Source organism: Paenibacillus wenxiniae, from assembly GCF_039822605.1.
In the GTDB taxonomy this organism is placed as follows: domain Bacteria; phylum Bacillota; class Bacilli; order Paenibacillales; family Paenibacillaceae; genus Saccharibacillus; species Saccharibacillus wenxiniae.
Map to the genome: position 1 here is coordinate 85,134 of NZ_JBCGUH010000011.1, position 48,930 is coordinate 134,063.

The 48,930-nt window shown below is 45.3% G+C and carries 35 protein-coding genes, 1 pseudogene and 1 riboswitch; of the genes and pseudogenes, 28 read left to right on the forward strand and 8 right to left on the reverse strand.

Features of this window, described 5'->3' with window-relative positions:
* The 10 genes and pseudogenes from AAHF22_RS17935 to AAHF22_RS17980 all read left to right on the forward strand — a co-directional run.
* Positions 1-307, forward strand: a pseudogene (locus AAHF22_RS17935) (UDP-glucose 4-epimerase GalE); the annotation flags it as partial.
* On the forward strand, positions 300-1,907 hold the full coding sequence (locus tag AAHF22_RS17940) for a UDP-glucose--hexose-1-phosphate uridylyltransferase (protein WP_347326396.1): 1,608 nt from the start codon (positions 300-302) through the stop codon (positions 1,905-1,907). The pseudogene AAHF22_RS17935 and the gene AAHF22_RS17940, both read left to right, overlap by 8 nt.
* Before the next feature lie 921 nt (positions 1,908-2,828).
* Entirely contained in the window at positions 2,829-3,995 is a 1,167-nt protein-coding gene (locus tag AAHF22_RS17945) for an iron-containing alcohol dehydrogenase (protein WP_347326397.1), read from the forward strand.
* 681 nt (positions 3,996-4,676) lie between these two features.
* Positions 4,677-5,204 (forward strand): NfeD family membrane protein, encoded by a 528-nt coding sequence (locus tag AAHF22_RS17950; RefSeq protein WP_347326398.1) that lies wholly within the window; start codon positions 4,677-4,679, stop codon positions 5,202-5,204.
* 221 nt (positions 5,205-5,425) lie between these two features.
* On the forward strand, positions 5,426-7,090 hold the full coding sequence (floT, locus tag AAHF22_RS17955) for a flotillin lipid rafts scaffold protein FloT (RefSeq protein ID WP_347326399.1): 1,665 nt from the start codon (positions 5,426-5,428) through the stop codon (positions 7,088-7,090).
* 357 nt (positions 7,091-7,447) lie between these two features.
* Positions 7,448-8,290, forward strand: a complete 843-nt coding sequence (glcT, locus tag AAHF22_RS17960; protein WP_347326400.1) for a glucose PTS transporter transcription antiterminator GlcT — start codon at positions 7,448-7,450, stop codon at positions 8,288-8,290.
* 296 nt (positions 8,291-8,586) lie between these two features.
* Positions 8,587-10,641, forward strand: coding sequence for a glucose-specific PTS transporter subunit IIBC (gene ptsG / locus AAHF22_RS17965; RefSeq protein WP_347326401.1), 2,055 nt, complete (start codon positions 8,587-8,589; stop codon positions 10,639-10,641).
* 455 nt (positions 10,642-11,096) lie between these two features.
* Positions 11,097-11,372: an HPr family phosphocarrier protein gene (locus tag AAHF22_RS17970; protein ID WP_188776164.1), complete on the forward strand. Its 276-nt coding sequence runs from the start codon at positions 11,097-11,099 to the stop codon at positions 11,370-11,372.
* A complete protein-coding gene (gene ptsP, locus AAHF22_RS17975) occupies positions 11,365-13,077 on the forward strand; it encodes a phosphoenolpyruvate--protein phosphotransferase (RefSeq protein WP_347326402.1) in 1,713 nt (570 codons plus the stop codon). The genes AAHF22_RS17970 and ptsP overlap by 8 nt, the downstream gene beginning before the upstream one ends.
* 593 nt (positions 13,078-13,670) lie before the next feature.
* Positions 13,671-14,477 carry an MBL fold metallo-hydrolase gene (locus AAHF22_RS17980; protein ID WP_347326403.1) on the forward strand — a complete coding sequence of 269 codons (807 nt, stop codon included), beginning with the start codon at positions 13,671-13,673 and terminating at the stop codon, positions 14,475-14,477.
* A gap of 372 nt (positions 14,478-14,849) precedes the next feature.
* Here the strand turns inward: AAHF22_RS17980 and gcvPB are convergent, their stop codons facing one another.
* The 3 genes from gcvPB to gcvT form a co-directional block, all read right to left on the reverse strand.
* Entirely contained in the window at positions 14,850-16,307 is a 1,458-nt protein-coding gene (gene gcvPB, locus AAHF22_RS17985) for an aminomethyl-transferring glycine dehydrogenase subunit GcvPB (RefSeq protein ID WP_347326432.1), read from the reverse strand.
* A 65-nt stretch (positions 16,308-16,372) separates the two neighbouring features.
* Complete coding sequence (gcvPA, locus tag AAHF22_RS17990; RefSeq protein ID WP_347326404.1) at positions 16,373-17,728, reverse strand: aminomethyl-transferring glycine dehydrogenase subunit GcvPA; 1,356 nt, start codon at positions 17,726-17,728, stop codon at positions 16,373-16,375.
* 140 nt (positions 17,729-17,868) lie between these two features.
* Positions 17,869-18,984, reverse strand: coding sequence for a glycine cleavage system aminomethyltransferase GcvT (gene gcvT, locus AAHF22_RS17995; protein ID WP_347326405.1), 1,116 nt, complete (start codon positions 18,982-18,984; stop codon positions 17,869-17,871).
* Positions 18,985-19,369: 385 nt separating this feature from the next.
* A riboswitch (glycine riboswitch) is annotated at positions 19,370-19,466 on the reverse strand.
* 182 nt (positions 19,467-19,648) lie between these two features.
* Between gcvT and gcvH the strand changes: the two genes are divergently transcribed.
* The 10 genes from gcvH to AAHF22_RS18045 all read left to right on the forward strand — a co-directional run bounded on the left by gcvH (position 19,649) and on the right by AAHF22_RS18045 (position 34,028).
* On the forward strand, positions 19,649-20,041 hold the full coding sequence (gene gcvH, locus AAHF22_RS18000; protein WP_347326406.1) for a glycine cleavage system protein GcvH: 393 nt from the start codon (positions 19,649-19,651) through the stop codon (positions 20,039-20,041).
* Between the two features lie 818 nt (positions 20,042-20,859).
* Positions 20,860-21,723 (forward strand): SDR family oxidoreductase, encoded by an 864-nt coding sequence (locus AAHF22_RS18005; protein WP_347326407.1) that lies wholly within the window; start codon positions 20,860-20,862, stop codon positions 21,721-21,723.
* A gap of 252 nt (positions 21,724-21,975) precedes the next feature.
* Complete coding sequence (locus AAHF22_RS18010; RefSeq protein ID WP_347326408.1) at positions 21,976-22,524, forward strand: DUF2569 family protein; 549 nt, start codon at positions 21,976-21,978, stop codon at positions 22,522-22,524.
* Positions 22,525-22,627: 103 nt separating this feature from the next.
* The gene (locus AAHF22_RS18015) at positions 22,628-23,140 is read left to right on the forward strand and encodes a GNAT family N-acetyltransferase (protein WP_347326409.1); all 513 of its coding nucleotides are present in this window, start codon (positions 22,628-22,630) and stop codon (positions 23,138-23,140) included.
* A gap of 1,078 nt (positions 23,141-24,218) precedes the next feature.
* Positions 24,219-24,965 carry a type I methionyl aminopeptidase gene (map, locus tag AAHF22_RS18020; RefSeq protein ID WP_347326410.1) on the forward strand — a complete coding sequence of 249 codons (747 nt, stop codon included), beginning with the start codon at positions 24,219-24,221 and terminating at the stop codon, positions 24,963-24,965.
* Between the two features lie 533 nt (positions 24,966-25,498).
* Positions 25,499-28,393, forward strand: coding sequence for a type I pullulanase (pulA, locus tag AAHF22_RS18025; protein WP_347326411.1), 2,895 nt, complete (start codon positions 25,499-25,501; stop codon positions 28,391-28,393).
* 204 nt (positions 28,394-28,597) lie between these two features.
* Positions 28,598-29,566, forward strand: coding sequence for a Ppx/GppA phosphatase family protein (locus tag AAHF22_RS18030; protein ID WP_347326412.1), 969 nt, complete (start codon positions 28,598-28,600; stop codon positions 29,564-29,566).
* A gap of 547 nt (positions 29,567-30,113) precedes the next feature.
* Positions 30,114-31,487 (forward strand): GntP family permease, encoded by a 1,374-nt coding sequence (locus AAHF22_RS18035; protein ID WP_347326413.1) that lies wholly within the window; start codon positions 30,114-30,116, stop codon positions 31,485-31,487.
* A 43-nt stretch (positions 31,488-31,530) separates the two neighbouring features.
* A complete protein-coding gene (gene gntK / locus AAHF22_RS18040) occupies positions 31,531-33,111 on the forward strand; it encodes a gluconokinase (protein WP_347326414.1) in 1,581 nt (526 codons plus the stop codon).
* A 446-nt stretch (positions 33,112-33,557) separates the two neighbouring features.
* Positions 33,558-34,028 carry a GNAT family N-acetyltransferase gene (locus AAHF22_RS18045; protein WP_347326415.1) on the forward strand — a complete coding sequence of 157 codons (471 nt, stop codon included), beginning with the start codon at positions 33,558-33,560 and terminating at the stop codon, positions 34,026-34,028.
* Between the two features lie 22 nt (positions 34,029-34,050).
* On the opposite strand, the gene AAHF22_RS18050 is transcribed toward AAHF22_RS18045, so the two are convergent.
* A complete protein-coding gene (locus tag AAHF22_RS18050) occupies positions 34,051-34,611 on the reverse strand; it encodes a GNAT family N-acetyltransferase (RefSeq protein ID WP_347326416.1) in 561 nt (186 codons plus the stop codon).
* Between the two features lie 258 nt (positions 34,612-34,869).
* Between AAHF22_RS18050 and AAHF22_RS18055 the strand changes: the two genes are divergently transcribed.
* The 3 genes from AAHF22_RS18055 to AAHF22_RS18065 all read left to right on the forward strand — a co-directional run bounded on the left by AAHF22_RS18055 (position 34,870) and on the right by AAHF22_RS18065 (position 38,900).
* A complete protein-coding gene (locus tag AAHF22_RS18055; RefSeq protein WP_347326417.1) occupies positions 34,870-36,333 on the forward strand; it encodes a carboxylesterase/lipase family protein in 1,464 nt (487 codons plus the stop codon).
* An 809-nt stretch (positions 36,334-37,142) separates the two neighbouring features.
* The gene (locus AAHF22_RS18060; protein ID WP_371834085.1) at positions 37,143-38,198 is read left to right on the forward strand and encodes an HD-GYP domain-containing protein; all 1,056 of its coding nucleotides are present in this window, start codon (positions 37,143-37,145) and stop codon (positions 38,196-38,198) included.
* A gap of 132 nt (positions 38,199-38,330) precedes the next feature.
* Positions 38,331-38,900, forward strand: coding sequence for a GNAT family N-acetyltransferase (locus AAHF22_RS18065; RefSeq protein ID WP_347326419.1), 570 nt, complete (start codon positions 38,331-38,333; stop codon positions 38,898-38,900).
* A 449-nt stretch (positions 38,901-39,349) separates the two neighbouring features.
* On the opposite strand, the gene AAHF22_RS18070 is transcribed toward AAHF22_RS18065, so the two are convergent.
* Positions 39,350-40,063: an S-layer homology domain-containing protein gene (locus AAHF22_RS18070; protein WP_347326420.1), complete on the reverse strand. Its 714-nt coding sequence runs from the start codon at positions 40,061-40,063 to the stop codon at positions 39,350-39,352.
* 439 nt (positions 40,064-40,502) lie between these two features.
* On the opposite strand from AAHF22_RS18070, the gene AAHF22_RS18075 reads away from it, so the two are divergent.
* Positions 40,503-40,679 (forward strand): hypothetical protein, encoded by a 177-nt coding sequence (locus AAHF22_RS18075; protein ID WP_347326421.1) that lies wholly within the window; start codon positions 40,503-40,505, stop codon positions 40,677-40,679.
* A 116-nt stretch (positions 40,680-40,795) separates the two neighbouring features.
* Complete coding sequence (locus AAHF22_RS18080; protein ID WP_347326422.1) at positions 40,796-41,602, forward strand: alpha/beta hydrolase; 807 nt, start codon at positions 40,796-40,798, stop codon at positions 41,600-41,602.
* Between the two features lie 599 nt (positions 41,603-42,201).
* Here AAHF22_RS18080 and AAHF22_RS18085 read toward each other — a convergent pair.
* Complete coding sequence (locus tag AAHF22_RS18085; RefSeq protein WP_347326423.1) at positions 42,202-43,278, reverse strand: mechanosensitive ion channel family protein; 1,077 nt, start codon at positions 43,276-43,278, stop codon at positions 42,202-42,204.
* Between the two features lie 202 nt (positions 43,279-43,480).
* On the opposite strand from AAHF22_RS18085, the gene AAHF22_RS18090 reads away from it, so the two are divergent.
* Entirely contained in the window at positions 43,481-44,041 is a 561-nt protein-coding gene (locus AAHF22_RS18090; protein WP_347326424.1) for a DUF421 domain-containing protein, read from the forward strand.
* Positions 44,042-44,273: 232 nt separating this feature from the next.
* On the opposite strand, the gene AAHF22_RS18095 is transcribed toward AAHF22_RS18090, so the two are convergent.
* Entirely contained in the window at positions 44,274-44,531 is a 258-nt protein-coding gene (locus AAHF22_RS18095; RefSeq protein ID WP_347326425.1) for a GlsB/YeaQ/YmgE family stress response membrane protein, read from the reverse strand.
* Positions 44,532-44,872: 341 nt separating this feature from the next.
* On the reverse strand, positions 44,873-45,772 hold the full coding sequence (locus AAHF22_RS18100) for a manganese catalase family protein (protein ID WP_347326426.1): 900 nt from the start codon (positions 45,770-45,772) through the stop codon (positions 44,873-44,875).
* Positions 45,773-46,805: 1,033 nt separating this feature from the next.
* Between AAHF22_RS18100 and deoR the strand changes: the two genes are divergently transcribed.
* A complete protein-coding gene (gene deoR, locus AAHF22_RS18105; RefSeq protein ID WP_347326427.1) occupies positions 46,806-47,744 on the forward strand; it encodes a DNA-binding transcriptional repressor DeoR in 939 nt (312 codons plus the stop codon).
* 793 nt (positions 47,745-48,537) lie between these two features.
* On the forward strand, positions 48,538-48,930 hold a 393-nt coding region (locus AAHF22_RS18110), incomplete at its 3' end, for an RHS repeat domain-containing protein (RefSeq protein WP_347326428.1).

Here is a 48,930-nt window from a genome sequence, read left to right on the forward strand (position 1 = left end):
AGATGCTCACCTGAAAGCAGTAGAATATCTTGCTGGCGGTGGAGAGAGCAGTGCCTTTAATCTCGGTAACGGTCAGGGCTTCTCGGTCAAACAAGTGATTGAAACCGCGAAACAAGTAACCGGACGCGATATTCCTGCGGTAATCGAACCACGTCGTAGTGGTGACCCTGCTGTGCTGGTCGCTTCTTCTGCAAAAGCGCGCTCTGTACTGGGCTGGACGCCAAAGCATGATCGTCTTGAAGATATCATTTCCAGTGCATGGCAATGGCATGAATCTAAACCGCAAGGATATGGTAACCATGAATAATACAACACGTACCAACGAACAGAATCAGACGTTACTGGCGATTGATGAACTGGTCAAGTTCGCTTTTGATAAACAACTGATCAAGGTTGCTGATCTCGATTATTCGCGCAATATGCTGCTGAGCAAATTCCGTTTTGATGAGCCGTATGATCCGAATGTGCCACTGCTTGCCAGCGTGGATCAGGGCGAGCCTGTCGATTCACCACAGCCGATGATCGATACCATCCTTGAATATGCGTATAGCATTGGCATGCTGCCGGAAAACACCGATACGTACCGCGACCTGATGGATGCGGAAATTATGGGACTGCTGATGGCGCGTCCATCCGAAGTGACCGCAGATTTCTTTGATACACTGGATCGCGAAGGTATTGAATCGGCAACGGATCAGTTTTATCAGCTGTCGATCAATTCCAATTATATCCGTATGGATCGGATCGCGAAAAATGTATATTGGAAGCAACCGAGCAGCTATGGCGATCTGGAAATGACGATCAATCTGTCCAAGCCAGAGAAAACATCGGCTGAAATTGCGCAGGCAAAGCTGCTGCCACCACCCTCGTATCCGAAATGTCTGTTATGCCGTGAAAATGTAGGCTATGCCGGTCGTATTAATCATCCGGCTCGCCAAAACTTGCGTGTTGTGCCGCTGATGCTAAGTGGAGAAGCATGGTTCTTGCAATACTCGCCTTATGTGTATTATAACGAGCACTGCATTGTGTTCCATCATGATCATGTGCCAATGCAGCTGACCAAGCATACACTGCGCCGGTTGCTCGATTTTGTCGGGGAATTCCCGCATTATTTCTTAGGCTCTAATGCTGATCTGCCAATCGTAGGCGGCTCCATCCTGACCCATGATCATTTCCAGGGTGGACGTCATACATTCCCAATTGAAAAAGCAGCAGTCGAACAAACGTATCGTCATAAGACGCGTGAAGACATTACGTTAGAGCTTGTAAACTGGCCGATGTCCGTCATCCGTCTGCGTGCGTTCAATGATACATTACTGCTGGAAGCAGCGAATGATATTTACGAAGCATGGAAAGTGTACAGCGATGCCGAAGTCGAAATTTTGGCGTCCACACCGGATGCAGAAGGCCAATCTGTCCGTCACAATACCGTAACCCCCATCGTGCGTCGTCGCGGCGAACAGTACGAAATGGATCTTGTGCTGCGCAACAATCGCACCAATGAGCAGCACCCGGATGGCATTTTCCATCCGCATCGCGAAATGCACCATATTAAACGCGAAAATATCGGCTTGATCGAAGTTATGGGTCTGGCCATCTTACCTGGGCGCTTAAAAGACGAACTGGATCAGATCGCTTCCATCCTGACAGGCAATACCGCTCTGCTAGATGAACTGCGTAGCACTACTAACCATAAGCTTGCCCACCATCTGGAATGGGCAGAACATATGGTCACCCAGTATGGTACAAATTTGGAGCAAGAAGCTGCCACACTAACCGTGCAGGACGAAGTCGGCCGCAAATTCGCCGAAATCCTAGAACACGCTGGCGTCTACAAAAAAGACGAACCCGGCCGCGCCGCTTTCCAACGCTTCCTCGAAAGCATCGGCTACCAGCTCAACTCCTAATTTTGCCATGAATTATTCTCTATAAGCCAACCTACACAAAAGCCACACTGCGGTTCCCCAACATAACCGCAGTGTGGCTGTTTGTATTTTCAGGCAAAGGATTAAAACTAAACGAGTAAAACCAAACACTTAAAACCAAAATAACTGTAAACTGACTTGAAACCTCAATAAGATTTGAACTCCATAAGATTTGAAATTGTAATATAAGTTTATTAAAATATAATTGCTCGAAATTATTTTACTGTAGTCAAGTTCGCTCTCAAAATCATAATGTGGGTGGCATTTACGTGCACAAGCCCTAAATTAATCTGCGCAAGAGTTGTTAAGCATATATGTTTAATAATTAGTTCACCATTAATAATTAAGCGGGTGCAGTGAATTTTTCAACATAGATATAAGAGGCATGCTTAGTTTAGGTGTTAGTTGTATACGTATATCATATAAAAACGAGCATAAAACAAATTCATCCGCCCACGCTCAAGTAATAAAGATTTTATTACTTACTGCCAGTACCCTTATATGGCTGCATCTATTCCAATATGCTACATCTATTAAGAATGTTGCAAGCATCGCGGAACGAGGGTAAGGAAATAAGGGAAAAGGACGACTTACAGTGTTAGCGATCTTCTAACACGAGGTATAATGAAAAGTGATTTTTGCACAGTAAAATATCTTACTGCTTTTGAGCACGGGAATCTACAATTTTCTCCTACTCTGTAGATTCCTGTGCGAGACCGGAGTCCGTTCCCTTATTCCTTACCAGAGTGATGTACGCCCCATCACCCAATCTTTGATAGCACTCTCTGTATAGATGCAGCACACCACCCCAATCATTTTGATTTTGACCGATTACAGTATATAATTGTAAAGGGCTAAGAAACAGTAACTAACTTATCGAACAACAAGGAGGCTTTTCTCAAGATGAAATCTTTTGAATTTTATAACCCAACTCGCCTGATTTTTGGTAAAGGCCAATTGGAAACATTAAAACGTGAAGTTTCAAAATATGGTAAAAACGTGCTGCTCGTCTATGGTGGCGGAAGCATTAAGCGCTCCGGTCTGTACGATGAAGTCATTGCTAAGCTGAACGAAGCTGGCGCGAACGTAACCGAACTGGCAGGCGTAGAACCTAACCCTCGTCTGACTACCGTACACAAAGGCGTAGAGCTGTGCAAAGCGAACAACATCGATCTCGTGCTGGCTGTAGGCGGCGGTAGTGTTATCGACTGCGCGAAAGCAATCATCGTCGGTGCTAAATACGATGGAGATGTATGGGAAATTATCGAGCGTAAAGCGGCTGCAACAGACGCATTGCCACTTGGCGTAGTGCTGACAATGGCTGCGACAGGCTCTGAAATGAACTCCGGTTCCGTCATTACCAATATGGATACACAGGAGAAATTGGGCTGGGGGAGTGCATATTCATTCCCAGCGTTCTCTATTTTGGACCCAGAATTCACCTATTCCTTGCCAAAAGACCAGACGGTATACGGTATCGTTGATATGATGTCGCACGTACTGGAAACGTATTTCCATCCAGAGGAAAATACACCGGTTCAGGACGGCTCGTGTGAGTCCGTACTACGTGCTGTGATCGAAGCAGCTCCAGGGCTGATCAACGATCTGGAAAACTTCGAACTGCGTTCTACGATCATGTACTCCGGTACAATGGCGCTGAATGGCGTACTGAGCATGGGTGTGACAGGTGACTGGGCGACACACAATATCGAGCACGCGGTATCCGCAGTGTACGATATTCCACACGGTGGCGGTCTGGCGATTCTGTTCCCAAACTGGATGCAATACAATTTGAAAGTAAATCCTGCACGCTTTGCGAAGCTGGCGGTAAACGTCTTCCACGTTGATCCAGCAGGCAAATCGGATGAGCAAGTAGGCGAAGAAGGTATTCAGGCGCTACGTGACTTCTGGGCTTCCATCGGCGCCCCTAGCCGTCTGGCAGACTACGATATCGACGATAGCCAGATCGACGCTATGGTTGAAAAAACACTCAAATTCGGTCCATCCTTCGGTAACTTTGCGAAGTTGCAAGCTGATGATGTACGTGAAATTTACCGTATGTCGCTGTAAGTCGATATCATATCGATTGAATAGTAGTCGCTTTTGCATCAGAGCATGAGTCGCTGCAAAAGCTTGAGTTATACAATGAATAAGCTACGATAAAAAGAATAAGATAGAACGAAAAGCGATCTGTCCTTCACTTACATGGGGGACAAATCGCTTTTTTGTATGATGTATTTTAAAATGTGTTTATTTTCAACATCAAATCTTGTATTGAACTTTTCGTGTAGAGCCAGTGCTGTAGCAAATCAGGTGATAGTGTAATTTTGCTTAGTAACCTGTTATCAGTCCGGCGAATTTTTCTCAGTATAAAGCTAAGTATCCCTATAACGATTTACTTTCTATATATAATCGCTTATTCATTGTAGAATAACTCTACTAATCAAAGAGAGTATAACCCAACCCAACCCAACCCAACCCAACCCAACCCAACCCAACCCAACCCAACCCAACCCAACCCAACCCAACCCAACCCAACCCAACCCAACCCAACCTTCTACTTACTCCCATTACTGTCCTTATTTTATATAAATTTGGATAAATTTATATAAACATGAAACCAATATCTTTTGCATACGTAATTATAGGTATATCGCCATTTTCTGTGCATGCTGTGGATACAATTGGAGTAATCTTGTTCTATTCATGGATCCCATATGGACAGAAATAAAGGGAAAGGAGTACACCGTTATGGAAACGCTATATTGGACGTGTCTAATTATTGGAGCGGTCTATGCGTTATTCAGTCTTGTCTTTGGTGACTGGCTAGGGGATGTACTGGGTGGCCTAGAGCTGCCGGGTGTGGATTTTCTAAAGCCGATTGTTTTAGCCGGGACAGTGACGGTTTTTGGCGGGGCAGGCATTATTTTGGACAAGTCAACGACATTGTCTACGCCGGTTGTGCTGATCTTATCGCTTGTAGCGGGAATACTAGGTGCATTGCTCGTATTTTTTGCTTATATTAAGCCGATGGAGCACAGTGAAGTATCGACAGGATATTCGATCCGTGAGCTGGTTGGCAAAATTGGAGAGATCACCATTCCAGTACCAGAGATTGGTTATGGAGAAGTGATGGTTCGTTTATCGGGTGGTAATGTGATTCATATCGCTTCCAGTTTTGAACATTGCCCGATCGCTGCGGGTACACGCGTGGTCATTATCGAAGAGCAAGATGGAACACTGGCTGTAGCTGAATTTGAACGACAGGATGCTTTGTGACCTATCCCGTTTTTTCGCTACGCTAACATGACCAGTACGTTGACCTGTTGAAGCTACTACCTGAAAGGTAGCGGCGCAAACAGAACGGCTTTAGCTCGAATTAGAATGATTGTATACATAGCCGTTCATAATCCCTGTCTGTCTTTGTCCCAACGAAGTCGAAGCATGGCGATAGTCGGCAGGCATGCCGAACAACCAATAAGCCAAAAGGGGAGAATGCGATGCCATTAGTAAATGAAGCTGTATTGATTGCAGGAGTCGTCGTTGTTGTACTGGTGGTGCTTGGGATTACATTCTGGGCACGTTATAAAACCGTAAGTACGGATGAAGCGATGGTTGTCACCGGTTCATTTTTAGGAAGTAAAAATATTTCTGATGACGGTTCTGGACGCAAAATTAAAGTTGTACGCGGTGGGGGCGCTTTTATATGGCCCATCTTTCAAAAAGCTGAACTCCTATCTTTGCTGTCTCACAAGCTTGATGTGACCACACCTGAGGTCTATACCGAGCAAGGCGTACCAGTTATGGCGGACGGGGTAGCGATTATCAAAATCGGCAGCTCGGTCGAAGACGTTGCTACCGCTGCTGAGCAATTTATGGGCAAACCGATTCAAGCGCTGCAAAGTGAAGCGCAGGAAGTGCTGGAAGGTCATTTGCGTTCGATTATGGGCTCGATGACAGTAGAGGAAGTGTATCGGAACCGCGACCGGTTTGCGCAGGAAGTACAAAGCGTTGCCGCACGTGATCTGAAAAAGATGGGCTTGCAAATTGTCTCGTTTACGATCAAAGATGTACGTGATAAGCACGGTTATCTGGAAGCGCTTGGTAAGCCACGTATTGCGATGGTCAAACGAGATGCTGAGATTGCTGAAGCCGAAGCGGTGCGGGATTCCCGTATTCAAAAAGCACAGGCAGAGCAAGAAGGTCAAAAGGCGGAACTGCTGCGCGATACGAACATCGCCGAAGCTTCAAAGGAAAAAGAATTGAAAATCGCTGCTTTCAAAAAAGATCAGGATACCGCACGCGCCGAAGCCGATCAGGCCTATCATATCCAGGAAGCGAAAGCAAAGCAGATTATGATGGAAGAGCAAATGAAAATCGAGCTTGTCCGCAAAGAGCGCGAGATCGATTTGAAAGAACGCGAGATTACCGTAAGCGAGAAGCAATACGACGCTCAGGTGAAAAAGAAAGCCGAAGCTGATCGTTTTGCTGTCGAACAAGCTGCCGAAGCGGAGAAATCGCGTAAAATGCGTGAAGCCGAAGCACGCAAATATTCGATCGAAACTGAAGCAAAAGCGTCTGCCGAGCAGCAGCGTCTTGCGGGTCTGGCCGTGGCTGAAGTCGAGCGCGCACAGGGTACAGCGCAAGCTGATGTTATCCGTCTGCGTGGTCTTGCTGAAGCCGAAGCGAAGCAAAAGCTGGCTGAAGCGTTCGAAAACTACGGTCAGGCCGCGATTCTCGATATCGTTTCCAAAATGCTTCCAGAACTAGCAGGCAAGATCGCTAGCCCACTGAGTAGCATCGACAAGTTGACCGTCGTAGATACAGGCAAGGGCGAAGGTGGCGGTGCCGCACGGGTGAGCAGTTACGTAACCGAATTGATGGCAACCGCACCTGAAATGCTAAAAAGCGTCTCCGGTCTGGATTTAGAATCGATGATTAAAAGTTTTACCGGTCAACCAGCGGAGCCGAATACACCGGCAGCCAGTCGCAGCAACAATAAAACAGATTCCCGCCCGACCACGCCGTCCGGCTTCCTGGATGCATTAACCGTTGAGCCTGTCACTGTCATAACGCCGAACGATGCGCAGCGTACCATCGATGCATCCGCTCATCATCAAGATACACAGGATCGGGTAGAAGAGCGAGAAGAAAGTAAAGCGTAAATGTAAAGCGTAAAAGTAAAGCTACACGTAATATGGATTACAGCAGAAATGTACAAACGAGAAATAACAAAGTAAGAAATGAAAACAAGTATTAACATGAAGCAATAACGTCAAGCAAGCCGTAATCACGATATAAAATCCTGTATGTGCTCTATGCTTGCTCGATTTCGCTTTGTTTAATAAAGAGAAACGGATCGAGTGAGCGATTCAGAATCATACCTAGAGGGCGGTAAAGTCGCATCCAAAAAGGCTTTGCCGCCTCTTTGCGTTGCTGCGCTACCGAGCGTTTCATATTGACGTAACAGTGATTTTTTGGTAACTTATTCGGGATAAGGCGATAGTAAAAGGGGTGCAACTGTGAGCAGCCTACAGGTAGCTAAAGTGCTGAATAATAACGTAATTATTGCAGATCATCCCCAGTATGAAGAAGTTGTGGTGATCGGTAAAGGAATCGGTTTTAACCGTAAAGCCAGCGATCACATTCCGCTGGACGTCGTCGAGAAGATGTTTATTTTGACTAATCAGCAAGAGCAGGAGCAATACAAGCAACTGGCGACACAGATTGACGAACGAATTATCGAAGTGATCAACGAGATCATTCATTATATTAATAAAGAAAGCAAAACACCGCTCAACGAACATATTCATATCGCATTAACCGATCATATTGCTTTTGCGATTAAGCGTGCTGAGCAAGGCATGACCGTGCAAAATCCATTTCTGTATGAGACGCGTGAGATGTATCCAGCGGAATACAGACTGGCTGAGCACGCGCTGGACATTATTCACAAACGTCTCGGTATTAGTTTGGAAGAAGATGAGATCGGATTCGTTGCGCTGCACATTTACAGTGCGCTGACCGATCAGCATATTACAGAGATTAAGTCCCATTCACAGCTCATTGCCGACATGATCAAAGTAGTTGAAGATTCGCTGGATCTAAAAATTGCTGGAGACAGTTTGGACTATTCACGCCTGCTAACGCATCTGCGGTTTGCAATCGAGCGTATTCGGCGTGGCGAGAAAGTAGCGGCTACTCATCGGCTAGAAGAAATGCTTAAATCTGAATATCCAGAAGTGTATTCGCTTGCCTGGAAACTAACGAAGATGATGGAGAAACGCTTGCGGCGTCCGGTATATGCGGCTGAAGTTAGTTACTTAACGATGCATTTGCAGCGTTTTGCCGAAAAAAACGAATAACATTTCCATTTTTTTTAATGAAAAGGCTTGCAAGTTGGTAATGTCAATGGTATAATTCAGAACGTAATCAACAAATGAATAACGGATATAACGTGTTACTGATTCGATCAGGCATGAGTTTACAAATATCTGAAAAGCAAGACTGCATATGCAGGGACAGGTCTATCCTGAATCTCAACATACAGTTTTATTTTACAGATATATTGTTTGCTCATGCTTTTTTTGCGTGGTCTCCATTATTCGTGTTGTTGAGCGTCGCATATTATATTTTACGATCAAGAGGGGAAGTGGCTGTATTGTTTAAACGTCTGTTTGGCGTTTTGCAGAAAGTAGGTAGAGCACTCATGTTGCCTGTAGCGATTTTGCCAGCAGCAGGTTTGCTGCTCGGAATCGGTAACATGCTCGTTAACCCGGACTTTTTGCAGTATATACCTGCACTGAATGCACACTGGGTTCAAATCACTGCTCAAGTTATGATGAACTCCGGGCAAATCGTATTTAGTAACCTATCCTTACTGTTTGCGGTCGGCGTTGCCGTCGGTCTTGCTGGCGGGGAAGGCGTTGCCGGTCTGGCAGCGATTATCGGTTACCTGATTATGAACGTAACGATGGGTACGGCAATGGGCGTTACTGCCGATCAAGTAGGTAAGCAAGATTTCTCCGTTGCTTCTGTACTGGGTATCCCTACATTGCAAACCGGTGTATTCGGCGGTATTATCGTCGGTATTTTGGCAGCATCGATGTACAAGCGGTTCTTCAAAATCGAATTGCCTTCGTACCTCGGCTTCTTTGCCGGTAAACGTTTTGTACCTATTATGACAGCTGTAGGCTCGCTCGTACTGGGTCTGATTATGATCATCGTATGGCCTCCAGTTCAGACATTCCTGAACACTGTTTCTCACAACATGGTTGATGCGAATCCAACATTGTCCGCCTTTATCTTCGGTGTGATTGAGCGCTCGCTGATTCCTTTCGGTCTGCATCATATTTTCTACTCTCCATTCTGGTTTGAATTTGGTGAGTATGTGAACAAAGCGGGTCAACTGGTACGTGGTGACCAGAACATCTTTATGGCTCAGCTGCGTGATGGTGTACCATTTACAGCTGGTACATTTATGGTTGGTAAATTCCCGTTCATGATGTTCGGTCTGCCTGCTGCGGCACTGGCGATCTACCATGAAGCAAAACCAGAACATAAGAAATATGTTGCTGGTATTATGGGTTCGGCAGCATTGACTTCGTTCCTGACGGGTATTACAGAGCCACTGGAATTCTCATTCCTGTTCGTAGCTCCAGTTCTGTTCGGTATTCACGCGATCTTCGCTGGTCTGTCTTTCATGACGATGCAATTGCTGGGCGTTAAAATTGGTATGACATTCTCCGGTGGTCTGATCGACTTTATTCTGTTCGGGGTGATTCCGAACCGTACACCGTGGTGGGATGTTATCATCGTCGGTCTGATTCTGGCTGTTATTTACTACTTTGGTTTCCGTTTCGCGATCCGTACCTTCAACTTGAAAACACCGGGCCGTGAAGATATAACGGCAAACGATACACAAGAGGGCGGCGGTTCCGCTTCTCAAGACGAATTGCCAGGTAAAATTCTGGATGCGTTTGGCGGTCAGCAAAACATTTCCAGTCTGGATGCTTGTATTACACGTCTGCGTATTCAAGTCAAAGAACCAAAAGAAGTAGATAAAGCACAATTGAAAGCATTGGGCGCGTCCGGCGTACTGGAAGTGGGTAATAATATCCAGGCGATCTTCGGAACACGTTCCGATACGATCAAATCGCAAATGCAGGATATCATTGCTGGACGTACACCACGACCTACACCTCCAAGTGTGGACAATGAGCCTGTGAAGGCGACTGCTGAGGGACAGGTCAATGTACTGGCAGAAGAAATGATCGTCGCTCCAGCTGAAGGCGAGCTGCTGAACATTTCCGAAGTACCAGACCCTGTATTCTCGCAAAAGATGACAGGTGACGGTTTCGCCATCCTGCCATCGAACGGTACGATTGCTTCTCCAGTAAACGGTAAAGTATTCAACGTATTCCCAAGTAAGCACGCGATCGGCATTATGTCCGAAGCGGGCAAAGAAATCCTGGTACACGTTGGTGTGAACACCGTTAAACTGAAAGGACAGGGCTTCAACGTACTCGTTGCCGAAGGCGACGATGTAATGGCTGGACAACCGATCCTGGAAGTGGATCTGGAGTATGTAAAAGCGAACGCTCCATCGATCATCACACCGATCATTTTCTCCAACCTGCCAGAAGGCGCAGCGGTAACGCTGAAAAAATCCGGCACGGTGAAAAGTGGAGAGGGAGACATCATTTCCATTAAATAATGATCGAACAAGTCATGATCGAATAAGTAACGATCGCAACATGATGATGGATATCGATTCAGGCAACAGAGCCTGACACTGTTTAACGACGGTGAACAACAAAGCAATCGATCTTATTTTACAAATGCATAACGACATCGTTGTAGCCTTGCTGGTCTGTAAAATCGGCAGCAGGCAATTCCCGCAAACTATAGATGACCTTTCACAAGGTTCGTCTATAGTTTGCTATCATTATGAAATGAAAGCATTTTGCGGTGATGTTGATTAAATGTTAGATTCGTTCATGAATTTTCCTAAAATTTACCGTAAAATGTTGGGTATTGCTGAAAAAAGTCGATTTTTTTTCTAACAGAAGGTGCATCCGGCGTTATTATGCTGTACAATGGAATGGATGGCTTGATGATTTACATCTATTTAACAAAACCCCAAATTATATGAAAGCGAGTGACTCTATAATGGAAAAAACATTCAAAATCGTTGACGAAGATGGTATCCACGCACGCCCAGCAACAGCTCTCGTAACTGCTGCTAACAAATTTGCTTCTACTGAATCTTTTGCTGAAGCTAAAGGTAAAAAAGTAACATTGAAATCCATCTTGGGCGTGCTGTCCCTCGGTCTGGAGCAAGGTGACACTATCGTTCTGTCCACTACGGGTGCTGAAGAAGCTGCTGCTCTGCAAGCTCTGACAGACGTAATGGTGAAAGAAGGGCTAGGCGAAATCAATGGCTAATATTTTGGGAATCGCGGCGTCTTCGGGCATCGCTATTGCCAAAGCATTCCGTCTGGAGCATCCTGAATACGAAATCAGCAAACGCTCCGTAAGTGACGCCGATGCAGAATTGGCTAAACTGCAAGCTGCTTTGGAAACTTCCAAAGGCGAGCTTGAAGCGATCAAAGAACGTACGCTGCAAGAAATGGGAGAAAAGAAGGCTGAGATTTTCCAATCTCACCTGCTGATCCTGAGTGATCCTGAGCTGATCGATCCAGTCAAAGACAAGATCGCCAGCGACATGATCAATGCTGAATATGCACTCAATGAAGTCGCTTCGCAATTCGTAGCGATGTTTGAAAATATGAAAAGTGCTTACCTGCAAGAACGTGCGGCTGATATGCGTGACGTAACGAAACGCGTCATCAACCATCTGATGGGTGTAAACTTCCAAAGCCCAGCAGAAATTCGTGAAGAAGTGGTTATCATCGCTGAAGATCTGACTCCTTCCGATACCGCACAACTGGATCGCAACTATGTAAAAGGCTTCACGACCAACATTGGTGGTCGTACTTCTCACTCCGCAATCATGGCGCGCTCTCTGGAGATTCCAGCGGTTGTTGGTACGAAAGAAGTTATGGAAGTTGTACAAAACGGCGATATGGTCATCGTAGATGGTCTTGAAGGTAACGTTATCGTAAACCCGGACGAGTCCACACTGGCTGATTACCGTGCAAAACGTGAAGCATACGAGGCTCAAGTAGCAGAATGGCGCAAACTGCGCGACGAAGCTACCGTGTCCAAAGATGGCGTTCACGTCGAGCTGGCAGCTAACATTGGTACACCAAATGATGTAGCTGGCGTGATCGATAACGGCGGCGAAGCTGTAGGTCTGTACCGCACCGAGTTCCTGTACATGGGTCGTGACGAATTGCCATCCGAGGATGTACAATTCAACGCGTACAAAACGGTACTGGAGCGCATGGAAGGCAAGCCAGTTGTTGTGCGTACACTCGATATCGGTGGCGACAAAGAACTGCCTTACCTGACATTGCCAAAAGAAATGAACCCATTCCTGGGCTTCCGTGCTATTCGTCTTTGTCTGGATCGTCAGGACATTTTCCGCACTCAACTGCGTGCGCTGCTCAGAGCAAGCGTATTCGGCGAACTGCGCGTCATGTTCCCAATGATCGCGACACTGGGCGAATTCCGTCAAGCGAAAGCGGTTCTGCTGGAAGAGAAAGACAAGCTGGTATCGGAAGGTGTTGCGGTATCCGACAACATTCAACTCGGTATCATGGTTGAAATTCCTTCGACAGCGGTACTGGCTGACCAGTTTGCCAAAGAAGTGGACTTCTTCAGTATCGGTACAAACGATCTGATCCAGTACACGATGGCAGCTGACCGTATGAACGAGCGCGTATCCTATCTGTATCAACCATATAACCCGTCCATTTTGCGTCTGGTTAAAATGGTAATCGATGCAGCACACAAAGAAGGCAAATGGGCCGGCATGTGTGGCGAAATGGCAGGGGATGCAACTGCAATTCCACTGCTGCTCGGTCTCGGACTCGACGAGTTCAGCATGAGCGCAAGCTCGATTCTGCCTGCACGCAGCCAGATCGCTAAACTGTCCAAAGCTGAAATGCAAGAGCTGGCTACCAAAGCACTCGATATGCAAACAGCCGAAGAAGTGGTTGAGCTGGTTAACGCAATTCAGGCGTAATACCGACTGGTTTGTTTGCTTTACAGCAATAGCCAATAGAGTGCACTGCCTGCGATTTCAAGGCAAACTCGATTGAATCGTTTTCCAACAATCCCATTAAGCTGATTTCCTGAATTTTTCGGGGAATCAGCTTTTTTTATTTGAGATTCTGGGAATTCTAGGGGAGTATCAAAGAACGTTCCGTACAAAGATTGTCTAACGGTCTCCGTTTAAGCCTGCACATGTTGTGAGGGGAGATGGTACATTTGCAGGGTTAAAGGTCGGCCTTTCAGACAATTCCTGTTGCTCCGCTTGATGCGTGCAGGGAGAAGCTTCAAAAGATTGCTGCGGAGGTACTTTAGAGCTGATGAGATATGTTTTCTGTATCATTGCTAGTCAAATTAAATTGACCTGGCTCAATCATAAGAATGGACTTAAAAGTTGGAAGGAAGGATTATTTGCATATCAATTGTTCATGATGATTAAAATAAGATTTAAATCTAAGATTCTAGTGCAAGTGAGGAAAAAATAAAGTATTTATATATAGAGTACGATTAAAGTTTTATAATGAATCTAATTGTAATGAACTACTTTTAAAATGTGGAGGAATGAGTATGCCCAATACTAAATATCCTGTTCTTATGGATGATTCATGGTTTACAGTATCAACATTAGACCCGACTACATTTGCTATTAGTGAATTTGGACATTGGGAAAAAGTTCATTCTTATTTATTGTTAGGTCAACAATGTTCCGTTTTAATTGATACCGGATTAGGCATCGATAATATCAAGCGTATAACAGATCAATTAACAAACTTGCCTATCAAGGTTATTACAACCCATGTGCATGTCGATCATATCGGAAGTCATGGTCAGTTTGAGGAAATTTATGTACATGAAGCGGAAGAAGATTTGCTTATAAACGGTATTCCGAAACTTTCAATCGAGCAAATTAGAAAAGATATATCACGTGATATTACGAAGCCAGTTCCAGTATCTTTTAATCCAACTACATATACACCTTATCAAGGAATACCAACAGGAGTTCTTCGAGATGAAGATGTGATCGATATTGGAGCACGCAGTTTGAAAATATTTCATACACCCGGTCATTCGCCTGGACATATTGCTATCTATGATATAAATAGAGGATATTTGTTTACAGGCGATTTATTATATAGTGATACACCAGTATATGCGTTTTATCCTACTACGTCTCCTGAAGATCTTGTGGATTCGTGGCAGAAGATTGCTAAGATTGAGGGAGTAAAGCAAATTTTCGGTGCTCATAATGAAATTGGATTAGAGCCTGAATTGTTGAATGTAGTGAAAGAAGCTGTTTTTGAACTGCGTAAGAAGAATCTGATCCATTTTGGAACAGGTATTCATCAGTTTAATGGTTTTTCAGTACGATTCTAGTTTTCCTTACGATTGGAATCTTTCGTGGGGTCATTTAATATAAAAAGAGAATATATTTATATTTTATGACTACGTTGGTGTATTCACGCATAGGAAAATGACTTCAAGTTCGTTTTCCACAAAATAGAGTCAACTTTAACTTTATAGCAACATTAATAGAAAGCTGTCACAATCTTTAATACTGAAGTTAGCTTTATATAATAAACGATAAGTTTTATGTATTTCAGAAAATAAATAGAAGGACACATTCCATAATCAGAATGTGTCCTTCTATTTTTATATTTATCCATTTTTCGTATATTATTTTTGCAATTGGACGAATGGATAGTATAGTTCTACAAAATATAGCGTCAATATAGTTAGAAGAATAAATCAGCTACAAGCGCAATTCAACACCGGTTTCCGTGCCGCAGTTGCTTCATCTAAACGACTCACATACGTCGTATACGGTGCATTCAGCACCAGCTCTGGATTTTCCTTCGCTTCATTTGCGATTTGAATCATCGTGTCGATAAAGCCATCAAGTGTTTCTTTGCTCTCGGTTTCGGTTGGCTCGATCATAATACATTCTTCTACGTTCAGCGGGAAGTACACCGTTGGTGGGTGGTAGCCGAAATCAAGCAATCGTTTGGCTACATCCAGTGTGCGCACGCCGTATTGTTTCAAGCCTTTGCCGGACATGACGAATTCGTGTTTGCATACATTGTCGTATGGCATTACAAAATGATCTTTCAGACGATGCATCATATAGTTAGCGTTCAGTACCGCACATTCGGATACGCGGCGCAGACCTTCCGGGCCATAACTGCGGATGTACGTATAAGCACGAACGAGAATGCCGAAGTTACCATAATATGCTTTTACGCGACCGATCGAATCCGGTGAACCGGAGCGAAGGGTGTACGTGCCGTCTGCTTGTTTTTCTACGACAGGCTCAGGCAGGAATGGAAGCAGTTTGCTTTTCACACCGACTGGGCCGGCACCTGGACCACCGCCACCGTGTGGGGTACTCATCGTTTTGTGCAAATTCAAGTGAACGACGTCAAAGCCCATATCACCTGGACGGGCGATACCCATGATCGCATTGGAGTTAGCACCATCATAGTAGAGCAGACCACCTGCTTCGTGTACAACCGCAGCGATCTCGGTAATTTGTTCTTCGAACAAGCCGAGTGTATTCGGATTGGTCAGCATCAGGGCGGCGGTATCCGGGCCAACGGCTGCACGCAGTGCATCCAGATCGACCAGTCCACGTTCATTGGAAGGAATCGTTACCGTTTGGAAACCAGCTACGGTTGCACTTGCTGGGTTCGTACCGTGCGAGGAGTCTGGCACGATCACTTTAGTACGATGTTCGCCGCGTTTTTCGTGATACGCGCGGATCATCATCAGACCTGTCCATTCGCCATGTGCACCAGCAGCGGGTTGCAACGTAACAGCATCCATGCCCGTCAACACAGCCAGATCATTTTGTAACGTATGCAGCAGTTCAAGAGCACCTTGAATGCTTTGTTCTGGCTGGTACGGGTGGATTTTGGCAAAGCCAGCATAACGTGCCACATCTTCGTTCACTTTTGGGTTGTATTTCATCGTACAGGAACCGAGTGGGTAGAAGCCATTATCGACACCGAAGTTCAGGCGAGACAGCTCGGTATAATGACGGATCACATCCACTTCATATACTTCCGGCAATGCAGCAGCTTCACTGCGCAGCATATGTTGCGGAATCAGGCTGCTCAGGTCTGCCTGTGGTACATCGCATTCCGGTAAGGAGTAACCAATACGACCGGTCTGACTTAATTCGAAAATTAACGCTTTTTCCTTCGCCACAACCGTTGGTTGCGTTGGGTTCGTTTCGACAGCTTGCGATTCATTCGCAGTTAACGTTTCGTTTGTCATAGCGATGCCTCCAATTCGATTGCCAGTTGATCGATTTCCGCTTTGGTGCGTTTTTCAGTGACGGCGAACAGCATATGACCGGACAATTCGGGATACGACAGACCGAGATCATATCCGCCGATAATTCCTTTTTCCAGCAGCTTGCTGTTAACGGCGGATGCAGAAGCGCCTTCCGGTAAACGGATGACAAATTCATTAAAGAATGGAGCGGCAAATGCCAATGTGCAGCCTTTTACGGCTGCGATCGTTGTGGCAGCATAATGCGCTTTTTGCACATTCAATCCGGATACGTCGACCATACCTTGTTTACCCATCACAGACAGGTAGACCGAAGCACATAGCGCTAGTAGTGCCTGATTGGAACAAATGTTGGACGTTGCTTTATCACGGCGAATATGTTGTTCACGCGTTTGCAAAGTAAGAACGAATCCGCGCTTGCCATTACGGTCAGTCGTTTGACCTACGATCCGTCCTGGCATACGGCGCATCTGTGCTTGCGATACAGCGAAGAACCCACAAGTTGGACCACCGAGTGACATGGAAATACCGAGTGGCTGGGCATCGCCGACTACGATGTCAGCGCCAAGCTTTCCAGGTGCTTCCAGCAGACCGAGTGAGATCGGATTCGTACTCACGACGAGCAGAGCGCCATGCTCATGCGCCAGCTCAGCAGCAGCGCGAATGCCTTCAATACCGCCAAAGAAGTTAGGTGATTGTACAAGTACCGCTGCTGTATCGTTATCCAGCACATCAGCCAGTGCACTAATATCGGTTACGCCATCGCCATAAGCGACTTCAACCACTTCCAGATTTAGACCGCGTGCATAGCTTCGTACAACCGCACGGGATTCCGGATGAATCGTAGAGAAGGCGACAATTTTGTTGCGGCGCGTAGCTGATGCAGCAAGTGAAGCCGCTTCAGCCAGTGCTGTTGCGCCATCATACATGCTGGCATTGGCAACAGCCATACCTGTCAATTCACAAATGTACGATTGAAACTCGAAAATCGCTTGCAATTCACCCTGGCTAATTTCCGGTTGATACGGGGTGTAGGCTGTATAAAATTCAGAACGAGAGATGACATGATTAATAACAGAAGGAACATGATGATCGTAAATGCCTGCACCGAGAAAGCTAGTATAGCGATCGGTATCCGCATTGCGGCCAGCAAGTATGGAAAGGTGACGAGTCAAGGCGTATTCGTCCAGCATACCTGACATTGGCATCGTGCCCTCGTAACGAACCGAAGCCGGAATATCTTTAAACAATTCCTCTACAGAAGACGCGCCGATCACAGCCAGCATGTCGGCTTCATTTTGCGCGGTCATCGGAATATAGCGATGGGATTTCATAAGTTATGCTCCTTTCGGCAACGGATTGCCGTAATATAATCAAGCGAATCGTTCCTAGCCCTATGTTTGGACTGGCGATCAATCTATACAACAGTGAAGCTACATATAGGCATCAACAATAGATGGATCAGGTAAAAAGCTTACGATTTTACCGGCTGACGTTTGTAAAATGGAGCTTTCACGACTTCAGCCTTCAACTGCTTGCCACGAATTTCTATTTCAAGCGGTGTGCCAAGCTCTGCGCTGCTTGCTTCGATTAAAGCGAGACCGAGATTACGTTTTAATGTAGGCGACTGTGTGCCTGTCGTGACTTCACCGATCTGACGACCATCGCGGAACACCGGGTAGTGGGAGCGTGGAATACCGCGCTCTAGCAGCTCGACACCGACCAGTTTACGTGGAACGCCATGTTGCTTTTGCTCGGCAAGCGTTTCACGACCGATAAAATCGCCCTTGTCCAGCTTTACGAAAAAGCCAAGTCCTGCCTCCAGCGGTGTAATATCAGCGGATAGCTCTTGACCGTATAACGGTAGCTTCGCTTCAAAACGAAGCGTATCACGCGCACCGAGACCACAGGCGATCAGACCATCGCTTTCACCTGCTGCCAGCAGGCCACTCCAGATCGCTCCAGCTTGCTCGGCAGGGCAGTAAATTTCAAAACCATCTTCACCGGTGTAACCTGTACGAGAGATGATCACCTCAGCGCCGTATAGCTTCACATCTGTTACAAAGGTAAAACTCGCCAGCTCAGCCAGCGCTTCGGTGCCTGCCACTTTACTCATAATCGATGCAGCGAGCGGCCCTTGCAGTGCAATTAGCGCCGTTTCGTCCGAAATATTATTGAGCTGTACATCGTCCGGTAGATGCTGCTGGAGCCAATCGATGTCTTTATCGATATTGGATGCATTCAGTACAAGCATGTACAAATTTTCATGAATCCGGTAGACGAGCAAATCATCCACGACACCACCGTTTGGATAACACATCAATGTGTATTGTGCCTGTCCATCTTGCAGGCGAGTCACATCGTTCGTTAGCATCTTTTGCAAAAAGGCTTCGGTGCCTTTACCACTGAACATCACCTCACCCATATGCGATACATCGAATAGTCCAGCACGTTCGCGTACAGCTTCATGTTCTTTTTGAATACCGTAAAACTGTACAGGCAAATCCCAGCCTCCAAAATCGATACAGCGTGGGTTGCCGGTTTCAGCATATAGCGGGTAAAGCGGTGTTCTTTTCAGCTCGGTTGTCATTTGGCTCACCTCAAATTCATAATATGAACGGTTAAGCGATCGACAGACTGTGAAGAAGCTCAGTTCAGCCTAAGATCGTCATGAAGAGCAAAGCTTATTTATGTTGTGATAGCATCTTGTTAACGTTGGCTGTAAAAAGCATGCCTACCTAACAAAAAACAATCGTTCTGCAACAAAACACAAAAAACAGGAAGGACAGGGAAGAAACGGGTGCAAAACCCGCTCGTTCCATTGTCCTCCCTGTCCTTGATACCTGAGAGTTACCTTGCCGCCTGTCAGCTTGGTGCTGATGGAGCTGAAATGAATCGTTCAGCCGGTTCAAGCAAGTTTCCCCTTTGGTGATCCGCTGCGCGCCTTGCTATGCGCCGGATGCTCTCCAGAGCCGCGTCCAGTACAGGTCCCTTTTACCTGAGAGATTCACCGTTTCCGGCTTACTCCTTCGGCGCTGCCATCGAGTGGTCAGTCTCTCCCTGTACGTTCATCCGCTTCCATATGATGTTATGTATTTCCGAACATTCAATCACTAAACGATCCAAAATGTATGTTTATTATATTAATACTTGATTGAGTAAACGATGTCAAGCCTCTTGACAGCGCAAACTCGCTTACTATACTCTTGTGGCATTAGGATACCAACATGACAAGAATCGGAGGAGCATAAACGATGAGCGAGATTAAGGATCAATTGTTGTACAGCAAAGAGCATGAATGGGTGGAACGGGTTAGTGACGATACGGTACGTATCGGGATTACCGACTTTGCTCAGCATCAACTGGGAGATATCGTATTTGTAGAGCTGCCTGAAGATGGACGCACGGTAAGTGAAGACGAAGAAGTAGGTACGATCGAATCGGTTAAAACCGTTTCGCAACTATTTTGCCCGATTGCTGGAACCGTAAGCAAGCTCAATCCTGATCTCGAAACCGAACCAGAACTCGTAAACTCCGATCCATACGGCCGCGGCTGGATGATTGAGTTGAAAGTAGACGGCGACCTGGATACAGCTCTGTCTACATTGCTGGATGCAGCTGCATACGCGGAGCACGCACAGGATTAAGTCGTTCGCGCATACGTCAAATATATGCCGAAATGTCCTGAAAATGAACGAATGCATGCTTCAAATATACTAATGCTTTGAATACGTAAAAACGTAATATGAAGCTTTACACGTACAATACCCGGGCGCGACGGCGTTCGGGTATTTCTATAGGGATCGAATCGTTTATAACATACAGAAGTGAAGGATGAAGGTAGTAGTGAAGCAGAAGTAATAGTAATAAATAATAAAGCTGAGATACAAAAGTGTAAGGTTGACGGAATAGATCGGTTTCAAATTAAGTAGGTGTAGAAAAGCAATGAAAAGATAGCACTTACATAAAAGCAATCCAGAGCAGCCCAACGATACTTTATCCACTTTATTTAACTATAAAAGGAGTACGATCCACGATAAATCCAGCATAATTAACTACGAAAAAGTAATAGGAGTGAGAGCGATTAAGTGTCCAAACCATCAACTTATCGGATTGTACCATCACAGCACAAGTCGATATCAAACCAAGGCATATAGTATAAGATAGAAGGGAATACAGCATATATAAATGCAACAAACAACGTTTTATCGCGGTATCTCTACACTGGAACGACAAAACCATTTGCAAACATCATGCCTGTCCTCAGTATAGCATACGCCTTTGCCCTTATGCGCTACCCAATTACACTCCACTTATTAAAATTCTCAAAACGATATCCTTTTCCAGCAAGCACGATCACAACCGATGCGTAACTTAAACCGTATCCGTTTAAAGTTCTAGTAATGCCTCAAACAAGTACGCAGCTTCGCAGCCCATTGCATTCCCAATGAAAGGAGCCACACCTATGAATACCCGACGTATACTGATCACAGGCGCCAATTCCGGTATGGGACTCGCCTCTAGCATTGCACTCGCCAAGCAAGGACATGAGGTCATTATGGCATGCCGCAACGAAGAACGCGGACAGCAGGCATTACAGCAAGCACGCGAGCAAAGCGGTTCGGATCAATTGACACTGATGCAGTGCGATCTTGGTTCGCTGAAACATATTCATCAATTTGCCGAGCAATTTTATAAGCAATATGATCGTTTAGATGTGCTGCTTAACAACGCCGGTGTCGTTAATTTGAAGCGCAAAGAAACCGAAGATGGCTTCGAAATGTCGATTGGCGTCAATCATCTCGGTCACTTTTTGCTGACACGTCTGCTGCTGGATGCGCTGAAGCAGTCACCGTCCGGACGCATCGTAACGGTAGCTTCGGGCGCGTATAAGATTGGAAAAATGCACTGGGACGATCTCCAGCTACAGCATGGCTATAATGTTGTTAAAGCCTATGCCCAATCCAAGCTGGCCAATCTATATTTCAATCACATTCTAGCGGAACAACTGCAAGGCACGAATGTGACTGCTAACTGTCTGCATCCCGGTGCGGTAGCAACAAGTATCGGTGTCGATCGAGATACCGGTTTTGGTAAACGATTGCTCGCTGGGCTGGCGCATACGCCTTTTTTCCAAACGCCTGAGCAGGGTGCAGAAACCGCGGTATTTCTCGCTACTGATCCATCGGTGGAAGGGGAATCGGGACGTTATTATTATCGTAAAAAAGTGCAATCGGTAAAGTCACGTGCGATGAATCGTGAAGAAGCATTACGCTTATGGCAATGGAGCGAGCAACAGACCGGCATTGCCTCATCCCTTCATATATAAGCGAATTGAAGCGAAAGGGAGAGAACGATTCAGCAGCAACCGACATCTTGTGCATGATTGAAATAGGATTCTGGCAATGGCTGTGATAGACTGGAGAAAGCGGGCAACTACACGAATACGGCGTTGTACCGACCGGTTGATCGTTTGTGAGACCGCCTGTTTCTTTGGTTATGTCAACATGGGCAGGGTTGCTGCTCACACGAGATCGCCATAGATGGTAAACCGATTTACAAACAGAAAGGAACGGAAATAATGAACAATAATTATCCACCACATCCAAATGGTCAGGGTCAGCCACCGGAGCCACCATTTGGCCAACCTCAACCACCACAAGGTCGTCCGCCGCTCGTTGGGCTTGGAGGCTGGCTGGTCGTTTTCCAAATCTACATGTACTGGAGCCTGCTCATCGCTCTTGTTGCGATTCCGACTTACATATTTATGATGTTTCTTGTCGCCAATCCGGATGTATTCCCACCGGAGCTTAGCGGTGATATTGATCGCATATTGGCGCTATACAGTGGCAACATACGTGCACTTTCCGTGTATGAAATGATCGTCGCGGTCATTCAAATTGTGTTGCTTGTAATTATGCTTGTGCAACTGTACACACGTAAACGTGCATTTCCACGTACCGCACGCGCGTATTTATTGATCAATCTGGCGCTCACGGTCATTGCCTTTTTCATCGTTCCACCTACATCGGGCATGGTGACAGGCATGATTTTATCGGCCATTATGACATTGCTGTGGAATTTGTACTTTTCTCGTTCGGTACGCGTCAAAAATACATTTATCCGCTAAACGCAGCGCTGTTATGCAGTGAACGGCTACAGAAAGCGGATAGACAGCTTACCTTATAGCCATTACAATATATAAAAATATAAGGTAAGTGGAGGAACAGACGATGCCAGAAACCGATCAATACGAAATTCAAATCGCGCGTCAGCAGGATTTAGATGAGATTGTTACCATTTATAACTCATCCATTCCCGGTCGACTTGCCACTGCCGATACCGAGCCAGTCACGGTAGAAAGTCGTCAAGTCTGGTTTGATGAACATGATCCAGCTCGCCGCCCACTATGGGTGCTATGGCAGGATGAGCGCATAGCGGGCTGGGCAAGTCTGCAAACGTTCTACGGGCGTCCGGCTTATAACGGTACGGTAGAACTGAGCGTCTATGTTCATCCTGATTTTCAAGGTAAAGGCATCGGCAGTAAGCTGGTAAGCTATGCGATCCAGCAAGCACCTGCATTGAATATTCATACATTGCTTGGCTTTGTATTCGCCCACAATGACCCAAGCCGAACGCTGCTAAGTAAGTTCGGTTTTGAAGAATGGGGACATCTGCCACGCGTCGCTGTACTGGATGGAGTCGAGCGACATCTAGCCATTCTTGGTAAACGAATTGGTGAATAAGCGAACTCAAATTAGTTAGCTTGCCTGGCTAAGCTTACATTTCTGCATAAAAAAACCTGTCCTACACGAGATCAATGCCATACATACTGGCGATTGACCCACGTAGAGACAGGTTTTTTTAATATAAAAGCTTGGTGGGTGAGATCGTGCATTCTACTTCAACTACAGTGAGACGTGACTGAAAACTTGCTGAAGTACCTCGTTCACTGTCTGTTCGTTCTGCTACTTTTGTTTCTCAGGATATACTCCTATACGGTCTACAAACTACAACAGTTTTCTAAATGGAGCCGGACTTCGGCACTGTTCACGTGCTGTAGGTGTCCATACACTCCGTTGTAAAAGGTTGCGTACCGATGGTAGATCAGCTACAGCTAGTTCCCCTGTTCTATTTCTAAATAATTGACAGACAGCTACATCATTCTGGGTAGTGTATACATGGAGTGAACAAGTTTCTATTCTTTGAAGCTACAGCATATAGGTTCATAAGTAAGTATAGTTTGATAGTCCAAGTTCAAGTCCGAGCCTAAGCAGCAAGCGACGGGCAAGTGCCGTCAGCAGGACATTAGTTGCGGATACCTTCAATACGAGCAAGCGCTTTGTCTCCTTCATACTGCTGATCGCGCCGCATGTCTTTGAACAGGAGCGCCATATCTTCAAGCTGAAGGCATCCTGCGAGTAAAATGATAGGCGTAAATACAATCCTTTTCTAGTGTTAGTGAATTTCTAACACGGGGTTCAATGAAAAAGTGATTTTTGCAGAGCAAAATATCTTACTTCTTGGCAATCTTAATTACCTTTGTTTTCATCTGAACCGTCTCCTTCTTATGGCTTCGTATCTTTTATTGACCATGACATAATCACCCACCGGTTATGTCATTTTATGACTATACGTAGTGGGAAGAAAATGCGTTTCAACGGAATCATACGAAGGCGAGAAAGTTGCTGAAATGATGGGCAAGCAGTACTATAATAAAATGATAGTCAGACAGTGCTTACAGCGTGCGGATACGTAGGTATCGTGTCTAGGCTGTAGTGAAATGCTCTGTTTGTGACTGGTAAGGAAAGGGAGTTATGAGCAATGATTATTTTGAAAACACCCGCAGAGATTGAACGGATGAAGACAGCGAGCCAGATTGTAGCCGATTGTCATCGTCATCTGGCGCAGTTGATCGCTCCGGGTATAACGACGATAGAAATTAATGAATTTGTGAAAAAGCATATTACCCGTCTGGGCGGAAAGCAATTTACGAACGGCTATAATGGCTTTGAATATGAAACCTGTGCCTCGGTCAATGATGTGATTGCACATGGTTTTCCAAGCCGCCAACCGCTACAAGAAGGCGATGTACTGAAGATTGATATCGTGGCTGAATACGACGGTTGGCTGGGCGACTCGGCATGGTGTTACGCTGTAGGTCAGGTATCGCCAGAAGCAGAACAGCTGATGCGTGTTACGCGCGAATGTTTGTACAAAGGTATTGAACAGGCTGTCGCTGGCAATCGTCTGGGCGATGTGACTTCTGTCATTCAACAGCATGCTGAATCACATGGCTATGGCGTCGTTCGCGATCTGCTTGGTCACGGAATTGGGCGTGATTTGCATGAGCAACCAAGCTTTGCGCACATCGGTCTGTCTGGTAAAGGGCAACGTTTGAAAGAAGGCATGGTGTTCACGATTGAACCGATGATCAATGAAGGCACATATCGGATGACGATCGATGAGGATGGATGGACTGCACGTACAGCAGATGGTAAACTGTCTGCACAGTACGAGCATACAATTGCGATTACCGCTGATGGACCGATCATTTTAACCGAGCAATAATACACATCAAGAGCAGCCGACCTTTTACATTGCCGGCTGCTTTTGTGTTTTTCCCCCTTTATAAGTATCAATATTGTTTTATTTTATCTACTGTTGCGCTGAATTTGTGTTTCATGAAATAGGCTATTCAGACCGATAATAGTAGTACATAATCGCGTATTCAAACTAGAAATTTTGAGGTAATAGTCAATAAATTAGTAGTATTTTAGCTAAATATCGCATCATTTCCATTATTGCATTCACACGTAAATAACAGAGTTCTCTTGCATTATTTCCAAAATTTACTCTAACATACACAAAAATATATTACAAAACCTACAAAAATTCGACAAAATATCCGATATTTCTAATACAACACATGAAATGTAATGCAAGTACTGGTACACTATATAGCGGAATAATGATAATACACATTCGACGATAATACATGACAACCTATACTAGGTTAAATCGCAAGGCTATTCCTCAGCATTGCTTGCTAAATATACAGGAGCGGCAGACGGACAGCCTGAGCTAAAATGGTGGTGAAGAGAATGCTGGATAAAATGAATCATTCCCTGACGCGAACTCTTGATGCGGCGACTGATTATTTTTACGATATAGACGATCTGGGATTACACTATACATCGCAGCACAGCATATTTAAATTATGGACACCTGATGCGGTACGTGTTGATCTGATGCTGTACGATGATCCAGGGACGCACGACAAAGATGGACGAGTGAATGACCATACGAATGGTACAGCGATTCCGATGTATGCGGAAGAAGGCGGCGTATGGCAAGTACGTCAGGATGGCGACCTGGCTGGCAAGTATTATATGTACCGTGCCGAGTTTAGAGATGGAAGTGTGGAATATGGCGTTGATCCTTATGCCCATGCCGTATCAGCGAACGGGCAACGGACAGCGATTGTTGATCTTCGTACAACCGACCCAGAAGGCTGGGAAAATGATATTCGTCCACCGATGTCGAGTCTGACGGATGCGATCATTTATGAGTTACATGTGCGGGATTTCTCGATTGATCCAGAGACGGGCATTCAGCACAAAGGTAAATTTCTTGCTTTCACTGAAACCGGTTTGAAGGATGAATATGGCAATAGCATCGGGATCGATCATCTGCGTGAACTGGGCGTAACCCATGTGCATTTGCTGCCTATTGCAGACTTCCAGACGGTAAATGAGCTGGCTGTAGATGATCCGAACAGTGAACAAGACAAATTCAACTGGGGCTATGATCCGCAGCATTATAATGTGCCGGAAGGTTCGTATGCTACCGATCCGGCTGACCCGGGTTCTCGTATTCGCGAACTGAAAAAGCTTGTGCAAGCCCTACACGGTGAAGGCATGCGTGTAGTGATGGACGTTGTATACAATCATACATTTTCGGTCGAGGATGGTCCGTTTGATCGCCTGATTCCGGGGTATTTTTACCGTACAGATGAGCGTGGTCAGTTGACGAATGGCTCCGGCGTAGGAAATGAGATCGCGACCGAGCGTCCGATGGTACGCAAATATATTAAAGATTCTTTGCGCTACTGGGCGACAGAATATCATCTGGACGGTTTCCGATTTGACCTGATGGGTTTGATCGATACAGAGACGGTTACCCAATTGACGCAGGAGCTGCGCCGCGAAGTTGATCCTTATATTTTGATCTATGGCGAGCCGTGGACAGGTGGATGGTCACCCTTACCACAGCAAACACTGAAAGGTTCGCAGCGTGGTAAAGGGTTTTCGGTCTTTAACGATAACTTCCGTAGTGCAATTAAAGGCGGTAGTGACGATGATACCAAAGGCTTTGCTACAGGCGAGTTTGGCAAAGAAGGCGAACTGGTAAAAGGCATCTACGGATCGATCGGTGATTTTGCCGATAATCCGACGGAGAGTGTGAACTATGTGACCGCACATGATAATTTGAATTTGTGGGATAAAATTGTGCGGATGAGTGGAGCAGAGCAGAAATTATCTTTTTTGCATATGGACAATGGTAAACTGGCTGATGGTGGCGATCTGGAAGCGGCTGTGGCTAAAGCCGATCCGTATGGCACGATTGATGACAATAAGCTGATGGAGCATGAATGGGTACGTCGCTCTCTGCTTGCGAATGGCATCGTGCTAACGAGCCAGGGTATTCCATTTATCCATGCAGGAGATGAGCTGCTGCGCAGCAAAATGGGTGACCATAACAGCTATCGCAGTCCGGATGAAATTAATATGATCCGCTGGATTAACAAGCAGCGCTTCCGGGACGTGTTCGACTACTATAGAGGTCTGATTCATCTACGTCTGGCGCATCCGGCATTTCGTATGAGTGAACGCAAAGATGTGGAAAAGCAGCTAAAATTGCTGCGTAGTGATCATCAGGTCGTCGCGTTCCAGCTTGGCGAATATGCGAATGGAGACAAATGGCGTCATATTATCGTCATTTACAATGCAGCAACAACCGAGCAAAATGTCACATTGCCACAATTTAGCCGCCAATGGCAAATCGTCGTTAACGAACGTACAGCAGGTACGAAGCCACTCGCTTCTGTGCTTGGTGGCAAGGTAAAAGTAGCTCCACTGTCAATGATGGTATTGTTCGATGAAGAAGATCAATACAAGCCTGTGCCAGCAAGCTTGGAATGGGAGTATACGCCAAGTATCGTGGAACCCGGTGAAAAGTTGCATCTGCGTGTGACTCCTCGTGATCAGCGTGGACGCGTGTATACAGCAGATCGTGTCCGTTTCCAGTCCTCTAACGAGGAAGCGGTACAGGTTCGCGCAGATGGACGCATTACCGCGCTGCGTGAAGGCAATAGTACGATCTGTGTATCGTGTGGAAATGTAGAAAGCTGCTTACTGTTACACGTCGAGACACTTGTTCCGCATATGGTGAATTTACAAGGTGAACATCAGGTATATACAGGTAAACGGATGAAATTAAAAGCTGAAGTCATCGATCAGTATGGACGCCCCATTGCCCGTCCAAAACTAAGCTGGAGTTCTAGCGATAAAGGGGTAGCACGGGTTAATCGTGATGGTGTTGTACGTGGCATTCATCCGGGTAAGACCAAAATCACCGTCACATGCGGCAAGGCGACAGCACAATGGTTTATCGAGGTTATGCCTTATGTGCCACGCTGTATTGAAGTGGAGTATGAGCGTCCTAATCAAGATTATCGCGGTTGGAATTTGTGGGTATGGGGATCGGTGCTCGGTCACCGTCAGGTTGATTTTGAACGAGTGGAGAACGGTCGTGCTATCGCGCGCATTCAGATTGCGCCGGATGAGACAAATATCGGTTTTATTATCCGCCTAAAAGACTGGCAAGCCAAAGATATTGATACCGATCGGTATATTTTCGTCGATACGAAGCAAGATTCGATGAAAGTGCTGATCAAAAGTGGAGATCCAGAAATTGATATCGAACCAACCGGCTGAGTGTGCTCAGCCGGTTTTTGGCATCTTTATCCATACATTTCCATAAAAGATTGTGAAAAACACATTCACGGTGGAAATCCCCGTCTGTTCCTGATAAAATCATAAACAAATTACCGTTTGGCTTCACCGGAATATGATTTGATGAAGGAGGAACTCGTTAATGGCGATGTTTGAATCACAGGATGCGTTCATGGCGAGGGTACAATGAGCGATCATCGTAACCGGCTTGGAGTCATTGATATCGGCTCAAATTCGATCCGGCTCATTATTTATGAGGCAGGTAACGATCGAACATGTCGTATGGTGCATAAGGCGAAGGAAACCGTGCGCCTCGGTGTGAATAGAGATGAGCAGGGGAATATGAGCGAACAGGATATCCAGACCGTTATTGCTGTTTTGCAAAAATTCAAAAGTATCTGTACCACCAATCGAGTGGATCACATTCGTGCTGTCGCTACAGCAGCGGTACGTCAGTCTGCCAATACCGAGCAGATCACCGCGATCTGGCAACAAGAAACAGGGATCAGTGTGCAAATTCTGTCTGGTGAGGAAGAAGCTTATTATGGATTCCTCGGTGTAACCCGTTCCCTGCCTGCCCATGTGCAGGAAGGTTTTATCGTGGACATCGGCGGAGGTAGTACAGAAATATCTTATTTTAAAGGTGAACAACTGCTGCATAGCACGTCATTGCCATGCGGAGCAGTGAACATGACGATACAAAATGGCGGCCGTGACCGCTGGTCAGACACATCATGTCACCAGCTTGAACGTAAGCTACTGACAATGTTGGAACAATACCCGTGGACTGGCGAGCACAAAGGCTTACCATTGATCGGATTAGGCGGAGGCATCCGCGCGCTGGCTCGAATGGAACGCGAACGTCGTCACCAATCCAAGCCCGCAGGTGATCCGTATGCGATCGAACCGGATACGATTCGTTTCTACGCTGATGCACTGGCTAACCTGAGTGTCGAGGAACGAATCGACCAATTCGACCTTGCCGCCGACCGAGCAGACATCATCGTAGCAGGAACGATGATTCTGCGTACCGTATTTGACCACATGGACTGCAATTTATTACTGGCCAGCTGGCGCGGCTTAAGCGACGGACTCGCTCATCACACGATGAGCATGAACGCTCAGCCTGACGAACGCCCGGTTAATGGTCGTTGATGAGGTTGTGGACGGAATAGTAATTCATATGCTGGTTAGTTAGCCTTTAAATTGCTGATGCAACAGCGACACGCGTTTTACGTCCGCTGAACTGTTGTGCCGAGCTGTTCGTAAGATCGTTTGGTGTGGTTATAGTAAGTGGATACCATCATATCATGGTGTATAACGGAGAGCTTCGTAAGGTCTGTTAAGACTTTGCGAAGCTTTTTTATGATCACAAAAGAATGTTGTATGCTCCAATATTCTATACTCCAATCCTCTATACTCCAATCCTCTATACTCCAATCCTCTATACGATACATTCCGATAGATACATTTATTTATAAAACGATCGATTTATTAAATCCCCATATGACCGACTTTGCAAACGCTATCCTATTCCACACCGTTCATCTTCTCCTGACAAGCCGTTTAAACACCAAATAAATAAGGGTAATAAGGCAAAGGCAATATGCCTTTAATGACATGGTATTTCATGATGCAGCTGTATCGGATGCTGTATATAGCACGTCATACACTAACTATTGGGAACGGAGGACTCGGTCGTATGTATTCTATTTTTGGACTAAGTCATGAGTGGACGCTGCTCGTATGGGCGCTTGTGGCGATAGCGATATTGATTGTCATGATTGCACGGTACAAATGGAACCCATTTGTCGTACTGCTGTTAGCATCGTTGTTTTTGGGACTGATCATCGGTATGAAGCCACTGGATGTCGTCGATTCGGTGCAAAGTGGATTGGGCGGAACGCTAGGCTCGATCGCAATCGTGATCGGACTCGGTACAATGCTCGGTAAAATGATGGCAGAATCGGGCGGAGCAGAGCAAATTGCGACGACGCTGATTGATCGTTTTGGAGAGAAACGTGTACCGTGGGCAATGCTGGTAGTCGGCTTAATCGTCGGGATGCCGGTCTTTTTTGAGGTGGGCATTATTTTGCTGATTCCGATTTTGTTTACCGTGATTCGCAAGACGAATATTTCATTATTGAAAGTCGGGATACCGATGCTGGCAGGATTATCGACGGTTCACGGTCTGCTGCCACCGCATCCAGCGCCAATGATCGCGATTAATGCTTTTCAGGCTAACATCGGTACGACGATTATGTATGCACTCATTGTTGGTATTCCAACGGCGATTATTGCTGGCCCACTGTTTGGTACATATATCGGTAATCGGATCGTCGTTCAGCCAGCCGCCGGCTTGGCAGAGCAGTTTTCGTCCAAACGGCAGGATGATGCTGAGCGTAAATTGCCGAGCTTTGGGTTAACACTGCTCACGATTTTGATGCCGGTTATTTTGATGCTGTCCGGCTCGATCACGGAGATCGTAGCGCCGGATAGTGGGAGTGGAATCGCGGTCTTTTTCCGCTTTATCGGCAATGAAGTGGTAGCGATGTTTATCGCGACTGTATTTGCCTTTTTCTCACTTGGCTTTGCGCAAGGTTTTACGAAAGAGCAAATTTCCAAATTCGCCAGCGAATGCCTGGCGCCAACAGCCTCGATTATTTTGATTATTGGGGGCGGCGGCGCATTCAAACAGGTGTTGATCGATAGCGGTGTAGGTGAAGCGATTGCCCATGTTGCGACATCAGCACATGTGAATGTCATTGTATTTGCCTTTCTCGTAGCGGCGCTTATTCGTGTAGCGACCGGTTCCGCTACCGTCGCGATGACAACGGCTGCTGGTATTGTGGCACCTGTACTTGCACTGACACCGGGAGCAAACATAGAACTCGTTGTACTCGCAACCGGTGCCGGTTCGCTTATTCTGTCTCATGTGAACGATGCGGGCTTCTGGATGGTCAAAGAATTTTTCAATATGACTGTACCGCAGACGCTCAAATCATGGACGGTAATGGAGACGATTTTATCGCTGGTGGCATTTGTATTGATTTTGCTTTTAAATAGTATTGTATGAGCATAACGAACGAGCACCAGTAGAGGAGAGGCGGGATCGTAGCATGAGTACACAAAAATATATGATTGGTGTCGATATCGGCACCACGAGCACAAAAGCTGTTTTGTTTGAAGAAAGCGGCAAAATTGTAGCACAGGGCAGCGTAGAATATCCGCTGCACACCCCTGTACCTTCTGTAGCAGAGCAGGACCCGGAGCAACTATTTCGCGCCGTCATCAATTCCGTGCGTCAGGTAATGGATAAAAGCGAACGTAAATCAGATGATATCCTATTCGTCTCTTTCAGTTCAGCGATGCATAGCATGCTCGTTGTTGATGATCAGGGGAAACCGCTCACGCAGGCGATTACATGGGCAGACAATCGCAGTGCTGCGTACTGGCGTAAGCTGAAGGAAAGCGGCAAAGGCCAGGAAATCTATATGCGTACAGGTACGCCGATTCATCCGATGTCCCCGCTGACCAAGATCATGTGGATCACGGCTGAAAAGCAGGATATTGCTAAGGCGGCTCACAAATACATTTCGATTAAAGAATATATCTTTTTGAGACTGTTCGGTGAATATGTAGCCGATCATTCTATGGCATCCGCAACCGGACTGATGAATTTGGAAAAGCTCGATTGGGACGAGGAAGCATTACAAACGGCAGGCATTACGCGTGACCATCTGTCTAAGCTTGTGCCAACGACGCAGGTGATGAACGGTCTGCATGGCACGTATGCTTCGGAAATGGGGCTATCGCCATCGGTTCCATTTGTACTTGGTGCAAGCGATGGGGTATTATCCAATCTTGGCGTAGGCGCGATCGATCCAGGCGTTGTCGCTGTCACCATCGGTACAAGTGGCGCCATTCGTACGGTCACGGATAAGCCAGTGACTGATCCGAAAGGACGCTTTTTCTGTTATGCGCTGACAGAGGATCGCTGGGTTATTGGTGGGCCAGTCAATAATGGCGGTATCATTTTCCGCTGGATTCGTGATGAATTTGCGGCTTCTGAAGTAGAGACAGCGAAGCGGCTTGGACTGAGCGCTTATGAAGTACTGACACGAATTGCAGAAAAGGTCGATCCTGGCGCGGACGGTCTGCTTTTCCATCCATATCTGTCCGGTGAACGTGCACCGCTCTGGAATCCCGATGCACGTGGCTCTTTCTTTGGACTAGCCCTGCATCATAAAAAAGAGCATATGATTCGTGCAGCGCTGGAAGGTGTGCTGTTTAATCTGTATACCGTTATGCTGGCAATTGAAGAGCAAATCGGCGTGCCGAAAAAAATCCATGCGACAGGCGGCTTTGCTCGTTCCGAGCTATGGCGACAAATGATGGCAGATATTTTCGATCAGCCCGTTATTGTACCGGAAAGTATTGAAAGCTCCTGTCTGGGCGCAGCGGTGCTTGGTCTGTATGCGACCGGACGCATCCAATCGCTGGATGCGGTATCGGGCATGATTGGTACAACGTATGAACATCGACCATATAAAGAACATGCTTCGATTTATCGCGAGCTATTGCCGATTTATATTCGTATTTCGCGTAAATTTGCAGAGGATTATGAAGATATTAGTGAGTTCCAGCAACGGATGCTGGAGAAGCGAGGAGAACAGGAGCCGGAGAAGAGCGATCTGTAAGTTAAGTGTAAACAGTTGGTCTACACACTCTAGTAAGATGATTAGGAGATAAGTAGTACAGGCATACGTTATAATATCCACTGAAATCGGTGAATGATCGATGAATGATATGAATGCACATGAGCTGGATGATCGGTGAGCGAAGGGCAAGCTTAGATCATATTCATGTTCAAGGTACATTGTTCATTTTGATGCACAATAATACTATACACATCGTTAGAGGCTGGCAATCTACGGATTCATGAAACAGTAGATTGCCAGCTTCTATGTATGTAAAGGATTGTTCATTTGCTTTTGTATCATCATCGTTTCTCTTTACTATTTGCGCTTATAGGCAATCTGGATTTATGTTAGACGTAAAGTTACAATGGAGTAAGGAATGTTAAATCAATAACAAAATATACATATTCCTTTACAGCATGTGTGGACGAGAGGAGCTATAACCGATGCTTGAATTAATACCGATGAATACCGAGCAATTTATGAAATTTCGTGAGCAGTCTATGCATGATTTTGCTGCGGAGAAAGTAGCTGCTGGCGAATGGGCAGAAAGCGATGCACTACAAAAGTCGATTCAATCGTTTGCTACCTATTTGCCAAAAGGCCTGGAGACAGAAGGCGCATTTATTTACAATGTGCATGATACGGAGAGCCATGCAGATGTTGGCTATTTGTGGGTACAGGTAAATGATACACCGCGCGGAAAATTTGCGTTTATTTATGATATCCTGATTGGAGATCAGCATCAAAATAAAGGGTATGGAACGAAGACCATGCTTGCACTAGAGCAAGCGATGAAAGAGCAGGGCGTACAGCGCATTGATCTGCATGTGTTTGGACATAATGATCGCGCACTGCATGTATACAAAAAGGTAGGCTATGAGATTACGGATTATCATATGTCCAAAACACTGTAGCATATCACAAACAACCGGAGGCTTATAGGCCATCCGGTTGTTTTATCATCCGTTCGTAAGCATGACCGCCGATCTCAAGCCACCCGTCCGGCTTGTAGCCGAGTCGCTCATACAATGCTTTGGCTCTTGGGTTATCCACATCGACGATCAACAACACTTTATGATGTCCAAGTCGTAAAGCCTGTTGCTCAAATTCACGAATAAGCAGTGTACCGAGTCCCTGTCCCTGAAAGGAAGGATGTACAGCTACTGAATCCAAATAATATTCATCTGCTCTTGCTTCAGGAACAATGCCTTCATCCGGCAAGCCAAGCTGCTGCAAACGCCGCTTGATTGGGGCGTCCAGACGCTCAATATCTTTGCCATGATACGCAAGCACAAAACCTGCAACTGCGCCATCACGTTCCAATACATACACATGATCATGACTTAAACGATTGCCTTGCTGGCGAAAAAATGATTCCAGTACGTCTAGCATTTCTGCTTCATTGGTAGCGCCTGTTAGCACATAACCGATCTCGCCAATCGCGGAGCTAATTAGCGGAATAACTGCTGTGGCATCCTGCGGTGTAGCTTTGCGCATATGATCCTCTCCTGTACGCTATTATCGTATAAACTGACGACGATTCTCCTATGTAAACTGAGCTTCATCTATCCAGCATAAACGCTACTGTTGATTATATCATAGGGCATGTTAGAAGCTTCTATATTGCATCGTAACAACGAATACAATCATGCTTATTTGGATGAGAACAGGCGAAAATTGTGATGCTTTCGCTCTATATGTTTAAATGAATATATAGGCCTGTGCACTTATAAACCGGAAGGATGGAGATCAGTCATGGAAAATACACTCATTCGCACACAATATGGAGAAGTTCAAGGAATCCGTCAAGACGGTGCTGTGATCTGGCGTGGCATTCCTTATGCCGAACCACCTGTTGGAGATTTGCGTTTTCAGCCACCACGTCCACCGCAACCGTGGCAAGAGCCGCGCGATGCGACACAGTTTGGCCCGGTATGTGAGCAACCAGATAGCGAGCTGGAAATGTCATTCCCTGCTCATGTTCGTCCCGTAAAGTCAGAGGATTGTCTGTATTTGAACATCTGGGCTTCGGATAGCTCCACACCGAATCGCCCGGTTATGGTATGGATTCATGGCGGTGCTTTCGTGACTGGAGCAGGAAGCCTGCCATTTTATGATGGAACTTCGTTTGCGGTCAATGGGGATATGGTCATCGTGACGATCAATTATCGTTTAGGGCCGCTCGGTTTCCTTGATCTTTCTTCGTATGGGATGCCGGATTCAGCGAATCTTGGATTGCAGGATCAGATCGCTGCGCTGAACTGGGTACGTTCGAATATTGCAGCTTTTGGCGGTGATCCAGATCGGATTACAGTGTTCGGCGAATCCGCCGGGGCGATGAGTGTAGCATCATTACTCGCTATGCCTGCTGCAAAAGGATTATTCCGAGCAGCGATCATGCAAAGCGGTGCTTCTCAAGTGCTGCCGCCAAGCACAGCGCACGGCGTAACCGAGGCGATGATTCGTCTGCTTGGCGGCCAGCCGGGTGATGCGTCTGTATTGATGGAAGCTTCTGCGCAGCAATTACTGCAAGCAGCTTCGCGTTTGCATGAATCCAGCGAAGCAGGCTTGCTAACAATGCCATTCCAGCCGGTATTGCATGCACAGACATTACCTGTAGAGCCGGTACGTGCTATTCGCGATGGAGCAGCGAAAGGGATCGCATTAATGCTCGGAACCAATCAGGATGAAGGACGCATGTTCATTAATCGCCCTGAGCATATGATGAATAAAGAAATGGCAGGACAGCGAATCGAAGCGATGACCGGTCAAAAAGTAGCGCTGCTATTGGAGCGTTATCCAGAAACAGTGGAAGGACAAGCACAGATGTTGACCGATCTGTTCTTCTGGCGTGCATCGGTTCAATATGCTGAAGCTCAGCTTGCTCATGCTCCTGTATGGATGTATCGATTTGATTGGAGCCAGCTGGGTCATGAATTTTTCGGTACAGCTACTCATGCAACAGAAATCCCATTCGTATTTAACAATATCGCGATGCTGGAGCGTTCTGGTGTGAAGCTGGATGAGCAAACTGTTAATCTGGCGAAGCAGATGCAGCGAGCATGGATTACATTTGCCCATACTGCGACACCAACAACACTGGAGATTCCGTGGACGGATTACAACAAAAACGATCGTACAACGATGATCTTTGATCGTCAGATCGAGCTTGCGCATGATCCAGACGGCGAAAAACGGCTTGCGTTGATCGGTGAATAAGCAGCAGTCATAAGGGTCGATGCCGTAATAGTAGTGATACGGATGGCTGAAGCTATTGATAGCGATGTATTATAAAATGAAAGACATAGACTTGAACATAAACACTATGCTTGGTTATACGGTTAACACGCCTATAAAAAGCAGTCGATTTCAGAAACGCATTCCTTTTAAATAAAAGAGAGAGCCGTGTGTTAAAACATGGCTCTCTTTTTTGTTGAGAAAAGTAGCTACTCATAATGAGGAATAGCTGGATCAAGCTTAGTGGAGCAATACAGGCTAGGGCGCATATTGCAAAAATCTACATTGTAGTTTTATTCCCTAGACTCGTATGGGGGATCGGAGTCGTCCTGTATTCCTTGCTGGTATGGTCTGCGTACACGCCTAGAGAAGTTACATATACTTATTATGTGAATCAGCATCCACCATGTATTCTATTCATCTGACTGCCTCATCCAAGCCATTGTAATACTTATCTATCAATAACGCAGTATAAGCTTCTATATGCTACACTGGAATGTAATGTCGATCTAAGTACTCCTTCCTAGAGTGATGTCTACTTCAGCAACAGCAGTTTGTGTACACGCTCTAGTTCCAAAGGAATGCCGATTATGCATAAATATGTATACTCACTCTGTATGATTGAGCAGTAAGTTCTATAACGAATGGCATCATGGTATCCGATAAAGAGTATAATTTAGCAAATGTCAAAACATGCCGAATGGTTACATATTTAGCGCTTTATCTGCATCTATTGCATGATGAAAGCTGCATCCGATCCAGCATGATGAAACAATAACGGAGGGATGATTTTGCTTATACATATTGATGATGTAAAACAGGGAGACCGTCTGGTTGCCGATGCGTTTAACCATTCCGGTGTGCCATTGCTCAAACAGGGTACGATTTTGTCGGTGGAGGATATTACATTGCTCCTGCGCCACCGTCTCGATTATGTGGACATTGATCATAGCGCTAACGTTGCGAGCGCAACATCTGCCGAGGCAGTCGCTGACTTGCGCTCGATCCCAAGCGTTTTGCGGCAAAGTATAGAGCTGTCGTTGCAGACGTACCAGTCGTTATTTTTGGAATCGCTGACAAAGGGGAAATTTAGCGGAGATTTGACAGAGCGCTTGCTTGACCCGCTATTGCTTGATGTGGATCGCAAAAAAGATGTGGTGTCGTTGCTGCTTATGCTGGAAGGAGAAGACGATCATATTTATAGCCATTCACTCAAAGTAGGCTTGCTTAGTTATTACATTGCCGGCTGGCTTGGTCACAGTGAAGCAGAATGCTATCGGATCAGTCGCGCTGGCTATTTGCATGATATTGGCAAAAGTCGACTCCCTTCGATTATCCGTAACGGCAAAGCGAATATGAATCCTTCTGAATTGAAAGAGTATCGCCGACATACTCAGTACGGTTACGATCTGATCATGGAGTCATTGAACGATAAAGTGACTGCGCTTGTCGCTTTGCAGCATCATGAACGTGGAGATGGAAGCGGTTATCCACAGCGATTGTACAAAAATGGGATTCATGCGTATACTCGCATCGTATCGGTTGCCGATGAATTTATTAATATGGCAGTCGTCAACGAGGATGGCAGCAAGCAGGGCTTGATTCGTATTTTGCAAAATATTTATGAACTTGGCTTTTCCAAATTGCATGAGCAACCGGTTCAGGCACTTATTTATCATATGTCGCCTAATCTAGTGGGCAAGCATGTTGAGCTGGACAACGGCGAGAATGGAACGATCGTGCTGGCTAACCAGACCGATCTATTCCGTCCACTTGTACAATGTGGCGAACAATTTGTCGATCTGGCCAAACAAAGACAGGTTAACATTCGCAAAGTATTTATTTAAACGCAATGATTTATAGCTCAAATCGTAATCCATCCCCAATAGTCATTGTCTGCGGACACTGACTATTTTATTTTACAGGCATGTCTATTACAATTGTACAAACCACGCAGTCATCGCAGACGAGGAGGCACTATGGAGACGATTCAGCGGTATGAAGATGGAACACTGGCTATTCGGCAAACGACAGAAGCAGATACAGAGCGCATGTGGGAACTCGCTTTTCGCGAAGAAAGCCCGGAATGGAAAAAGTGGGATGCCCCTTATTATGCACATGAGGCGCTAACGTATGAACAGTTTCTGGAACAAAAAAAAGCACAGATGATCGGTAATAAAGCCCGCTGGGTGATCGAAGTAGACGGCGAGTTGATCGGAATGATTAGCTACTACTGGGAGCATGAAGAATCGTTATGGCTGGAAATGGGCATTGTCATTTTCCATCCGGATTATTGGAGTGGCGGTTACGGTACACGTGCACTTCGTTTATGGATCGATCATTTATTCCAGACGATGCCACTTGTGAGAGTCGGGTATACGACATGGTCAGGCAATGAGCGGATGATTCAGGTCGGTTATAAGCTGGGCATGACGATGGAAGCACGTCTGCGTAAATGTAGATTGTACCAGGGTGTGTATTACGATTCGATTCGGATGGGGATGTTGCGCGAAGAATGGGAGCAGCATAAGCAGGCTGAACGGCAGTAAGCGTATAGTTACATAGCCGGATGATCGGTATTGATGGACTAAAATAAACGATGAATACGCAAATGAATGTAGGTTCAGCATACATCTCACATAAATTGGGCATTATAAAATAGCAAACATCCACAGCGAACATTACTTTATGATTTGATTGAGCGTACAATGTACTATTCAAAGAGCGTATGATGAAAAAACCACTTGCCAGATCATCCCTATGGGTATGTGACAAGTGGTTTTTAGTATGAATGATTAACCTGAATAGATCGTAAACGACAATTATCCTGAGTGATATAATGGATGCGCCTTCGCATAGCGTTCATCCAAAAGTGCTATATGGCAATCTACGCACCATGAAGTGAAATCCTATTATTGCGCTATAAAAGAGGGAGCAGCCAAGCAGTATTTAGTACAGTAATTGCTATACGCTTACTTGTACAGCAAGTGCTATACGATCACTTGCTTTCGCCTGTTGTATCATTCGGTTCAAACATACCGCCACTATTTTGCGCCTGATTCGTTAGCTCTGGATGCTTTTGTAAATAGTCGAGTGCATTGTAGATCATGATCGCTGCTTCTGCACGAGTGATCGGTTCTTTTGGATTGAATTTACCCGCGCTATCCAGCTCGGTTACTTTTAATGCAAGCGAGCGCTGAATTGCACCTTGATAGTCTGCTTTGATTTTCGACTCATCGGCAATTGCAACAGGATCGATTTTGAACATCGGCAGATTGCCGGCTTTTTGCATCGATTCCATTAAGTAGTCAGTGAATTGCTCACGGGTGAATTTAGCTGCTGGATCGACTTCACGTGGAACATCGATGCCATTAAGTGTTGCGATGATGAATGCATCGGAATACCACACCCCATCTTTTACTTTAGTGTACGAATCACTAGCCTGTGGCGCTTTAATAAATTGGAATTGTGCCAGACTGAGCTGGAAGCTATTTACTAGCATTTGTACGCCCTGTGCGGTATTAAGCGTCTGCTCTGGTTTGAACTGTGTAGCTGTGACGCCGCTAATGAAGCCACGCTCCTGTAATGACTCAATCTTTTCTTTCCCATCGACTTTACCGATGTCGCTAAATTGACTGGCTGCAAATGCATTCACACCGATCGATAGTGTAAGTACGGATGCAGCAGCTAGAGAAACCCATTTGTAATTCATTGTTATTCCCCTCTCTTTTTCCTAATTATATTCCTTTTTCTTCCTGCTTACTCTATTAACGATTAGCTTCCCCAGATTGTTGCACTAACTCGATACTTTTAATGAGAAATTATAAAAATACGAATCAGTCTATAGTCATACATATTACTAGCTAATTAAGTGGTACTTTGGCATGGCACTGTTACCGAAGTATGTCGAAGGTCAAGCGAAAGGTACCAGAACTATAACCCAGCAAACTGGGCCTATTGATTCATTTATAGAAATTAACCCAGAATATGTATTTAAACTATTTTCAATAGGAAGATTTGGGGGTATAACTATAATAACTTAACTCACATATGGTACTACTGGATAGGACTTCCTAGGAAGTGTTCAATCATCCAATTATAAAATGAAAAACATAAAAAACGGCGCATGAGCGAAGAGGAGGGTGAACGATATGATTATCAACTTGAGCGTACATCACATGACACCATACAATCACCAGCAATTCAGACCGCAGACAACAACCGTTGAAACGAAATCTGCAACGACACAAGGCGGTCAAAGTTTTGAAGAATTGTTGAGTGCACAAATGGCTGGAAGCACAGGCATTACTTCTTCACGTAAACGCTAATCCACGTAGGACAAATGAATACAACATACGTCTGATTACATACGGACAGCTGCCTTTGCGGTAAGCTGTCCTTTTTATTATGATAGAAGAGAATACAAATTTAGGGAGGTTACATAATGGCATTGATGCAATGCGACTTTTATTCAGAGGTGCTCGGTTTATCTACATCGATGAATGTTATTTTGCCGCAGGAAACGCAAACCCAGATTGGCATGGAGGGAAAAGTCAGCGGCGGTAAGCATCCAACGTTGTATTTATTGCACGGGTTATCCGATGATCATTCGATCTGGTTACGCCGTACATCGATTGAACGTTATGCCGCAGCTTATGGGATTGCGGTTGTGATGCCGAACGCACATCGTAGCTTTTATACCGATATGAAGGAGGGCGGGCAATACTTTACGTTTATGACAGAAGAATTGCCACGTCTGGCAGAATCGTTTTTCCCGTTGTCGACACGCCGTGAAGATCGCTTTGTTGCCGGCCTGTCGATGGGCGGCTATGGAGCGCTCAAGCTAGGTATGAGCTTGCCAGATCGTTATGCCGCAGCTGCAAGTCTGTCCGGTGCAACCGAGCTGGAGCATATGTACAATGTACGTGCTAAAGGTGATCCCGTCTGGAGAGCGGAAGTGAATCGTCTTTTCGGCACGCTAGAAGAGATGCAGGGCAGCAAAAACGATCTGTTCTATCTGGCAACCGAGCTAGCCAAACTCAAGTCTACTAATATTCCGAAACTGTATCAGTGCTGTGGTACAGAGGATTTCCTGTATGAAGGTAATATCCATTTCCGTGATCATGTGCGCAAGCTCGGACTGGAACTGACCTACGAGGAAGAACCAGGGATGCATGAATGGGGCTACTGGGATATGAAAATTCAGCGCGTACTGGAATGGTTACCGATTCGTCAGCAGCCACGTCTGTAAATGAAGGTACGGCTAGGCGGCTCATGGTGTAAGGTGCTTTATCTGTAATCATATCAGATACTTTACTAGTAATCATGTAAAATACTTTGCGTGTGATCATGTGAAATATTTATAGTATCTATACATGCGGATAAAGATCAAATGAGAAGCTGAACACATCTGCATGACGAAGACGAGCCGATGAACTAACGATCTCCTATTGTAGCTTATTCACCACTGGTATCTTTGTATCGTCCAGACGAGCCGATGAGCTAAAGATCTCCTAATTGTAGCTCATTCACACTTGCAGCTCTGTATCGTCCAGACAAACACATACCAAGCCTATACGTGAAATTAGCGTATTCGCCTTTTTATTTTATTAAGCGCTTCCAAAAAAGGTAGCTGCGTAAAATAGTACCGCATAGTACAACTTATAATGCAGAACAATAAACGAACAACAATAAACGAACAACAATAAATAAACAACAATAAATAAACAACAAGCCAAAGACCGTAGCGATCTACGCGATCTTTGGCTTGTTATCTGTATAGAGTAGTCGTGGAATACAATAACAGTGGAAAAGTGTCGAAATAAATGGCGTTCAGCCCATTTCACTCATTTAACCTAATCCCGTCTCTGGCTCCTGCACAAGCACACGCTGTGTCGGATAGGCCAGCTTCACATTCTCTTCCTCCAAAATCTGCATCACATACAGATTTAACTTCTGACGATATTCCAGATTGTCTCCCCAGCCAGGTGAACGTGTGAAGCACTGTACCATAATGCCCAGACTACTCTCGTAAAACTCGTTAAACTTCACCATTACCGTGCCTGGTGCTACCGCTTCATCCTGTTCCAGATGCTCGGTAAGGCGAGTGACGACTCGTTTAATCCGATCACCAGGCGTATGCAGGGATACTTTAATGTTAAAAAAGATTTTGCGTTTCCCCATCTGGCTACCGTTTGTAATAGCAGAGGCGGCGAGCTTGGAATTCGGTACAATGACCAGTGCATCGGTAAAAGTACGAATTTTGGAACTGCGAAACGTAATATCTTCGACGATCCCTTCAATATCCGGTGTAGAGATCCAGTCGCCTTTAGAGAAAGGCCGTTCCAAAATAATAATGATACCAGCAATCACATTGCTGAGCGACTCCTGAGCAGCGAGAGCGATCGCCAGACTGCCCAGTCCCATCCCGGCGACCACACCGTTAATGCTGAATCCCCATTCCGCTCCAACGATCGTCACGACGAGTAAAATAATAATAAACCGCACGACCTTGGATAGAAAAGGAATGATCATACTGGACGCATCCAGTCCAAAGCGCTTGCCTGCCCCTTCTAGCAAAATAGAGGAGGCCGCAGACACATTGTATAGTCCCCAGCCCAGCAGGGCGATGCTAACACTACGATAAATCTTGTTCACATCGATCACAAAGCTCCACTGCTCATGCATAAAATACCGGAGCGCGAGATATGTACCGATCAGAATGAAAAAATACTGAAGCGGCTTCTCAAACGCCTGTGCCCAGCGAATAAGCGCCGGATGCTCTTTAAAGCGTCCAATCACAAACGAGAACAAATACCGTGTAAACAGTTTACGAAAGGCGAGAAATAACAGCAGAATCCCGATCGATACGAGCAAATCAATCCAGCGTATGTTGTAATACCATTGAATAATCCAGTCAAAATTCATACAGCCCATCCTTTATCTATAGGTTTTGCCTGAACGTATTCAAGCTTCTCTCGTATCCAAACGTTCTTACCCTTATTACCCATTTGCGTTCCAAGCGATATGTATATTGGAAATTTACCAATAAGTTCCTCTGGAAAAGGGTAATAGTATCTAAACGACACAGGCTTTATGAATGAGTACGCGGTCTGAGAAGGAGGAAGATATGTTTTTTAACACCTGGCAAGATATCGCAAGAATCGTCATCATCGGTATTTTGAGTTATGTAGCATTAATCCTATTGCTACGTACAGCAGGAAAGCGAACACTATCGCAGATGAACGCATTTGATTTTGCCGTATCAGTAGCCGTGGGGTCTACTTTGTCTACTGTTATTTTAAACCGTGATATTGCATTCGCAGAGGGCTTAACTGCCTTTATCGTATTAATTGGATTACAGATGCTGATGGGTTGGCTGGCAGTGCGCAGCGACAAATTTGAACGGGCATTGAAGGCAGATGCGCAATTGCTGTACTACAAAGGAAACTATCTTCGTCAGGCGATGCGGCGATCACGTATCAGTCGCGAAGATATGTACCAGACCGTACGCAAGCAGGGAGAGTCGAATATGACTAATATTCAAGCTGTCATTATGGAGTCAGATGGTTCGCTATCCTTAATCATGAACAGTGGAAATGAGCAAGGTGAGAAGCCGGCAGAGGAGACAGAGGTCATGAAAAAAGTGAACGGGATGCAGACGCATAAACAATCAAATTCAGAATTATAATGAGAAAATATTAGGTACCTGTTCGGGATCGGCATGATTCGATCATAACATCCCTATTGAATCTGTATGCTAGCTAATACTGCTTGATCCAGATGAACCTGTTCCAAGCAAAAAGACCTGCTCCACATGGGAACAGGTCTTCATATTGTACAGCTGCATGTTCATTATTGTACCGAAGTCAAATGATGAACATATTAGCTGTAATCGTATCTGTGTACGAAATAGGGTTCTGTTAGCGTGTACGACGCATAGAACGCATAACCAGACTCACTACGAATACAAGGATAACTGCGCCGATAATCGCCTGGATTAAGTAGAAACCGCCCAATTCTGGACCCCAAGATCCTAACAGCATGTTACCCAACCAACCGCCGATGAAGCCGGCGATAATGTTACCGATTACGCCGCCTGGAATATCGCGACCAACGATCATACCTGCGATCCAACCAATAATACCCCCAACGATTAATGCCCATAACCATCCTAACATATCATTCGCCTCCTCAATGAAGTAAATAGCTTTATTGCGATCGTTGAATGGATTCACCACATATCCCGATGGCCATCGTTGTCGGATTGGATATGTTGCTCAACTCACTCAACAATCTGTCGTCGATTATTAATTAACCAACCATAACCAATTTAAACATTATGCTAAAAATTTAATAAATAAATAACTTTTGATTAGGCTGTTTCAGCAGTAATATTCTGGGATAGACCCGCTATACATATAAGGCTATACGCCATATATCACGATCATCATGATCTACCCCAGACTATTTTCCCTTATAGATCAATGCTTGATCGGTAACTTAATCACAATCGCAAAACTTACTTAATATTGCCGTTTTCTTTTAACCGTTTCGCAATCGCATCGAATTCTTCCTGTGAAATACCAGGTGCAAATTCTTCCTCTACTTCCGGATATTCGGGTACAGGAACGCCTTCCGGGAAGCCGTGAATAACTTCAAGCGGCTTGCCGTCCTCTGGATGTGTTCCTTTCCAGATCTGGTCAATCGCTTTAAAATCTTCTGTGCTGTGCGTATACAATTTCGTATGGACACCTTTATCCTCGTATTTACGTGCTTCATTAAACGCCTTGTTACTGAGAGAGGGAACAGGTACAAGCTTCGTTATGTTCACACCGGTAGCAATTTCCAGTGCTTTGGCATAAGCGACCACATGCACGCCACCACGCACAAGTAGAAATCCAACCACTTCACGTGCAGCTGGATGATCGGTCATTTCATACACCTTCATCTTGTGAGTACGCGCACCACATTCAAGGAAGAAGTTATGCAGCAGATCTTCTACCAGATTACCGCTGTTAAACACATGGTCACCCGTCCACGGACGCCCCATGGAATCGCGTGGCATCGCCCCTTGCGCACCTGCCAGATAAGGGTAACTGAGTCGCATGTTTTTGACCGATTCCAGCGGTGTTTCGTCCGGTTCTTTGTAGGTAGTGGAGCCAGATTGAATTTTGTTAATACCGTGTGCGACGAGTTCCACATGTCCAAGTTCCTCTGCCGTAATACTCGTGACAAGATCGTAAAACGGTTTGAGTTTGGACTTGTTACGGAAGTTAAAAGACTGGTACAGATAGTTGTTCAAGGTCGACATTTCGCCGAATTTACCGCCAAGCAATTCCTGTACCGCAGCTGCTGCATTCGGATCAGGACGATCGACATCCGGAATTTGAATCATAATCTGGTCTAACCGTGTAAACATAAACAATCCCTCCATGTCGTTCGTATAGGTCATACTGGCAAAGGCGACAGGTGACATCAGTAGGTGAATGGGACTGTAAGCCAGAAATAAATCTGGTCAGTCTGTTTATACACGAACCTAACAACCAATACCCGTAAATGACAATAATAAACATTAATTAAAGTCATTTACCAATTTATTGCGAATGATGGAGAGGCGATGGTGTATGTTTATTCAAGTTTGAACCATAGTTATTTATCAAAGTTTGAGCTGAATGACTGGATCAGGAGCAGTAAAGCGATGTAGGAATAGCGAAAACGAATAGAATGCTTCGTCATACCAACAATAGCGAGCTAGCATTTTCATCGAAATTGTGACGATAACCATGTATAATATGTAAACGGTATACGTGCATAATAGGCAAGCAATCAAAAGGATGGAAATGAACAAGTATAGATACGATACAAACGCTATAAACTCTATAAATGCTATAAATGCTATAAATGCTATAAATGCTATAAATGCTATAAATGCTATAAATGCTATAAATGCTATAAACTAGTTCGTTAACTACAGTAAATTCCAACTTTAATAATGTGTTGGTACATTTATCGTCCAGAACTTGAGGCAGGTCTAAAGTTAAAACTAATTCCGGTAAAGGTACTAGCCTGAAAATAAACGATCCTAAAATAATATGGTTGTGGAATATGTTAAATTATGTACTACAGTTAAAGTTTACTACTATACAGCTATACAGCAGAAATCAGCTGATTGCGCGGTGAACGTGTATCTCTCTCTAATCGGTATATAGCTTGCAATCAATGTATAATTTTCCAATACAAGCATGACACCTGTTTACCGCATGCGCTGACTACTATAAGATAGCGTAGTTCAAGCATTCGACTGAAGCGAGTTAGCATAATCGATGTGAAATCAAGTAAACCCAAATAAGCAGGAGGAGCTTTAGAACAATAGGGTGAGCACGACTGTTCCTGTAGCCTCTCCTTATAAGCGACAGGCATATGACTTAATATAGAGATGTGGGATGAGACGTATGGACAATGACAAGCAACGATTAAGTATAGAAGCGGCTCGACTATACTATTTATCCGACTATAGCCAGCAGGAGATTGCGACACGTCTAGGCGTTTCGCGTCCAACCGTATCCAGACTGCTGCAACTGGCAAAAGAAAAAGGATATGTGCGTATCGATATTGTCGATCCACTGGAAGATCTGGACGCGCTTGGTGAACAGCTTCGTAAACAATACAGCCTGGAAGCTGTGCAGGTATGTTATTCACCTGCCAATGAATATAAAGAGATTCAGCGTCATATTAGCAAGCGTGCTGCTGATTATTTGCATGAAATTGTACAGGATTCGGATATTATTGGTGTCACCTGGGGACGTACAATGTATTCTGTGGCACGCCAGCTGGAGCAGAAGCAGGTACGCGGCGTTGAGGTCGTGCAGCTCAAGGGCGGTGTGAGTCATTCACATATTAATACGTATGCAGCAGAGACGGTCAATCTGTTTGCCGAGGCATTTCATACGAGCGCACGTTACTTGCCGCTGCCGGTTATTTTCGACAGCATTGAAGTCAAGCGTATGGTCGAAGAAGATCGCCATATTCAGCGCATTATCGAGCTGGGCAGACAGGCCAATATTGCGATGTTTACAGTCGGGACGGTGAAGCAGGATGCGCTGTTATTTCAGCTCGGTTATTTTAACGAGGATGAACAACGTTTACTGCAACGTACAGGTGCAGGGGATATTTGTTCGCGCTTTTTCGATGAGAATGGGGAGATTTGCAGCCCAGCGATCAATGAGCGTACAGTCGGCATCGATCTGCCTGATTTGCGCAAAAAAGAAAAGTCGATTCTCGTCGCAGGCAGCCAGCGCAAGATCGATGCAATTCGCGCTGCGCTCGTGGGCAGGTATGCGAATATTTTGGTGACGGATCAGTTTACAGCGCAGGCGCTGCTGGCGGAGTAGGGGAGTAGAATAAAAGAGTTAGTTTAGAAATGAAATATAACAGAGTGGAAATACAGTAGTATTGAAATGTAGTGGAATAATGGTGGAATGAAGAATAGTAATCGATGAAAGTTACCTGAACGACAAGAAGAATGTTATTTGAGTGCGTAGAAATGTTGTATAAATGCTTAGTTTGTATAGGATTTTGCTATATGTCATGTTAGAACATGGGCTATGCAGATTGTCTTATTTTATCGTATATGACCCTGATTTATCTTAATAATAGGTGATGGAAATAGGATAGAAGATTTTCTTTTATTTAGGATAGGGTGTACTGTCGTATGGCAGTACATGCTACATTGAATCTAAATGCGGTGCTCTAAACCAATGTATCTCAACATACAAAAAGCTTTCAGCCGATCAGAGCTGGAAGCTTTTTGTATATACGTTATTACTAAATATATAATTTCCCGTGCACGTAACAAAGTCAGAATCACTGTTTCTATACAATTTAGAGCAGATTTAAAGAATTAGGATGAAATTGAGGTACATCTTAATTTTTGGTTACGTAAATTAAAAACTTCCATTTTTGCAAACACTGGGTATAATCGGATTGTTGGGATATGTAGATAGAGAAGTACATAACGTATAAAAACGGCCATATGCACGCGATCTTAATTCGTATGACAACAATTTTACAACAACGGAGGTGTTCGTTAAGAAAGCCTACTTGGAATAGATGCAAGAAAAAGGAACTAAGATATCTAATGCTTGATAAGTAACTATGAATTCGAATTAAAGGAGTCTATTTTCTATGAAAATTAGCAGTTTGTCGATCCAAGCTTCCCTGCTGCAAAAAATTATGCTGTTGCTGTGTATCTCGCTTGCCCTGCTACCTGTGTTGTCAGCCGCGGCAGCTACGCAGCGCGTGTATCAGTACAACGAAAATGGGCGTTTGACGGTCATGTATACCGCGACACAGAAAACTACGTATGCGTATGATAAAAACGGTAATTTGGTTAGCAAGCAGGTTGAACAGGGGGATTATAACAGTGTAGTGAACCCCAATGCGCCGACACCGACGCCGGCTCCAGAACCTACTCCAACCCCAGCTCCGACACCAACACCGGCTCCAGAACCAGCACCCGACCCTACGCTTGTTCCGCCGCCTGTACCGACTCCGGCAGTACAAGGATTGGATATTGTA

Coding starts and splice junctions, on each gene's coding strand:
- AAHF22_RS18015 (WP_347326409.1), top strand. CDS start 22,628: ATGCCAGAAACCGATCAATACGAAATTCAAATCGCGCGTCAGCAGGAT.
- AAHF22_RS18090 (WP_347326424.1), top strand. CDS start 43,481: ATGTTTTTTAACACCTGGCAAGATATCGCAAGAATCGTCATCATCGGT.
- AAHF22_RS18010 (WP_347326408.1), top strand. CDS start 21,976: ATGAACAATAATTATCCACCACATCCAAATGGTCAGGGTCAGCCACCG.
- gcvT (WP_347326405.1), bottom strand. CDS start 18,984: ATGACAACCGAGCTGAAAAGAACACCGCTTTACCCGCTATATGCTGAA.
- AAHF22_RS18005 (WP_347326407.1), top strand. CDS start 20,860: ATGAATACCCGACGTATACTGATCACAGGCGCCAATTCCGGTATGGGA.
- AAHF22_RS17945 (WP_347326397.1), top strand. CDS start 2,829: ATGAAATCTTTTGAATTTTATAACCCAACTCGCCTGATTTTTGGTAAA.
- AAHF22_RS18095 (WP_347326425.1), bottom strand. CDS start 44,531: ATGTTAGGATGGTTATGGGCATTAATCGTTGGGGGTATTATTGGTTGG.
- ptsP (WP_347326402.1), top strand. CDS start 11,365: ATGGCTAATATTTTGGGAATCGCGGCGTCTTCGGGCATCGCTATTGCC.
- AAHF22_RS18030 (WP_347326412.1), top strand. CDS start 28,598: ATGAGCGATCATCGTAACCGGCTTGGAGTCATTGATATCGGCTCAAAT.
- deoR (WP_347326427.1), top strand. CDS start 46,806: ATGGACAATGACAAGCAACGATTAAGTATAGAAGCGGCTCGACTATAC.
- AAHF22_RS18100 (WP_347326426.1), bottom strand. CDS start 45,772: ATGTTTACACGGTTAGACCAGATTATGATTCAAATTCCGGATGTCGAT.
- AAHF22_RS17940 (WP_347326396.1), top strand. CDS start 300: ATGAATAATACAACACGTACCAACGAACAGAATCAGACGTTACTGGCG.
- AAHF22_RS18085 (WP_347326423.1), bottom strand. CDS start 43,278: ATGAATTTTGACTGGATTATTCAATGGTATTACAACATACGCTGGATT.
- floT (WP_347326399.1), top strand. CDS start 5,426: ATGCCATTAGTAAATGAAGCTGTATTGATTGCAGGAGTCGTCGTTGTT.
- AAHF22_RS18055 (WP_347326417.1), top strand. CDS start 34,870: ATGGAAAATACACTCATTCGCACACAATATGGAGAAGTTCAAGGAATC.
- AAHF22_RS18070 (WP_347326420.1), bottom strand. CDS start 40,063: ATGAATTACAAATGGGTTTCTCTAGCTGCTGCATCCGTACTTACACTA.
- AAHF22_RS18035 (WP_347326413.1), top strand. CDS start 30,114: ATGTATTCTATTTTTGGACTAAGTCATGAGTGGACGCTGCTCGTATGG.
- AAHF22_RS18050 (WP_347326416.1), bottom strand. CDS start 34,611: ATGCGCAAAGCTACACCGCAGGATGCCACAGCAGTTATTCCGCTAATT.
- AAHF22_RS18045 (WP_347326415.1), top strand. CDS start 33,558: ATGCTTGAATTAATACCGATGAATACCGAGCAATTTATGAAATTTCGT.
- AAHF22_RS18080 (WP_347326422.1), top strand. CDS start 40,796: ATGGCATTGATGCAATGCGACTTTTATTCAGAGGTGCTCGGTTTATCT.
- gcvPA (WP_347326404.1), bottom strand. CDS start 17,728: ATGAAATCCCATCGCTATATTCCGATGACCGCGCAAAATGAAGCCGAC.
- AAHF22_RS18075 (WP_347326421.1), top strand. CDS start 40,503: ATGATTATCAACTTGAGCGTACATCACATGACACCATACAATCACCAG.
- pulA (WP_347326411.1), top strand. CDS start 25,499: ATGCTGGATAAAATGAATCATTCCCTGACGCGAACTCTTGATGCGGCG.
- AAHF22_RS17950 (WP_347326398.1), top strand. CDS start 4,677: ATGGAAACGCTATATTGGACGTGTCTAATTATTGGAGCGGTCTATGCG.
- AAHF22_RS17980 (WP_347326403.1), top strand. CDS start 13,671: ATGCCCAATACTAAATATCCTGTTCTTATGGATGATTCATGGTTTACA.
- gntK (WP_347326414.1), top strand. CDS start 31,531: ATGAGTACACAAAAATATATGATTGGTGTCGATATCGGCACCACGAGC.
- AAHF22_RS17970 (WP_188776164.1), top strand. CDS start 11,097: ATGGAAAAAACATTCAAAATCGTTGACGAAGATGGTATCCACGCACGC.
- map (WP_347326410.1), top strand. CDS start 24,219: ATGATTATTTTGAAAACACCCGCAGAGATTGAACGGATGAAGACAGCG.
- AAHF22_RS18065 (WP_347326419.1), top strand. CDS start 38,331: ATGGAGACGATTCAGCGGTATGAAGATGGAACACTGGCTATTCGGCAA.
- gcvH (WP_347326406.1), top strand. CDS start 19,649: ATGAGCGAGATTAAGGATCAATTGTTGTACAGCAAAGAGCATGAATGG.